Here is a 40,697-nt window from a genome sequence, read left to right as displayed (position 1 = left end):
CTCACCATAAATTTTGAGTTGGTCAATCGCCCCCAATCTGTATGTGTCTAGAGATATCAGAGCTACATTGAGTCCTCGACGAAGCGCATACTCTGCCGCTATTTTAGCAATCGTAGTGGTTTTACCCACTCCTGTAGGCCCAACAAACGCAACCTTTTTAGGCCCATAGCCACTGAGGTCAATCTCTCCTTTACAGGGAACAACCTTTTTCATTAAGCTCATTACAGGTTCTTTTCCACAGCCATCAGCAGGTTGCGGATTCTGCTCAAGTGTTTTTTGAAGAATTTTTGATGCCAATTTATTATCCAGGCCATTCTCAATCAAATGTGAATAGGTATCAAACTGATGCGATTGAAGCCCTAAAGATCGTGCCTGATCCGTCTGGCTTAACAAGTTGAAAATCAGCGATTTCAATTCCTCATCACCTTTTTCCGGTAAAGGCTTTTTATCCTGTTCGTCAGAGACTTGAACCGAAGGCTCTAAAACAGGAGAGGAATATTCAACAGCAGCAGTGATTTCTACACGCGTCGCTTCTCTTCTTCCCGCAATTGGCGTAGGAGGTTTGATAGAGCGGGTACTTAAAATAAGGGCATCTTCTCCCAACTCCTGCTTTACCTGCTTTAGCGCAATTGCATAGTTGCTAGCTGTAAATTTTTTAATTCGCATTTAAATCCACAATTCCCAGGTTTTTAATCTGCACCGAAGGTGCTACTTCACTGTGCGAAATGATAACCAAATCCGGTAAAAAACGTTCCGTGAATTTCCGGATATGCATTCTCAATCCCGGAGAAGCCAGCAGGACCGGAGATGTTTCTATATTCGGAGTAATTGTTTCGATCATCGCTTTCAGGCGAGCTAAAAATCGTTCAGCAACATTCGGTTCCAGCGCCAGAAATGAACCCGTTTCAGTCCTTTGTATGGAACCCTCAATAGCATCTTCAATGCTTCTGTCCAATGTCATGACTGAAAGTGTTCCATCATTTGACTGATACTGCTTTGTTATGGGCCTGGCCAATCCTTGGCGAACATACTCTGTCAACACATCCGGATCCTGGCTCAACGAAGCATAATCGGATAGACTTTCCAGAATCGTTCTAAGATCGCGAATGGAAATCTGTTCGCGGAGAAGATTTTGAAGAACTCTCTGAACTTTACCCAATGGCAGAATGTTAGGAATGAGTTCTTCAACCACCTTAGGATTGGTTTCTTTAAACTTGTCAAGAAGTGCCTGGGTTTCCTGCCGACCCATGATTTCATGAGCATGGCGTTTAATCGTTTCTTTAATATGTGTAGTGATAACTGTAGCGGGATCGACAACGGTATAACCTGCCACCTGCGCTTCTTGTTTTTTATTACTTGGCACCCATACAGCCGGCAAACCAAAAGTGGGTTCAGTCGTTTTTATACCATCAATTTCCCGGTCAGTCGTTCCAGGGTTCATAGCTAAAATTCTTCCCATCATGATTGAGCCACGCGCTACATCAACACCTTTTATAAGCACTGCATATTCATTTGATTTTAATTGCAGATTATCCCTGATATGCAGAGGCGGAACTATGAAACCCATCTCCAAAGCAAACTGCCTTCGAATAGATTTGATCCTTTCCAAAAGCTCGCCATTTCGATCAGCGTCGACGAGCGGAATCAGTTCATAACCCACTTCCAGTTCCATGACATCAAGAGGAAGAATGGACTCGACTTTTTCTGGAAGCGGCACTTTGGCCTCGTCTTCTTTTTTACGCAGTTGTTTCAGCTCAACCTGTTTATTATTCTGGATTTTATAAAATGCAATAAGCCCGGCCACTATAGACATTAAAATAAATGGGAAATGCGGCAGACCTGGAATCAGGCCAAAGAAAAACAGAATGCATGAAGCAATAACAAATGCGTAGGGTTGGTCCAGCAATTGTTTTAAAAGTTCGCCCGGGAGATTCTTGTCCGACACAGCTCGTGTCACGACCAGGCCTGCTGCCGTGGAAACCACCAGTGCCGGAAGCTGTGAAACAAGACCGTCTCCTATGGTTAGCAGCGTATAAACCTGAGCCGCTTCTCCGGCTTCCATACCCTGCTGAAAAACACCAATAGCAAAACCGCCGATGATATTGACCAAAGTAATCAGAATACCCGCAATGGCATCTCCCCGTACAAAACGAATCGCACCATCCATGCTTCCGTAAAAATCCGCTTCTCGCTCAAGGTTTCTTCTTCGTGTGCGTGCTTCCTGCTCAGTAATCAGCCCTGCATTCAAATCTGCATCAATACTCATCTGTTTACCGGGGATGGCATCCAAAGTAAAACGAGCAGCAACTTCTGAAGTACGCACTGAACCTTTGGTGATAACAATAAAGTTAATCATCACTAAAATTATGAAGATGACCGTTCCGACAACATAATTACCCCCGACAACAAAAGAACCAAAAGACTCGATCACCTGCCCTGCCGCACTTGTTCCTCGGTCGCCATTCAGGAGAATGATTCGGGTAGATGCAATATTTAAAGAAAGCCTCAATAATGTGATGATAAGTAAAAGTGAAGGAAATACAGAAAACTCAAGCGGTGAAAGCATAAATACCGCCACCATGAGCACAATCAACGCAAAAGTAATGCTGAATGAAAGCAGGAGATCCAAAAATACTGTTGGGATCGGCATCACCATCACTCCAAGAATAGTGACAATTCCTGCCGCTACCATCATCTCCTGCGGTCTTTGAGAAATAAACTTTACAACACCCGCCTGCGCCATGATTCAGTCATTAACCTTTCAAAAGTTTGACACCATTCAGGAACCCTAAGCCCCCGAAAACCTATTTAAATAAAGGCGTTAGGCCCACTCCCTCCCTGTTGTTGGGACAGAGGAATCTGGCCCGATTCCTTTAAAAATCAATATATTGCAAACTTCATACCTAATGAGAATGTTTGAGTTTGTAAACATAGGCCAGAATTTCAGCCACGGCTTTATAAAGACTGGCCGGGATCATCTGTCCCACTTCCACAGTTTTGTTCAAGGCTCTAGCGAGTGGCTTGTCTTCCACTAGAGGAATATCGTTTTCCCTGGCAATTTCCCTGATTTTCATAGCTATTGGTCCAACACCCTTGGCTACGACCACGGGAGCCGCAAAATTTTCCATATCATATTTTATCGCAACAGAAATATGAGTCGGGTTGGTCACTATTACATCTGCTTCAGGAACGGCTGCCATCATACGTTTTCGAGCCATTTCCATTTGTACTGTTCGAATGCGTTGCTTGATTTGCGGGTTACCGTCTGTTTCTTTTCTTTCTTCTTTAACTTCCTGCTTGGTCATGCGAAGGTTTTCAAGGTAAGTAAACTTTTGAAACGCATAATCGATCAGGGAAAGAAAAATCATGACCAACAAAACATTAAAAATAATTTTTAATGAAACAAAACCCATGAATGATAGTATCTGCCCCACACCCAAGCCCATTAAAGGGGGAATTTCCTTCCAATGTGACTTGATGACAAAATAGGAAATCACTGAAATAATCCCAACTTTGAAAAGGGACTTGAACAGCTCCATCAAAGAGTTCTTAGAAAAAATTCGACCAAATCCCGTAAGTGGGTTTAGCTTGTTAAATTTGGGAATTAATGGATGTGAAGAAAAGCGCAAACCACCAATTTGAACAATGTTGGACAAAAGGCCCGCCAGCATGACAAGAATCAGAAAAGGACCAATAATCTTCAAAAAAGCCTGCATGGAGTTAACAGTCACCTTGTACAACTCCTGAGGAGTCAACTGCAGGGCCCACGACTCAGAAAACATTCCGTTCCAGGAAGTCATTACCTGCCTGGTGCTTTGCTCTCCCATAATCATAAATCCAAGAAGAGCCGCCAGAAGGATGAATGAAGAGTTAATTTCCCTACTGTGGGCAAAGTTACCCTTTTCCTCAGTATCGGTAATCCGCTTGGATGTAGGTTCCTCAGTTTTTTGGTCTTTATTGTCTTCAGCCATCTTGTCCTTTCAGGATTATAACCCTCTAAGAAAGCCTATGAATTTAACGGGCAGCTCATACATTTGGTTTTGAACCAGAATGCTGAAAAAAGACATCGACAATCCAACCATTAAAAGTCCAACACCAATTTGTAAGGGGAAACCAACAATGAACACGTTCATTTGAGGTACCGTTCTGGCAACCAGACCCAACCCGACGCTGAGAAAGAAAAGAATCGCCATGATGGGAGCAGCAATTTTCACAGCAGTGGTAAATGTTCCAGTAAAAAGATGCAGCATATATTCAGGAGTGATGCTCGCAAAATTGATCTCGGCAGGGTTGATAATGAAAAAACTTTCAACAATAGCCTGGATGATGAAATGGTGCGCATCGGTTGCAAGAAATATCAAGACTGCCAGAATGTTATGGAATTGGGCAGTGACTGATACCTGCGCTTCTGTTTGCGGGTCAATAACATTTACAACGCCAAAACCCATTTGAAAATCCACAACTGTTCCTGCAACCTGTACCGCCGCAAAAATCAGACGAGCAATATAGGCAATAGCAAGACCAATGGTCACATCCATCGACAGGAAAACTGCCAGCTCGAACACCCCTCGCGGTTCAGGCAATGGTTGATTCTTGACCAGTGGAAAAGTAACAATCGCTATAAAGAAGATGAATCCTACTTTCAATACCCGGGGAATTTGACGACTCCCCAATACTGGAACAAAAAGTATAAGGGCCCCTACCCGGAAGAATACAAAGAGAAACCTTTCAAACTCGGCATAATTGAGGTTGAATATATCCATTATTGAATGTATTCAGGAAAGTTTGCGAGAACTTTGGAGGTAAAAGTGATCATTAACTGCATCAACCATGGGAAAAACAGAAGGACAGATAAAAAAACCGCCAGAATTTTGGGAATAAAGGTTAACGTCAATTCCTGAATTGAAGTGACCGCCTGAAAAATAGAGACAGCAAGACCCGTTACCAAACCAAAACCCAACATGGGAGCTGATAAAAGTAAAGTGGTTTTAATACTCTCCATTGCAAAATCAATAATAAATGCCTGGGTCATTTGCCTCTAACCTCCAAAACTTCTAATCAGTGAACCTACTATGAGATGCCACCCGTCCACCATCACAAACAGCATCAACTTGAACGGCAAGGAAATTAGTACGGGAGGCAGCATCATCATACCCATTGATAAAAGAATGCTGGCCACAACCATATCCAGGATCAAAAAAGGTATATAAATCAAAAAACCAATTTGGAATGCCGTTTTTAGCTCGCTTATGATGAAAGCTGGAATTAAGGATTGCATCTCCACCTCACTATCTCCTGGTTGTTGCCCGTCCCCAAGGCTTACAAATAGCGAGAGATCTTTATCCCGGGTTTGTTCCAACATAAATGATTTCAGCGGGGCTTCGGCCATCTTTAAAGCATCGGTCTGGGATATTTCTTCATTCAAATAGGGTTGCAATGCTTTTTGATTAATTTCACTCCATGTTGGCCCCATTACAAAAAGTGTCAAAAACAGACCCAACCCGATGAGCACTTGTGTTGGAGGAGTTTGCTGGGTACCCATCGCCTGCCTTAGAAAAGACAGGACAATAATGATTCTTGCAAAAGAAGTGGTCATGATCAGAATAGATGGGGCCAGCGTCAAAATAGTGAGCAGGAACAAAATCTGCAAAGCACTGGAAACTTTTTCCGGGTCATCCGCTTCCTCCATGCCCAATTGAAGAGAAGGCAGAGGTATTGCATCAGCAGGGACAACCCCTATAATTAAAATGAAAAATATGAATAGACCTATTCTTTTTATATTCATGCTCTCGCGGTTTTAAACCTTCCCATTTGCTGTCTGATCTGCTCTTTCACATCAGCTACAGACTTTTCTTTTTTGCCCTTTTCAGATCCGGAAAACTGTTTCATATAATTTGAAAACTTCTCTGTGGCCTTTCCTGTTTGTGCAACAGGCTTATCATTTGTGCGGGTTATCTGATTCCAGTTCAATCCACTACCACCTTTTTCTCCTGCACTCTTGATTTCTTCAATCTTTTCCGCATCGGTAATACTCGTGAGCAAAGCTATATGGTCTTGCGACATTCCAAGAACCAGCACTTCACCAGCCACCTCTACCAGTACAATATTTTTTTTGGGCCCCAGAAAACCACTGCCCAAAACGTTCACTAGTTTTTCACCACCTCCAAAAACAGTGTTTTTCAACACGAATTTTTTAAACCCAAAAAAAAGAAGAAATATCAGACCAAGAACCAGAGCAAGCATGGAAAACATTTTCATGCCTGAAGGAACCAGTTCAATGGGCTTTCCTGTGGGACGAGAATCTTTTAAAGAGAACTTTTTAGGTTTCTTTTTAGAAGCCGGTGTTCCTTCTACATTTTTTTCATTAACTACTTTTTCTGCTTGAGAATCGGGTAAAGCTGCTTTTCTAATCCTTTCAACTATAGGCTCCACACCCATTCCAGCCCTGTTCACTTCAACACTGGTAATATTTTTTACATTATTGGTCTTTTTAGGTTGGGGGATTGATTCTATTTTTTTCTTTTCTGAAGATTCAGTAACATTTTTTCTACCCTTAGCCTGAATTTTTTCAGATGCCTGGGCCAGAAACCGTGAAAGCTCATCATCACTCATCAGACTATTGTCTTTAACTTCTACTGTTCTTTGGCTGGCCTCCGAAGTAGATGAGTTTGCCAAATGGTCCAGGCGGACAATCACAAACCTTCCCTGGCTTGCGAGTTTGAAGGAATCCCGAATATCCAAACCATCTTTTTTAAGAAATCGTACTCTCAACGTTTCAGCGTCATATTGAGCCGCAAAAACTTTAGTCAGCGCAAAACTTTCAGCAGGAAAATATTTTTTAGCAGGTTTTATATAGGCAAGGGGAAAATCGACTTGAACAGACTTATCAAAAAAAACCGGATCGATATATTGTTCGACAGGCTTTTCAAATTCGAGCCTGATAATGAACCCATCGTCCACTTCACTGGTTTTTACATTTTTCAACAGGTTGAGTGAGCTCCATTTCCCGGTTGCTCCAGCCAGAGAAGCGAAAAGTAAAATAAAGACTCCAACCAAAAATTGAATTTTAAAAACATGTTTCATTTTCAGCACCCTTGCATATTTTATATTCAGTCAAAAAACCGACAGTTTCATGTCTTAAAGCATGAAATTGCAAGGGTTGTACCTAAACGGAACAAAGTAATTATATTTTTCAGTTTTTTTTGAAACAGGTTGAGGGACTACCAGGGCTTGTTATGGGCAGGGTAAAACATTATGCAGAGGATGGGGCAAATAAACCAGCCGCCAGAAATCAATGCGGCTGGTTTTATGACAAGGATTGAACGCGTTCCATGGGAGAAACAATATCAGTCAGCCTTACACCAAATTTTTCGTTGACCACCACTACTTCACCACGGGCAACCAGTTTCTGATTGACCAGAACTTCCAGAGGCTCACCCACCAGTTTGGCCAGTTCAATCACTGATCCCTGTCCCAATTGCAGGAGATCGTTGATCAGCATTTTACTCCGTCCTAATTCCACAGTTACGGTAAGAGGAATATCAAGGATGAGATCCAAACTTTTGGTTTCACCTGGGGGAGCAGTCTCCCCTGCATCTTCTAATTCATCATCCTCTTCAGCTGCCGCATCAATATCATCAAGATCTTCGAGTTCTTCAAAATTCTCTTTTGCGGTTTCATCTTCCATAATCTTATCCTTCCCTTTCGATTATTTCAGTTATTTGTATCGCTTTATTTCCCCTCGAAACACCAGGGAAACCTTTAAACTTTGGATTCTGTTCTACTTTTAAAGTTAAAGGATCGGTCACATCATTACCAAGCATGAGTGTGTCGCCAACCTTAAACCTCATAAGTTCTTCTGGAGTGATTACAGTTGAACCCAATTCAGTTATTAGCTCCACTTCAGTGGTTAAAAGTTCTGTACGAAGTCTGCGTACCCAAACCTGATCAACTTCCATCTCTTCAGATTGGAACTGGGCTTTAAGCTTGGGAATGACCGGTTCGATCGCCGCATATGGAATACAAATCGTCAATGTTCCTGAAATGTCTTCCATTTCAATTTCAAAGAGTATAACCAGAACGATATCAGTGGGGGGTACGATCGCAGCAAACTGCGGGTTGACTTCTGAACGAACAAAGTTTGTGGTTACAGCATGTACAGGTCGCCAGGCTTTTTCCAAGTCTTCCAAAGCACTTAGAACAACACTTTTGGTCATCCTGATTTCAATCGCGCTGAAATCCCGGCCTGTTATCTTGGCTTCCTTAACTCCAGATCCACCAAAAAAAGTATCGACCACCGCAAAGACCAGTTTGCTTTCGACAACTATAAGGCCATGTCCGCGCAAAGGCTCCATCCTGAAAATATGCAAACTGGAAGGAACGGGAAGAGATCTTAAAAAGTCACCAAACTTGATCGTATCAGTCGAAACAGCACTAACATCAACCGACTTACGCATCATAGTGGAAAACGTATTCCGAAATAACCTGGAAAACATCTGGTTGATAATATCCAGAGTCGGTAGGCGACCGCGAATGATTTTTTCCTGACTGGTGAGGTCGTATGGAACTATACCTGAAACCTCTTCCGGTGCCTCATCGGTTTCAGTATCAATCTCACCATCACCGACACCTCTTAATAAGGCATCGACTTCGCCCTGTGATAAAACCTCACTCATAATTTATGCCGTTTAATTTATCTATATATTTTATCACTGAATTATAAATTCGGTAAAATAAGCGTCCTTTACATGCCCCACCACCAAAAATCGATTTACACGAGTAGTTATCTCATCTTTTAACTTAAACTTGCCCTGAACCGAATAGACATCCTCAAAAGCCTTGCTGCTGAGTAATACCAAGATGGAATCTGTGATTTTCTGAGCATTTTCCTTAAGTTCCAAATGAACTTCCGGGGTGCTCAATTCCAGAGAAATGGTAACTTTTAGAAAACGCTTGCCTTCACTACCGGCTAAATTGACTACAAATGGGTCCATCGGAAACATAACACCCAGGTTGACGTCTTCCTTAACGGGCTCTTCCGCTTTGGCTTTCTCACCTTCAGCGGGCTTTTCTTCGGCTGGTTTTTCTTGAAAAAAATTGGTGTAAGCATAATATCCTCCGCCGCCCAACAGAGCCAAACCAACTATAATGCCGATGATCTTACCAATGGGCTTTTTCCCACCTTTAGCATCTGCAGCTTCAAGCTCTTCTAGTAGGTCTTCATCTTCTGCCATAGGTCGTTCTCCTGCCCTTTTTCGCCAAAAGAGTTAAACATTAAAATTCTGATACTTACTAACTTTTGCATATAAAAGCAACTTATATGCCAAAAATGAGAAAAACGCACCAAAAACATATAAGTCTTTGTATATAAAAACTTTTTAAATATTTTTCAGAGTCACTCCAGAAATATTTTTAGGAAATATTCTTCCTACCTAGTCATATTATTGACGTAATTACAGATCGTAAGCAATAGTCCATATTGTGATACTCAAAAAAGTGGTGCATTTTATAGCAATTTTTATATGCCTATGCTTTTTCATTAAACAATACTTTTGATCAAAAACACCTCGCATAACTCTATCTAAAACAATAAGCATTTATAAGCAACTGTTTTTAAAATAAATATGGTTGTTTGTTACAAATCATAAACATAAATTTATAGATGGTATGAGAATTGATACTCCTCAATCTAAGGTCGCTACCATCCATTACCTCCACTTTACTTAATTCAGGAGATCGGGTTTTATGAAGAGCAGAGTTTCGTCAATCAGGATTATACTGATCTGTTTATTTATTTTCTTCCCTGTTATCGCTTTTGCCGATGAAACAAGCAAAATCAACTATTCAGACACTGTTTGGGTAATGTTTTCTTCTGCTCTGGTTATGCTTATGCTACCAGGCTTGGCGCTATTTTATGGAGGTATGGTGCGTCGAAAAAATGTACTCAGCACACTAATGCACAGCTTTGTACCGCTTGGGGTCATAACCATACAATGGGTTTTTTTTGGTTATTCATTAGCCTTTGGTAACGATATCGGAAATTTTATCGGAGATATGAGCAAAGTATTTTTCACTGGATTTGATTTTAAAACTCTATCGGGAACCATACCGGAGTTTTTATTCAGCACATTTCAATTAATGTTTGCCATTATAACTACAGCCCTAATTAGTGGTGGAATAGCTGAAAGAATTGACTTTAAAGCATATATTATCTTTATTTTTATTTGGTCAACCATTGTTTATGATCCCATTTGCCACTGGGTCTGGGGCAATGGCTGGTTGGGTGATTTGGGAGCTTTGGATTTTGCTGGTGGTACAGTTGTTCATATCTCTTCTGGAACAGCAGCACTTGCTGCATCATTAGTACTAAAAAAGCGTAAAGGTTTTCCTGGAAAACTCATGATCCCACATAGCCTACCGCTTACACTCCTTGGTGCTGGATTATTGTGGTTTGGTTGGTTTGGTTTTAACGCTGGTAGTGCACTCGCAGCTAATGAGTTAGCAGTATTAGCATTTACCAACACACAAGTATCTGCTGGAGCAGGACTGATTGGCTGGTTGCTTGCAGAGTTTATCAAAGTAAGAAAAGCTAGTGCTCTGGGTGCAGCATCGGGAGTCGTTGCTGGTCTTGTTGCAATTACACCTGCAGCAGGATATGTAGAACCCCTATGGGCAATAGTGATCGGTTTATTTGCAGGAATCATTTGCTACTATGCTGTAATTGTAAAAATCAAAGTTGGATATGACGACTCCCTAGATGTCTTGGGTATCCATGCAGTTGGTGGGGCATGGGGTGCTCTTGCAACTGGCCTTTTTGTAACCATAGGAGGTACAGGACTTTTAACTGGAAATTTAAACCAAGTATGGATCCAACTAATAGGCATTGTCGCCGCAGGAGCATACTCTTTTATAATCACTTATGTACTAGTTTTAATCATTGAAAAAGTAATAGGATTCAGAGTAGATGAGGAAGGTGAAGAAATGGGACTCGATACAACACAACATGGTGAAACTGGATACAACTTGGTTTAACAGCCAAATATAAATACCAATTAATAATAAAGATTAAAAATCGACTGTCAATAAGTTCATTCAAATAATTGTTTTATGCAGAAAAATATATTTATTTCTCCTTGGAAAATTTAATTTCTTACTATTAGATTTCAGTGAGATAAAACAGTTAAAGTCAGTCTAGATATAAGTAAAAAAACCGTTACCCAGCTTGAAGATCCGGGTTAACGGTATTTGGGCACTCAATCCTTCTAGGAGATTGAATACGAAACCAACATTCAAAATTTCAATTTTAGATCCATTTGCAACCTTTGTTTATTTCTGCGTCCCCTTCACCCTTAGACCATCATTAAAAGGAAATATCCCACTGCACTCGCACACGGTTTTCTTTAGAGAATAAAGTATCCGAAGCATCGTTCAGAGTCAGATAAGAATAGTCCGCAGTGATTTTATTGTTATGACCGGCTATAAAATAATTTGCGGCTACAGTATATTCTTCTCTGTTACTCGTTAGAGTCGTGACATTTGAGTCTGGCTCGTCCACAAATGCGTACCTGAAAGCCATTTCGAACTCTTCAGGAACTGCTGGCATGATTTCATTGAAAAAGTAACCCACTTGCGCATAGGCACCTTTAAGGTCGTGAGTTGTTTGAGCTTCACTATCTTCAATAGTCTTCCAGTGGTATTCCGACTGGATTGATAAGCCCTGATACTTCATCGCAAATTCAGCAACCCATTGCTCAATATCAAATTGTGATCCATTTGCACTAGCTTCATCCGTAAATCCGCCCAGGTTTCCACAACCGGAGGATGACCACCTGGTACAGGGAGTCTTGGTAGACGCCCAGCCACCTGCAAGTTGCGCGGTGGGCTTCTTATGCCGTTTAACGTCTGACTGTCTCCATTTCAGATCCCTACCCAAAAAGTTCCATTGGAGACGGGCCATTTTCATCATCTGCTCATTGGCATTGTCAACAGCACGGCCTTCACCGTTAAAGATACCAACGTAATATCTCAAATCTGCATGGGTTTTCTTGAACAATCGACCTTTGGCCATAATACCCACCTGACGATCTATTGTAAAAATACTGTTAACAATTGAACGTTCTACAAATTGCTGCCTTCCGGATGAGTCAACGCGCTCTCTGTTGTAATTGATTTTCCATTGACCCACACGAAATCCAAACTCCTCCCAGGGCTGGACATCGAGTCTCCAGTCAATGACTCGTGATGAAGCGTTGGCAGAAGAAGCGGTGTAAGTTCTGGATGGTTGCAAATCTATTTCAAAATAATATTTCACCCATGGCTTGTAACCATGCCCGCCGATTTTCATACGAACCCGCCGCAACTCAAAGTTGCTGGTTTTAGGGTCAGTCCTAAAGTCAGCTGTGGTTATCGGGTCACCATCACCTGGGTTGCCAAACCGCATTTGAGCTCTCCACTGTAAGTTAGTGGAAAATAAACCGTCTTCAGATTCAAAATGAAAACCTTTTTTATAATAAAAGGGGTTCTTGGTTCCCTGTTTCTTCATTCCATGAGCACTAAAAGATTTACCATCTGCTGACTTTGGATACAGTGCCTCCAGCTTTTCTTCCAGGGCCCTGATTCTTAGTTCCTGTTCCGACATGGCTGATGCTTCAAAAATTCCAATAAACAGCATCGACGTACATAATAGTCCTATTGATAGTAATTTCCTCTTCATCTCTTCCTCAATTAAGTAGTACTTTTGCTTCATAATACGAGCATAGATTAATAATTTAATGTTAGGGGGAGATACAAATTTTGTTAGGAATTTGTTAGCTTTATTCTGTGAATTTGCTTGGTTTTAAAGCATTCTATGAGCTATTCTGCAAAAGAGAACTTAAACAAATTTACTAAGAGTCGAATGCATTTTGAAGTTAATGACTCGTTGAATCTTTTATTTTAAAATCCTTTGCTGACACAGGCCCAGAACCAGATTATTTATCTCATGTTTTTAAACGGAATCCTTTTCCTGGGTTTGAACTTTATCGCCTATTCGATTGTATTTCCCGGTCCCAAAGGGTCCAAACGAATCGGCTATTTATTCATAACCTGTGCTATTGTTGCCTTTCTGGCACAACTGATGTACCAGGGACTGCTGGCTCTGGATTATCCTCCAGAAAAAATAACCGGTTTGCTATTGAGCGGGTTTGTGGTTCCGGTCTTTTTCATTTCCTTGGCCTACTACCGGGTTAAACGAAACCGCATGGAAAAGACCTCACTTTCAAAGGAAGAAAATGAACACGATTGATCTAAGAAGCGATACACTGACCCAGCCCACTCCAGCTATGCGTGAAGCCATGGCCAAAGCCGAGGTTGGGGATGATGTATTCGAAGAAGACCCCACCATTAAAAAACTTGAAATTCTCTCAGCTGAGAAAACGGGTAAGGAATCGGCTCTATTTGTTCCCAGTGGTACCATGGGAAACCTTATCAGCGTACTCAGCCATTGCCAGCGAGGGGATGAAGTGATACTGGGAGACAGAAGCCATATCTTCCTTCACGAAGTGGGAGGTATATCTGCCCTGGGCGGAGTTCATCCCAGAATCCTTCCCAACAATACGGATGGCACCCTGCCCTTGCAATTGATAGAGAGTGCTGTAAGACACCAGGATATCCATAACCCCCCAAGCCGGTTGATATGCCTTGAGAACACCCATAATTTCTGCCAGGGCTCACCCCTCAGCCCTGAATATATGGAAAGTGTAGGCACTTTGGCCGCAAAACACGGGCTCAGAATTCATGTAGATGGAGCAAGGTTATTCAATGCCGCGGTAGCGCTGGAGGTTGAGGCTGAGGTCCTGAGCAAACATGCAGATTCCGTCATGTTCTGCCTTTCCAAGGGTCTTTCTGCTCCAGTTGGCTCTGTGGTCTGTGGCAGCAGGGATTTTATCCAACGAGCCAGAAAAACAAGAAAAATGGCAGGAGGGGGAATGAGACAGGCAGGACATCTTGCCGCAGCTGGATTGATAGCCCTGGAAAATTTGACAAAACGGCTGAAAGACGATCATTCAAATGCTGGTTTCCTTGCTAAGCAATTATCCGTTATAGACAGCATTGAACTGAACCCGGAAGATGTAAAAACCAATATTATATTCTTTAAACTCAATCATCCGGAAATAAGCTGGGACGAATTTCTAAACAAATTGGAAGCAAAATCCATCAAGATTCTCATGACAGATCCGGGAATATTCCGGGCAGTTCTGCACCGGGAAGTTTCCAGAAAACAAGTTGAAGTTGTGGCCGATACCATCCAGTCCATTTTGACCTCAGGGCGTGAGGCTTAAAAGCCTGACTGGCCTACATCGCGTTGGCTTTACAAGTTTTGACACATTGTCCCTGCGGCTAGCAGTTGACAGTGAATGGAATTGGCTCTAAAATGGGTCAACCTTTAACGTATAGGAAAACTATGATTGCATTAGAAATGAAAGACACTCTGGAGTTGGTTCGCCAGGCGCAAAATGTAGTAAAAAGCCGGTACCTGTTATGTATCCTGGTAACCCAGAGAATCCATCAACTGGAAACAGGTGCTCAACCTACCATTGATGCTAATCCAGAAGATTACTCTTCACCCAAGTCATACTTTGAACTTGCACTTAGAGAAATTATCGAAGGAAATATGGATCTGGAACAAGTCACTGAAGAAGATTAACGCCTTCCCAAATTATTTCAATAAATTATATTCAATAAAGTTGGCTTTTGTGCAATGAGACAAAAGCCACTGGTTCTGTCCGCAAGTTTCGTTTACCGTACACCAGAATATCCTTAATCTCCCCAGCCGATCTTCGTAGAAGAGATCTTAATTTAAGTTCCTCCTTCTAAGGAGGAAATGGAAGGGTATGCTGAATTTTCTGTTAAAAATGACATAAAAAAAGCCCGCCGAATAATCGGCGGGCTTTCTTATAAAACTGCTAATGACTACTGCGGAAGCTCGTCACGTCTGATCTTCCCTTCGTCATACATTTTACGTGCTCGCTTGGTCATCCATATCAACCAACCCTGGAAGCAGACAAAGATGACTGCCATGATGGGAGGCATGTAATACAGAGACGCAGGCAATGCCGGTTTTAAAATGGTGTAATACCAGGTAGAGATAGCCATATGCTCATCTTTTTCTTTATCTCTACCAGCCCATTGCAAGAAACTAACCGGTATAAACTTCTCTGTTGGAATCTGCACATCAAATTCACCATCAGTTGCAAGTGCACGTTTAAACATCACTTTTACGCGCCCTTGATGAAATATTGAGTCAACAACCTGTACCTGGCCTTCAGATTCTTTTGCTTTAATAGCATCAAAACCCCAACCTGTTGTCTCTTCAACATTAACATCCAACTTATAACCTTCCGGCTTTGGTGCATTTGTAGCATTATAATCCTGAGCTAGAAAACTTGCTTTCCATATATCTACTGGTTTTTTTGAATCACCATTAATAAAATATGGTTTTTCAGCTCCAAAAAGATCCTGAAGTTTTGCGGGCCATTGAATCGCTACCGCATCAGGATATTCTGGGTCTGTAGACATGAAACGCAAGTCATATTCGACCAAGTAATAAACCGCATTCTCTTCAGCACTCCAACGTGAAGTTACCCAGAGATTATCAGTTTTGGGGTCAAAGTTTCGCTTACCTCTGGTGATCTGACCAGCCATAGCAATATGATGTCTTCTTGGATTATCTTTTTGTTCCTCTGTAGGTTCAATAATCCTGTAGTCATCATCTGCAGAAGCCCAACTCGGATCATCAATTTTAGGTACTACTGGACCCTCTGTATAAACAGACTGAATTAAAAAGTCTGGCACAGGCTTATTTGTCAAAGGATCAATTTTTTTCCTTGGACAAAGCGAATTTACAAACGCTGCAACCTGCCATCTTTCAGTACCAGTAAGCTGTTCACGAAAGTTTGGCATTGGAGTACCGTTCAATCCTGTTGATATTGTTCGCGCAATAATAAAAGGATCAAATGGGTCTCTTCTTGCCCCACGAAAATTCCAGCACTGCTGCCAGTTTGCTGCAACTATAGGAAATCCCCAATCATCTTTCATTGTTGGGTTACCATCGCCACGTCCCTCGCCACCATGACATTCCCAACATTTATTTTTCATGAAGAGTTCTTTACCTGCATCGATATGCTCTTGAGGAACTCCAAGATGATATGGGCCTTGAGTTTTGCCCCACGGGGCATCACCTAAAGGTCCTTTTCCATTGTCAGCTGCAATCTCAGTAATGACATTATTTACTTCTTCATCCTCATCGTCCCACTCACGATCTTGGACCAAGGATTTAACAAACTGCACAACAGAGAGTATTTCTTGTTCAGATAAAAATTCACCCCAGGCTGGCATTGCAGAGCCTTGAAGACCATTCTTAACTGTGTTTATTAAATTAATATCCAGGGGTAATTCACCTGAATCTGTACTTCTTATCTTAAATGTTCCCTGAATAAAGTTTCTGGGACGGGTAAAAAGTCGATCTGCTGATGGACCATCTCCACCGCCCTCAACTCCGTGACACCATACACATCTCTTAAAATAGACCTTTTTACCTGCTTCTAGCATATCTTTTTTGACTGGATCTGGTGCTCGGCCAAAAGCCGTAGCAGGTATCGCAATCAAAGCTAGAGCAAGAATCGAAAAGATCAAGCTTTTGATACTGTTGATGTTTGTCATGTTCTTTTCCATATGTTTAGGTTTAAGTAACCGTATGTTCATAATTTAATCACCTCTCAACTATTCAGAAGTAGATGATTCTGTACCGAAAGTTCTTGGATGCCATCCTGTGTACCAATATTCAAAAAGGATTACCTTCCAGATTTCTTCCGTCTTCAAGTGCTCTTCCCAAGGAGGCATTGCTGAGGACCATGGGGTCGATTCATTTGGTAGACCCGGCCCACCTTTAGAAACCCTCCAAAACAAAAATGCTTCCTGCAACATAGCAATCGTACCCGGATCAATAAAGTTTGCCGGTGTAGGATTGAACACATGAGAGAACATGCCCAGTCCATTCAACTGGTCACCATGACAATAGTGGCAGTTTTGAAAAAATATTGTGCCACCCTCTGTAACATACTTCATGTACTCTTGTTTATCCGCATCAAGAAAAGGGAAACTATCTTTATAGTTGTCCTGCTCGTCTATACGAAATGGATTATTGGTAGATTCTAGCGGATAGGTTTTACCATGCACCTTTGTTGTTGCTGGTGGCGCAGGATGTACCGTCCTCAATTCTACTGGTTCCTGGTATGACGGATAGATTGCGTTATATGTTCCCCATCCAACCAGAAAAGGCAATGCACCCATTACAATTATACGAGCGAATTTATATTCACCAACGATAGTTTTTACGATCGGTTTCCTGAACTCCCTAAATGTCACAGGATCCTGACTGATAAACAGGAAGGTACCGATTGACCACATCACCATATAAGTGATGAAAAGGGTCCACGGGATTGGTGGATACAGTACAAATTTATAAAAATAAAATCCCATTGACCAGACAAATAATGCCGTCATTGATATTGGCGGCTTAAGTCTGAGCACCAAATTAGTAATTATTAAATAGGCTGCGAAAAGCAAGAAATACACGTACCTATTTAATATCCAGCCCGGCTCCTTAGGAGTAAAAATAGGGAATATGATGTTGTGAAACACCCCCAGGCCGACAACAAATACTAGAAAACTGATTAATCCTTTGTTCATTGCTGTCTCCTTATATTAACTGCCAGCCGGAGCTTCGGTCTGACTTATAAAATCTACAAGTTTATCTAGAGCCTGAACTGAAAGCATCTCAGAAAACGTTGTAGGCATTAATCCATCTGGATATGACTCACCTGCTTCTTCATTAAAAACAACATAAGCACCAGGGTTCAATATTGATTCACGAACATACTCTTTGGTGTTAGTTGCTTTACCCTTGTAGTTAGGATCCTTGATACGCTTCGGAGCATTTGTCTTCTCATGAAGCATAGGCCCTAACTGACCAACGGCACCCTCAACACCTGGTATTGTGTGACAAAGAGGACAACCCAGAGTATTGATCATAGTCTGAATATCTTCTTTACCCGTTACGAATGTTGGGGCTTCTTCATCACCCCCACCAGAATCCTCAGCAACCTCACCACCACCAGTATTACCAGCATCATCCTGAGGTAATGGTACTGTCACAGCGGCGAATTCACCTGGCGTGTCTTTTGATTGAAGATAGGCAACTACTGCATTCACCTCAGTTCGACTCAAACTGATCGGCGGCTTAGTAATTACCGGCATCGGACTTTTTGTATCGTTGTCCTTACCATATCCCTCAACCACATAACAGGTTGGACACATTAATGACTCACGAAGGTAATCTTCACCTACCAATTCATCCGGACCATGTTGACGCTTGTATTCCTCCGGAATTTCACTGTATTTTCCTTTTACAATTCCCGATGCTGGCTCTACTTCTCCTATGGCTACAGGACTTGTCTTATACCTTTCTTCTTTTACTCGGTCATGACTTCTCTTTTCAACTCCAAAGAGGTTTGGACAACGACCTATATTATCACCAGGATCAAAAGTGTGACAAAGAGGACATTGCCCCTTACCAATTGACTTCTGTCCCGCGACTTGTTTAGCACCAAAAATGATAACCCGACCCATTTCCGCAAATTCTTCCATGGTCAAATCACCAACAACCGCCGCTTCTTTAGGAGGAGGATCACTGCGCTGCTGCGGCAACCAGTTAGTATAACCGGCCAAAAGGAGAGAAACCGTACACCAAAAGAAGAAACCTCTGATGATTGGAGGTGATTGACTTTCAAGCTTGTTGCTCTTGAAAAATACTCCCCAAATCAACAACATTAATACAACTACCCAAAGATACGTTGAAAAGAAAAACTTCAACTGATCCGCCTGAACCAGGTCGAACATATGGACGGTCATCATAAAACAAGTGACCGCAAAGATTCCAAATATTCCACCCCACATATTTGTATTCAAACCTTCTCTTTCCCTACAATGCGTAATCACGTTGCCGAAAACAAAAACTGCAAACACGGCAAACAGGATCGCTATAAACGAAAATAAAATATCATGTTGCTCTGGTAACATTTTTTTCCTCTCTCTCCTGATCCCTCATAATGTGAAAGTGAGGCTCTCCACAGAGAACCCCACTAACACAGTTAGCAGTTATTGTTGTTGTTGAGCCGGCACCGGAACTCCCTCAGGAGCCTTAGTAACGACTTTCTTACCAGTCAAACTACCCACCCAAAACACTACCACAAATTGAACCCACACGAAAAGGGTGTTAAAGGTAAGCATCTTACCCGCTTCGCCAATCGTAAGCGTATAAGCATCAACAGAGTTATCACGAACAACTTCGGTCACATGCCAGAAGAGGCGAACCGCCGAACGGATATAACCCATGAGACCCATCAACCAGGTGAAAGAAATTGCCAGAAGGAAAATGGCGTATGTTCCCACTTTTGATTGTGAACCCCATTCAATATCACCATAAGACTCAGAGTCTTTAAACATGGAGATATTGATTGCAGTACCCGCAAATAGAGTTGTCAACGTACTGGTTACCTGGGGCACAGAAAGACCAACCCGCTGGTTAGCAGGGAGAAAATATCCATATACACCCAAGAAGATAATATTTGCAGCCGCACCAATAAATATAGCCGTTATCCAGCAGTTACCCACTGTAGCCCATGGCACAGTTATCTTTTTATTCGCCCTCTGATACAGCAAGAAACAGAGAACCGTAGTAGTGATCATCAGGTTAACCGCTGTATTCTTGGCCGACATAACACCAAAGTGACCAACAACAGGATGCTGCGCACCACCCATCGCCTTCAACTCCGCAGGAGTCATAACAATGGTGTGCGGTGTCATCCACATCGTAAAACAACAGATCAACAGAAGAACCATGTACTTACAATATTTCATATAACGGTGCGACCCTTTAACCCGCGACATACCATTATGCAGATATGAGTTTGCACCGAAGAACAACAAACCAATCATTACCGCCTGAATGATGAACAACCAAGCCATGATTCCGCCCATCAGGGTGATACCCATCTGTTGTCGGAACGCATAAACTTCTTTCATCAACCAGTAGCCTGCGAATGGCAGGGGAATCAAACCGAAGATAGCGATAAACATCGCAACATAACAAACCCAGTCATAGTGGGCCCGCTCTTCTTCCGTTTTTGCGGTGAGATAATGATAAGCGGCGTACGCACCAACGATTCCACCACCGAATACAATGTTACCGAGAATTCGATGTACACCGACCGGATTCCAGAGGGTGGAATGAATAACGTGCCAGATATTTCCCAGGAAACGGCCTTCAGAGTCAATTCCACCAGGAGCCTGCATGAAGGTCGCCCAGGAATTAGCCAGATACATCAGAACCGTACCGATGAGATTCAGAAGAACTGAAAGACTACAATGGATCCATTTAAGGAAAGGATCTTCTTTCATTTTGTCCCAGCCATAGTAATAGACGTAGAGAACGCCTGACTCAGCCAGGAACATCAACGCGTACACATGCATTACTGGACGGAAAATACCAGCCATGTATTTAAAGAAGCCCGGAAACAACGTAATAAACGTAAAAAGCAGGACACCACCGAGGATCGCCGTCCAGGAATAAGCTGTCAAACTTACTTTCATCAGGTCATGCGCAAGACGATCATACTTGGCAGACATAACCGGATCCTCTTCCTTGGTACGAATACCGATGAATTCGATAATCATACAGAAAATCGGAACAGCTAGTACGAAGCTACCAAAGTAAAGGTGCTGCTGATTGGCAACCCATAAAAGCATCCGGCTGGGGGCGAAAGAATATGTATTATAATCCGTCTCGCCCAACTCTGGAGCAGGATGACCACTCACAGGACCCTTAAGAGGATTACCCTCCCAGTCCTTATAGAAAACGTCCTGGCCCCACTCAATTTCAGGTTCGCCTTCGCCTTCAGCCGCCTCTTCAGCCTGAACCTCTTTTGCGAATGCTTCTTCAGCAAAAACCTGCTCCGCGAACACTTCCTTGGCTATCGCATCGCTGGTCATGCCCGGAACCAGATACATGGCCATTGCCAGTACCAGCCCCAGTGAAAATGCCACTATGCTACGTTTGTTTTTCCCCAACATGACTAACCTCCTTTTGGATCTGATCAGGATCCGTTGCTAGTAAAACGTAAATTTAAAAGGTACCTGTTTATATAGTTCAATCTAACTTTCTAAATCTTGCAAAATTAAAAAATTCTTAAATCTCATAAGCTCCAGCAAAAGCATCGCCCTCAAACGCCAATCGAAGCCTTAACCGGAAAAAGAATAGCCGCTTAATTCCCCATAAATTATTGTTTTATATGGGTTTCAAAACCCAAATTAACAGCTATCAATTTGGCACACAAGTGCCTAAATTGTTGGTGATTAGAACATAGCCTTTATTAAGTGTCAAGTCAAAATCGAGTCTCGAAACTATGAAAATATGGTGTTTTAGAAGATTTATTTTTTGTCGGGTTCCAGCCTTATTTTGACCGAATTTGCATGTGCTCCCAAATCTTCCATTTCAGCCAATAATGTCACATTTTTGCCACATTTTTCTAAAGCTGAGCGGGAATAGGAAATCATACTCGTCCGTTTGACAAAATCATACACACCTAATGGCGATGAAAACCTCGCTGTTCCACTTGTGGGCAATACATGGTTTGGACCTGCCAGATAGTCCCCAACAGCCTCGGGGGTGTAATGCCCTAAAAATACCGCTCCCGCATTCTGAATCTTTTCAGCCCAACGCTCAGGCTCTTCCAGGGCCAGTTCCAAATGCTCAGGAGCCAACCGATTAGCCACATCAACCGCTTCTTCAAGGGATTCTGTCACCAGAATCCGGCATTCTCTGCTCAAAGACACGTCTATTATGGATTGGCGGTCCAGAGTTTTTTTCTGCCTCTCCAGTTCGGCCATCACCTCCCTCGCCAGCCCTTCTTCAGGTGTAACCAGAATTGGCACCGCCTCTTCATCATGCTCAGCCTGGGATAACAGATCTGCCGCCACATAGGCCGGGTTAGCACTATGGTCCGCCACCACCAGAACTTCACTGGGACCCGCTATCATGTCAATATCTACCATCCCAAACACAAGTCGCTTGGCCAATGCCACAAATATGTTGCCCGGCCCGACAATTTTATCAACACGTGGAATGCTTGCCGTTCCAAAAGCCATGGCGGCAACAGCCTGTGCACCGCCCACCTTATAAATTTCTGTCACCCCTGCTATATCCGCCGCTACCAGAACATGCGGACGAGTCTGCCCGTCGGGAAAAGGTGAACACATGATAACGCGGTCGACACCGGCCACTTTCGCCGGAATCGCATTCATTAGCACTGAAGAAGGGTACGATGCCTTACCTCCCGGAACGTAGATTCCTGCTGTTGCCAGAGGCCTCACCACTTGGCCCAGCATGATCCCTTCTTCCTCATAATTCCATGATTCCTGTTTCTGCCGTTCATGAAACCTGCGAATACGTTCTGCCGCTTCTTTCAGTGCCTTCAACTCTTCTTCCGCAACACCGTTGTAAGCCTGCCGTATCTCTTCTGGAGTGACTTTTAACTGCTCAACAGAAAGGTCGCACCTATCAAAACGGCTCGTGTATTCCAACAATGCCGCATCACCACGCTCCTGGATGTCCTTTAATATCTTTCGTACGGTCTCATCATGAGTGAACAAGTCCATACCAGAACGATTTTCCAACGCATCAATAACAGCCTGATAATCAGGGTCTGTATATTTACTAAGCTTCATATTTTTCAGTCCATTTAAATTAATTCTGAGACAAGCACCAAATAATTTATTAGTAAGACGGCAGGATCTTATCCAGCAATCTTCCAGTTTCACCCGCGTTCTCAAGTCCGGCCATCTCGATAAGCTCTAAGTGTGTTTTGAAAAACTTCAAGTCTTCCGGACTGTCGACATCATACCAAACAGGTAAAAGTTCCAATTCCACTCCATTTTTCCCAAGTCGTTCACACGTTTCACGAAGCACCTTTTCGGTTCCCCATGTCACCCCATCAAAAACTTCGACAACCCTACCTTTCATACCTATTAAATAATAGCCTCCATCTGTACTTGGCCCGATGACCATATCTTTATCAGAACCCAAAGCTCTCGACAGGTAGGAAACCGGTAAAGAAGGGCTGTCTGAACCGATAATCACAACCCTCTCATATCCCTCGGCAAACCTGTCTTGCATGGCCTTGCGCATTTTATCACCCAACCCTTCTCCCTCCTGAACAAAAAGGCGGATATCAGAATCAGGAGTTCCGGTAAAAAATCCCGAATCATTAGAGGGGGCGATTCCAACAAAGCAATCTGCGTTTTTTATTTGCCGGATTTTTTTAAGGCTGTCATTAAGAAAGCAGGTATAAAGCCTGAGAATAACGTCTTCATCAAGAAATGGGGATAGTCTCGTCTTCACCTTACCCAGAACCGGGTCACGGGCAAACAGGATCAAGGCATTATCATGGTTTTTTAACATCAACAACTCCGCTCAGGTGGTAACCCATAAACCTTAGTATGATTTTCCTCCATGAAGATTTTTTTAATTTCCACAATGAGGGAGCACGACAAATCGATTGACTCAATCCATTAAACTCCATAAAATTAGCACAGTAACCACAACCCCCGCAAAAAGGATCCACCATTTTATACGATCTTGACGTTTCACTATTCTACTGGATCAATCAGCATTTTCAATCCCGAATAATGCAGCAGTTCATGCTGTTTATCACCATCAAGCAGAACTTTTTACATATCGGCATTGCCTGCATAATCGCTATCCTCATAGTTTACAAACGATACGGTTTTGCCTTTCTGCTAACATTAGGAGCGACCATTGGACTGACCGATGCCACCAGTCACTATATACTTAAAGAATCGATAGCCCGGCTCAGGCCCTGTCATGTTTTACCGGATCTGATCAATACCGTGAACTGTTCGAACAGTTTTTCTTTTCCTTCAAATCATGCAGGCAATACTTTTGCCGCAGCCACTCTAATGAGCCTTTGTTTCAGGAACACAACGCTACTGGCATTTGCCTGTGCCCTGCTGGTTTGTTATTCAAGAATTTACTTAAAAGTGCATTACCCCTCAGATGTGATTGCGGGCGCTTTGTTTGGAGGCTTGATGGGCACTCTGGGATACCGCTTTATCTATTTAAAACTCGTTCGAACCTAGCTGGACAAGATGAAGAAAATACTGATTCTTAAGTTCAGCGCGCTGGGAGACATCGTCCACGCGCTACCCGTAGCGGCCACGTTGAGGAAAACTCTGCCTGATGCTCACATCACCTGGATGGTCGAGGAAAGGTTTCAGGATATCCTGCATGATAATCCGGACATTGATGAGATCATACCGTTGCGTACCAAAGTTTGGCGCAAAAACTGGAACAGCCAATCACTCAGCGAAATCATGGGCACCATCAAAACCCTTCGTCAACACAACTTCGATCTTGTTCTGGATCTTCATGGTCTCCTAAAAAGTGGAGTCATAGCGAAAATGAGTGGCGCCCCAACACGTGTCGGCTTTCACCGGAACAACTGCAAAGAAAAATTCAGCACCCTGTTCACCAACCTCAAAGCACAAAGAATAACAGGCGGGCTTCATATTGTAGACAGGTACCTCACGGTTTTAGAAACCGCACTGGGCAAAATCACAGAAGAAAAAAAATTTCCTCTAAGGATTCCGGATGAAGCAGATAAAAAAATTGCGGACTATTTTGAACAACACCCGGAACTGACATCACAGCCAATCATAGCAATCAACCCCGGAGCAGGGTTTGAAAGCAAACAGTGGAAGCTGGAACGTTTTGCCGAGTTGGCCGACCAGATATCTAAAGAGCTGGGGTTCACCATTATGCTAACTTGGGGACCCGGTGAAGAATTTAAAGTCCAGCAAATTTCCGCACTCATGTCAGAGAAAAGCTGGATAGCACCCCCGACTTCAATTTTGGAATCTATTGCCCTGTACAAAAGGATGGCACTGCTGGTAAGCTGTGACTCAGGTCCGCTTCACCTGGCCGCCGCAGTGGGCACTCCAACCGTAGCGATATTTGGCCCCACTGATCCGGTGCGCAATGGTGCTTATGGGGTCAATCACGCGACGGTTTATAAAGTACTATCGTGCAGTTTTTGCTGGAAAAAAATCTGCCCGCTGGGAACTAAAGAATGTATGAATCAGGTGAGCATAGATGAAGTGTTCCAGGCTGTGAGGAATCACCAGCAAATTATTAAACAATCACACTGATAAACGTATTTTGCAGGGAGAACAATTATGGGAATCGATAAGGAATTGCTGGACATTCTGGTCTGCCCAAAATGCAAGGGAGACATTGAACTTACCACTGAAGAAGACGCGCTTGCCTGCAAAGCCTGTGCTTTGAAATACCCTATTAAAGACGACATTCCCATCATGCTGATTGATGAGGCTCTCCCGCTTTAAAGCAAATCTGTCGGCCACGCAACACATCAATCAATCCCTATAAACTTTTCTTCTCAATCCATGGCCAACCAAGCTCTGCACACCCTGGAAAAAAAAGGCAAACAATTGCTATGGAACCTTATTGGCATCTGTGCGGGGAAAGCTCCAAATCCACCCCCCCTTCCCCTGGACTTTGACAAAATAAAGTCTGTCCTGGTCATACGTTCAGACAGGCTGGGTGATGTATTGCTTTCCACCCCCGTTTACGAAACACTAAAGAGTCATTTTCCTCATTTACATATAAGTGCCCTTGTGGATACAGCACAGGCTGGGCTGCTAGCCGATAATCCGAATATAGACAGGGTAATTGCTTATGATCCCGGTCAACCTTTAATTGTCTTACGCCAACTTCGCGATGAACATTTTGATCTCTCTCTGACTCTCAATAAAAGCTTCAGTGCTACCGCTACATTTTTCAGCCTTTCTTCAGACGCAAAAATCAGAGTCGGCTATAACCACAAGGAAAACGCATGGGTGCATAACATACGTGTTCCCCTGGAAAGTCCACCACGACACGAAACCGAAAATAATCTTGAACTCCTGAGAGCACTCGGAATCCAGAATATAAAAAGCCAGCCTCGGCTTTATTTCAATCCTGCAGAGTCAAAAAAGATCGCGGACATCGTTCAACAATTCCTCGGCCCATCAACCCAACCGGTTGTGCTGGTCAAGTCTGGCACCCGTATCGCAAAATGGGGATGGAAATGGGAAAAGTTCAAAGAGGTCATTGAAAAACTTCTGGATTCCGCCCAGGTCTGGATGATAAATGGCCCCGGAGAAGAAACCGAACTTCAAACCGCTATTGCAAGTATGAGGAAAAAACCCAAACTTCTTCCCTTGCTCACCGCAAAAGAACTTGCGATTTTGATCCAGGAATGCGATGTTCTACTTTGTAACCATACCGGAATCATGCATCTTGCCTCGGCAGTTGATAAACCGGTATGTGTCATCTTTAAACATGGAGAAATAAAACGCTGGGGTCCTCTAAATCCCAAAAGCGTGGTATTGGAAGAAAGAGACAATGACTCCCTGTCTCCTGATAAAGTCCTCAACACCCTGTTGAAAATGCTAAATACGACCTCTTATTAAGTTCAAAGGAATATTATGAATCAAGTGCCAAAAAAATCGAATAGCCCGGGAACATCTGGTTTGATCTTTGAAGAACCGCTTGTATTTGAAATGGGTTCCCCAGGTCGAAAGGCTTATTCCCTACCTTCTTGTGATGTACCAGAAGTAGAGATTGAAACCTTACTGCCACCAACAGAAATCCGCGAGGAGATAGAAGAACTCCCGGAACTTACCGAACTTGATGTGGTACGCCATTACACCCGGCTATCCCAGTGGAACTTTAGCATCGACACAAATTTCTACCCATTGGGATCGTGTACCATGAAATACAACCCCAAAATTAATGAGACCTTGGCGCGATTGCCCGGCTTCGCTCAGCACCACCCGATGACACCTTGTTCAGACTCGCAAGGCAGCCTTCAGTTGATGTATGAGTTGCAGGAATGCCTGAAAATAATCAGCGGAATGGATCACGCCAGCCTGCAACCTGCTGCTGGAGCCCAGGGAGAGTTTGCGGGCATGCTGATGATCCAGGCCTACCACTCTGCACAAGGTAACCCCAGAAAAAAAGTATTACTTCCCGATTCCGCCCACGGTACAAACCCGGCCAGTGCCACGTTATGCGGATACAAATCCGTTCAATTACCATCCAATGCTGAAGGGATGATTGATGTCACCAAACTTGAAGCGGCAATGGATGAAGAAACAGCAGCAATCATGCTGACCAATCCCAACACGTTGGGAATGTTTGAAAAAGACATTTTAAAAATCACAGAAATCGTCCACAAAAAAGGCGGGCTTGTTTATTGTGATGGAGCCAACTTAAACGCTGTTATGGGAATTGCCAAAATGGGTGATATGGGAATCGATGTGCTGCATATCAACCTGCACAAAACTTTTTCAACCCCGCATGGCGGTGGTGGTCCGGGTGCAGGCCCTGTTTGTATTAAAAACATACTTGAACCTTATCTGCCCGCACCAGTAGTAGAAAAAACAGGATCAAAATACAGGCTAAACGCGGACCGTCCAGAAAGTGTCGGCAGGCTGAAATCTTTCAACGGCAACTTTGGTATGCTGTTACGTGCCTACGCCTACATTCGAACACTGGGAGCGGAAGGCATTCGGGAAGTGGCTCAATCTGCAGTCCTGAACGCAAATTATATTCGCGCCCGATTGAAAGACACATTCCACCTGCCATTTACAGGGCCGACTTTACATGAATGCGTCTTCAACGATAAAGGGCAAGGTATCACCACAATGGATTTCGCCAAAGCCCTCATTGATAAAGGTTTCCATCCACCTACCGTATATTTTCCACTGATTGTCAAAGGCGCGTTGATGATCGAGCCTACTGAAACGGAATCGAAGGAAACGTTGGACAATTTTATTGATGCGATGAAATCTATTGCAGATAAGGGTAAAGAAGATCCGGACAGCTTGCACGCTTCGCCTTGCCTGCCTAAAGTGTCACGTCCCGATGAAGCCCAGGCCGCCCGTCATCCAAAATTACGCTGGAAGAGGCATATAAAAGGGTAATGAGAAAACAATACCCGGCAGAAAACTATATCTTTACGATGAACAGGAATTTGTTCATTGAATGGGGCTTTTATTAACTTTGTAATTAAATAAAATGACATATTAAAAACTAACTAGGATCCCATTAAGTGGAACAGAAACAAGCATTTGAACTTATTGACAAACTTCCCTTCTTTGAAAACTTCACTCAGGAAGAAAAGCACTCCATCAGCACTTTGGACAATCAAATCTGGGGATTCAACTCTACCGATGTAATTATCAGGGAAGGAGAATTAGATTATTCTTTTTTCATACTTCTAAAAGGCTTAGTGACTGTTATTAAAAGCAACTCTAACGATATGGTTCTTACCACACTTAAAGCAGGTGCTGTATTTGGAGAGATCTCCTGTATTTTAAAACGAGTTCGAACCACCACTGTCGTAGCTGATGGAAACGCTATTGCGCTGAAAATAGACACTCAAAATATGGACAAACTCAAACCAAATATTTCATCGAAATTGAAAGACAAACTGATTGAAGTTTTAGTAAAACGCCTCGAAACCATAAATAGTGGAGACCACCAAAACCTCTAAAGCAATTTAAACTAGGCCAACTAGCCAGTAATATATTAGAGTTAATGCCCTTTCCATTTGGCGTTGATGGCAAGGGAACCCATACGGATACCACCCATTCTCAGGCTGGTCAATAAATCGAGAGAGGGTATGAAAAATAGGCCCCGCGAAATTGGAGGTTGTGTTAAGGACTCACTATGTTCTTCCAACCTGAATGGTTTATTATTAAAGGTCAAAACATAGTCACCCGATCCACCACATTCTGCTTTATAATTATAGCGGTGTTGCAGCAAATCACAGTCAGAATCTTCTTTGGTTAAGAAACGGTGCGTGCTCAAAAAACTGCTTTGTGCCTGATCAAGAAAGTTTGGATCATCAATAAGCAACTGTTTTTTCACTCCTGAAAAATCTGAATGTTCGCCCCCTTCTACTTCCACTTCTTCAATTAATCTACCATTGTTCCCAAACAGTTCACCTACACTCCGAGCAAGTTTCCGGTTTAGCTTAGGCTGGCCGGAAGAAAAATACAGCAACATATCACCTTCAGATTCTGAGATCTCTTTATCTCCAATATCGACTTCATCAAATGCACGAAACCCTCCTGGTGCTGGGAGATCCGGCGTAATGAGCAACCAAATCATAGGGCCGAATCCAATCGTTACCCAATGTAGTTCGCCACCGGCGGTCTCGTAAGCCATTCCTGGAGTTTGAGCGCCAATGCGAGCCACGTTCATGGCGATTAGAGGTAAATCGTCAAAAATATATTTTTGAATCAATGAATAATGATAAGGAGCTTTCAATACCCCTTCCTGAGCCTGCACGGATTGCCTCCGTTCTCGAATATCAATAGTATTTAGTAATTACAAAGTGATTCAAAGTTTTTAAAAAGTTGACCCGCATTACACTTGCCAAACTAAGCCCATTGGGAATTGGCCTTTTCTCATTAAGCAGACTTACTTTATTGACCCTTTATGTTATTACACTTTTTCATTGCCAGCAGAAGGCTTCGCCATAAAAAACAAAGGACCTTTACTCTTTAAGAGCAAAGGTCCTAAGTATTATCTAAACCTATCTATTGGTCGCCAATATACCCTCCTAACTTATTTAGCGACTAACCTACATACGAGCATTTGCTCGCTGGTGTTCGTGTATCCATGTTTTTGCCACGCGAGGTATGATCATCAATCTCAGCTGCACAACCAATCATTCTGCCGAATAAGAAGGTTGCAAAGCTGGCAGATTCGATATCCTCTTCTTTCATCTTGCCTGCGTTGAAATCTGACCAGACAATTTTCAGAAGGATAACGGCAATAACCGCATCAATATTTACACAATAAACATTCTTACTGACTTTCGCTTTGAACAAGCCTTGAACAAGACTATGGTAAAAATCAAGAAAAACGTTATTAATACCCTTTTCTTTAAAAAGATCATTGACGAATACTTCACGCGGATCGTAGTTAACATCTTTACCTTTAAATACAGGATGGTTCACACAAGGTAGCTTGGCATAATCAAGATTTCCGACTGCTTTCTGTTTTTTCTTGTAGTTTGCATAATCGTTGGCAACTTTTAGAGCCATAGCATCAAGGTTTAGACCATGATTCGCGTCTGCAGGATCTTTCAAACCAGTGTCTTTAAAGTTTTCCATCAAAAATGCTGCCGCTTCAAAGCCGTTTCCACCATGAGCAAAACCGGTATGCGTGAGGAAACCAATAAAACCTTTATTCACCTGCACTCTCTGGGGTTGTTCGGGTCCATCGGCGCTGACTGCGCCCTTCGAACCTTGGGCTGAGATGGTACCCGGTCCGTTTGTGATTATAAGTCCCAGTAAAACCTGGAACTCATACAACTCGGACTCAGAGGGTTGTCTACCCAACAAAGTAACGAATGCTGTTTTAGTAAAGCTATAATTAGGAATCAATTCCTCAAGCTTAACTTCGGCAATGCTATCTTCTGTATGTCTAGAAGCTGGCGCAGAAACCCCAACAATTGTACTGTAGATACGTGAATACCAAGGAAGACGGACGAGCGTGTCTTTTGAAATCTTTTTGCCTCTCAATGATTCCCAGCCAAGGGTAACCCATACCGCACCAAATAAAGCATCGGTAGAAAGCTTTCCACCATTTGCTACTGCAAAGTCTTGTACAAATTTGATGAACACAGAATCACCAGCCTTATTTAAATATTCAGCCAATTTAGCAGCACAATGATCTTCACCATCGGAAAGTAAAGCGTCTTTATACTTTTCTGCTTCCTTTAATTGAGCCGAGTAATCAAATTTTTCTTTTGGACCGGCGAGTTTGGTAAACTGAAATAAATCCAACAATGCGCAAGAGGCATCCATTGCCTTTTGTACCATTTTCTTACCAACAATAGCTACAGCAGAGGAGACCACCGTATTCGGAGAGTTTCCGTTTTCACGAGCCGCTTCAGCGGCTACCAGCGTGGGTTGGTTGTGCTGGTTGGTATACATATTTAAAACGATGTTTGCAATCTTTTCACCATAATCACAAGTGTATTGTCGCGTAAGAGCAAAAACCAAGTTGGATTCAAAGGTTTTCATTGAAGCATCGAGAATCGAGGTGTTATGAATTTTTGATACTTGGGTTTTTGGATCCATCATTGAGGCACCACTGGCATCTTTTAAGGTTTCACGACGATGCTGTGCTCCCACCATTTTATCCAACGCTTCGATCTGTTCGTTATATGGACTTGCTGCTTCAACAATAGGCACATCCAATTCAGGGGGAAGAGAAAGTCCTTGATTGTTTCCAAACCAGGGTTTTAAATCAAGACTGCCTTTTGGTTCAAAATCAGGTTGAGTATTGTTAATTTCCATAACTTTCGTTAGCGCTTCTGGAATATGTGCGATGTTGGTAACCAACGCGCCCTTTTTCGAAAAGATGGGTTTTTCCGGTGTATAAATTCCGTCGACTCCAAAATAGTCCATAAACCATTGTTCTTTTGCCAAGGCATCGTCTCCAGACCCAGACAAAGATCCTGCATGACCGCAGGCCTTGGTCAATCGAGCTTTCCAACGACCCACCACACAAGCGATGATGGGCTTATTGGACTTAAGCCCATTTTCATAATACCCGCCAGGCTCGCTGTAAAGAACTGCTACTTTTGAGCGGTCATCATTATCGAATGCATAAAGGAATTCTTTAGCACTATATTGAATGTATACATCCTTACCACTAGAAACAGAAGTGGTTGTCCCCCATCCTGCTGTAGATAAGTAAACAGCCATTGTCGTTGTGAAGTTGCCAGAGTTGGAAAAAATAGCAACCGAACCTTTAATGAGAGATTCTTCAGGAGCATTTCCACCCAATGCCCCACCTAATCGAACGTGATTCCAAGCATCAGCAAGTCCTAGGCAGTTGCCACCAAAAAGAGTAATTCCGTTAGCCTGACAAATTGCACGCATTATTCGAGAATCTTTTATTGAAACTTTTTCAGTAAGTATTATCGCTTTTTTTAGATCTGGGTTATCTCGAACGGCTTCCGCAAGCCCATCTTTTACTCCTGAAGGAGGAAGATATATAACAACGGTATTGAATTTATGGCCTGCCTCCAACCCCTCCTTAATTGAGTTATAAACCGGAATTTTTCCGGTTTTCGTTGGTAAAAACTTACCAGACTTACCAGGTCCTGTCCCAAAAACAATATTTCCTCCTGAATAATCATGGCTTATCGGGGTAACCCCAGAACTCTCTTTACCCAAAATATTTAAGACCACGCATCTGTCATCTTTAGTTGCCAATTCAGAAAGGGAGTTTATTCCACAGTAAAAGGGGAAATCCCCTACACCTTGCTTATGCATTCAAACCTCCAACAGTTTCGTTAGGTTAAATTTTTAATTTGGCTTTTATTTCGTCTTTTCCACCGTTTTTCATCCACTCGTTCACCTTAAGTGCGTAGTTGATGACCTCTGACATTGCACTGTCATGCCCAAAGAAACGGTAGGGCAGCCCTAGAGAATCCAATACATCCCGCAAATAGTTCATACCTCTAATAACATTGGGCCCGCCTCGACCTACAACCACAAAAAGTGGAATCGGACCATGTGTCTGAAAAAACTCTCGCAGTCCATCCCCCATAGCACGGAATGTTTCATAAATATCCGTGTTGTTTGCCTTACCCCCAATAATAAAAAGGACATTTGATTGTGGAAGCCAATATTTAAAACTGATTTTGGAAATATCATTCATTTTTTCATAAGGAGGATTACCACCAAAGTCGGAGGAGATCGTTGCATCTTCTCCCAGAAGTTCGGTAACCATCGCATTCGCACCACCACCAAATGTAGGTGCAGTAATGCTTCCTTTATCGTTCATCACAAATACATCACTTTGACCCTGATAGGTACGAAGCTGATTGATCTCCTGTTCGAACTCTGAATAGTCGGATGCAAAAAGATGCGTAGGAAGATGCAATCTTTTCCAAGCCGGATCATCTTGGTCAAATGCACATTTAAAATCGCAAGCAATAGGAGCTAAACGCCCACCTTTTCCCGGCTGCATCCGAATGGGATTGAGTTCCAGCATCCACATTCCGTAGTTGTTATATAAATCCCAAAGTTTTGGAAGATTCTGAACCAAGGGACTAATTACTTGAGGTGGCGCACCCAAATCCATCAAAGCATTAGACACATGAAATGCTTTCAAACCTGTCAGCGGATCAAAGGGCACCACTGCAAGCTTACTGGGGTCCAACTCTTCAATATCTACACCACCATGGTGAGTAACTGTCATGACAGGAGAGCGGTGTTCGGTGCTCTCAGAAATAGAAAAATAAACTTCATAATCCGCAGGAACGGCACCCTCAAAGGTAACACCATCAGATTTGACCTTACTGAAGCCATCTACATGTTCTGCAAAATATAGCCGTTCTTTTTCTTTTAGGGCATCATTGATATTATCTACACGCCCTAAAAGACCAGACTTGCCTTTCTTTCCTACACCACCTTTGAATACAGGTTTAATAAAAACCTGTCCATGTCGTTTGATCATATCTTTGATCTCATCGACACTCAGTTCAGGACCCCGGACTTCTGAGTGGGGGAATTCCACCAGGTCCAACAATTTTCTTCCCCAAAGCATGCCAGTTATCTGCATTTTGTTTTACTGTCCTCCAAAAATATAAAAATTAAAATGGAAATAAGGTAGCTAAAAAATAAGCAGATTCAATTACAATCGAATCAGCTAAGTATGATTTTTTACAAGGATTATTTGTGAAACGAGGAGGGTATTTTATGACATTTCACTCTTTTGTCAATAATATCCTTTTTAGAATATCCATTAGGAAATTAAGAAGAAAACCAAGATAAGAAAAGACCTTTAAAAACAACCTACTTTAATCTTTTTTTGAGCTCCTTAATGCGAAACTTTTCTTCATCCCGGGTAATATAATTCAAGGCCGAATCGTGCTCAAGCATAAGGATTTCAAAGCTTAACGCAGCTTGAACCGCTTCAGAGTAGTTGCTACCCGGTACCACATTGAACATGACAACCCGGGTATTAAAATGATCCGGCTGGACTTTTTTCAGGTATGCGTCAATGGTACTGGGAGTTATTCCTCCTCCCACGGAAACAGGGATATTCTTTTTTTTAATTGTTTGAACGATGCTGGAAACCAAAGCTATGAAACTCTCGTCCCACTTCGGTTTTTTCATGGATTCGGAAAGGTCGCTGCATCCGATTGTAATTTCATCAAGATATTTTGCTTCTGGTGCAGCAAGTATGGATTCCAGTTGACGGACCGATGTCTCAGTTTCAATATTGATTTGCTTCTTTATCCTCTCAAACTGCATGGGAGTGGTGAAATCTCGAACTGCTGAAATAAAGTTTTCCAACCCATAAGGTGATTCCACCATGGGAGCGATTAATCCATCAATATTCAAAGGCAACAGTTGTTTAATATCGTTGCGAGCGTTAGGGCCTCCAATCTTTACAATAGTAGATAAATCGCAAAACTCTGCCCAATAAGCGATCTGATCTATAGACATCGCAGCATCTTCTGTAGATAGTTTGATACCGCAAGCTCTAAAATTGTTTTTAAGCTTCAAGAGTGAAGAACGCAAACCTTTATTAGGCTCACCCGGGACCATTTTTAAAACGTGATTCTCAGGTTTCAATTAACGGTCTCCCTTTTTGCGGAATATGATTGAAGGATCAATTTGATCAATGGATCCGCAACCTGTTAGAATCATGGCTTTCTTTAATTCATTCAGTTTCTCTCTCAAGTAATACGAGACGCCTTCCTGTCCCGCTCCAAATGCAGCAATACAGACCGGGCGACCAATCATGACAACATCGGCCCCAAGTGCCAGCATTTTGAGAATATCAATACCTTCACGTATACCCCCATCGACTAAAACCTTAATTCTTCCACCCACTGCATTTGCTATTTCAGGGAGGACTTCCGCAGTTCCCGGCATATGATCCATAACACGCCCACCATGGTTAGATACAACAATGGCATCGGCACCGGCCTCTATCGCCGCTAAAGCCGACTCCACATTCATGATGCCTTTCAATATAAAAGGAACTTTTAAATGAGATTTCAACTCCCTTAACTCAGAAACTGTTTTGGGACCAACCGCCTGACCCTTCTGGGCCATGGTTTTAAACGAAGCAGCGTCAATATCGACCCCTACCGCAACAGCACCGGCATCTTCGGCAGCTTTGAACCGCATGATGATATCTAGATTGTATTCTCTGGGCTTGAAGACAGGTATTCCCAGTCCACCACGCTTTTTGATAGCTTCAAGTCCAATCAAATATTTTTTTGGACTTGCCCCATCACCCACCATCCCTATTGTGCCTGACTCAAGACATCCATCAAGGATGGCATCTGCGTATTCACGCTCATCCATGCCACCTGCCAGATTTGTTTCCATTCCCGTGATGGGTGCTGCCAGGACTGGAAGAGCGAGCTTATGACCAAACAGTTCCACCGAAGTATCCGGGGCTTTCACTTCATGAATTGTTCTAAGGTTCACTTGATATCGAGCCAATGCTGTCAAGTTTTCTGTGAAAGCGCTGCCAGTGCCTATTCCTCCTATTCCAGGCACTTTTCCAGCGCATTCCAGACCATCACAAACTGTGCAGGCTTTGCAGGCAATATAAAACTTTTTACGAGCATTATTGCGGATGATGTCCCAAGTCAGATCGTTGGGGGCACCTATTTCTATTTTCAGGGTTTCGCGCGCCAGCTCATTAATGCTTATGGCTTCCTCGCGGGTTTTACCAACCGTGATGACGTAACCCACTTTACCCATATTACTGCGAGGCTCTTCAGACATATCACCGGCCTCTTTCATAAGGATGATCTCCTTAACTCCCTTAATTTTTCGTGCTTCTTCCACACCTCGAATGGAAAGGATTTTTCCTGCAGGGGGCAGCAAAGAACGTTCAGCGGAAAACAGAGAAGTTTTAGGAGTCAGATCAGAAGGCTTTTCACCCAGGGCAATTTGAATAGCCGCTTTATAAAGGTTGACCCCTGTAGCCAAAGGATAAGTATACGCCGACATCCATCCTCCGCTCAAACGGGCCGCGATCTCAACAATCTTGGGACCTTCTGGTGTTATTTTGATATCCCCCTTGGCCGCTCCAATATCAATCCCCAATGCAGAGATAGCCTGTTTGAAAACATCAACGGCTTGTGTCTGCTGTTCTGCCGGCAGGATAGAAGGAAGTGTATGCCCAACTTCAACAAAATAGGGATCCCGTTCAATAATTCTGTCAGCCACTCCTGTAATATGGATATTATCCTCAAATACCAACGCGTCCAGACTTAACTCAGGCCCTTCCATAAATTCTTCGAGGATAAGCTTCCCACTTATGGAGGCTTCTTTGGCTTCACGAAATGCAGGGATCAGATCATCAAGGCGTTCTACTTTGCGCACTCCACGCGCGCCCATATTGTCGCAAGGTTTTATAACCAGAGGCAGAGGCATTTCTTTGATAGCTTCCCTGCAATCTTCCAACGTCCAGATTGGCCTGAAGTCTGGTACAGATACACCTTTTTCCTTGAGCACCTGGCGCATCTTGATTTTGTCGGTAGCCCGTTCAGCAACTTCAAAAGGAATCCCCGGCAAATTCAATGCATCCGCTACAGCGGCTACCGTCTGGGAAGCATCTGTTCCAACCGTCAGAACTCCATCCAGTGGGCAAGCCCTATGAAACTGTTTGGCAGTATTAACAGTAAGGTTGATATTGCGGGTGCTGACCTCAATGGGGTAATCAGCCAAAAGCATTCCTTCTGCTTCAGGGTTATAATCTGTCACAACAACCTTCAAGCCCATCGACTTGGCAGTTTTGATCGCAGGTACTTGAAAAACCCCTCCTCCAATTATAAGAATATGCCTGGGATGCTTTAGTGACATGAATCTCCCTTATTTTTATCGGGGTTTATGAAAAAAACGCACACAAGCTGATAGTGCCTTAACGACATTTCAAATAACGAGCTTTAACGATCTACCCTGAAATAGGGCTATTTCTTCATTATTAAATATTATTTTCTGATAAACTGATTCAGGTATGCAGGAGACCTCCAAATAGATCAGGACCCAGGAAAGCGCACACTGTGATTTTGACCCGATTTCGTTCTCAAATCAAGCTCACAACCCTAATATCAACGTTTTTTCCTTCCTAAAAGGTACTCGAGAATCTGTGAACTTTTCCCTTTTACGTTTGAATACTATCAGTATTTTAGTAGCCATTTCAGGAATTATATTCCTCGTTTACGCTAATGGATTGAACACCCCGTTTCAAAGTGATGACGAAAGGCATATCAAGCTATCACCTGTTATTAAAGACACAGGTTATTACACCAGCCTTTCATATATCCGAAACCGCCACATCAATGGGCTGAGTTTTGCCCTGAACTACAAATGGGGGCAGGAGAATCCTTTTGGCTACCATCTATTTAATATACTGATACATATTTGCTCCACCTTTCTGATTTTTTTCATCACATATTTGACAGTTAACAGAGGAACATCCTGGGGCAAAGATGCAGCGCAAAAGATAGCGTTGATAACAACTTTAATATTCGGGCTTCACCCAATTCAAACAGAAACCGTGACATATATTTCGGGGCGACCGGGAGGTCTCGCGGGACTTTTTTACTTTTTATCCTTACTGCTTTTTATTCTTGCAAGCTTGAAAGACAGCAAAGTTCCCGGGATTATTCTCTATCCTCTTTCCCTTTTGACTTTTGCAATGGCCCTGCTGAGCAAGGAAACTGCAATCACCCTGCCTTTATTGATTGTAATTTACGACCTGTGTTTTATCAAAGGTGATAATTGGATACCTTTCCGATACAGGCTTGGGTACTACCTCTGCTACCCCGCACTAGCAATTAGCGCTTTTTACCTTGCGCCCAATGCCATGCGTTTCACAGACACTCTTAATGTTGAAAAATTTTTTGAAAAAATCAACCTCACTCTTGGGCTCGTGCAATTAGACCTCCTCAAACACCCTTTGAAACTATTCCTGTTTCCTGTCAACCTGACTTTTGAATATGATTTTATGACACTGATATCCTGGCCCTCTCTTATTCTTTCCATAGCTCTTCTTTTATTATGTATTTTTCTGGCCTTCAAAAAGTTTTACATCAACAACTCTCTCCTCACATTCTGTGTATTGTGGTTCCCATTGACAATTGCTCCCACAAACTCATTTATGGAACGTACACATTTGTTCAGTGAACGCAATATGTATATCCCTTCATTTGGATTGTGCCTGTTCTTTGCAGTCATACTGTTCCTGATAAGTAAAATTGAGAAACGTGTCTGGGGAGCTATCGTGTTAATGTTTATCGCTTTCTCTGTTCTGGTAGTAAAAAGAAATCAGGTTTACGCTTCACCTTCGTCTCTGTGGGCTGATACGTTCAGAAAATCTCCACATAAATTGAGTGTTGGAAAAACATTAAGCATTCATTACCTGATGGAAGAGGATTATGCCAGTGCTATAAAACCTCTGAAAGCATTGCTTGAGCTAAACCCCAACCTTTATGATGTACACCAAAACCTGGGCATCGCCCATAAAAGTCTGGGAATGTTTGCTGAAGCTGAAAAAAACTTTAAAGAAGCGATACGCATTGAACCTAAAAATCCAGCCTCTCACTTCAACCTGGCAAGCCTATACGGCAACCTGGGAAAATTTGTCTGGGCAAGCCAGGAGTTTGAAAAGGCAGCTGCCTTATACAGGAGTATGGGAAAAGGTGCACCTCCACAGTTTTATATTGATAAGTCCCGGGCTCATAACCAAGCCGGCATTGAGCTGATACAAGCAAAGAAATTTGACGAGGCACTAATCCAGCTTGAAAAATCGGTTCGAGAGAACCCTCGGCTTTTGTCGGCCAGGTTCAATCTGGCAAAACTTTTGCTAGAATTCAAAAACGACCCACAAAAAGCAAAAATTCATCTTAATGCCGCGCTCAGCCTTAACCCTGCACCCGAAAAAAAGAAGATTTTAAAAAAAATACTGGAAGATCTCCCTTAGCTTTCCCGCTATTAACTTAGAAGCCTCCTGTCGTATTTGCAAATATCCCTCAACCTTTTTTACTAGGGCGCCCGAACTTTTTATAAATGCCCCAATTGCTGGCTGATTTTTACAAATGATATTCCAGACAAAGATTTTGAGGAATATCATTATAAGTCCCAATGGAAAACTGACCTGCCCATTAAGTTATTATTTCAACCTTAGACCTGCTCCTCGCAATCTGGACCTTTTAGAATGTGAAAATTCTCGTAAAAAACCCTATTTTTAGGAGGAGGATTTTGGCATGAGGAAATCGAGATTTACAGAAGAACAGATTGCATTTGCACTTCGCCAGTCGGAGTCAGGAATTTCTATTGGAGATATTACCCGGAAGCTGGGGATAGCAGAGCAGACGTTTTATCGTTGGAAGAAGAAGTACGGTGGACTGGGCGTTGCCGAATTGAGGCGGTTGAAGCAGTTGGAGGAAGAGAACCGGAAGTTAAAACAACTGGTGGCCGACCTGAGTTTGGATAAGAAGATGCTTCAGGATGTACTTGGAAAAAAGCCTTAAAGCCTGATCGCAAGCGGGAATGGGCTGATATTTTCCAAGCCAGGTATCATGTCAGCATTCGTCGGGCCTGCGAAGTGATTGAACTGGCCCGATCCACTCGATATTATTGTTCTCTCGCAGACGATCAGGCATTTTTGAAGATGCGGATTAAGGAGTTATCCCAAGTCCGTGTCGGCTGGGGTTATCGCCGCATTCATATTTTGCTTAAGCGGGAAGGTTGGCAGGTGAATCATAAACGGGTTTACCGATTGTATACCCAAGAGGGTTTGACCTTAAGGCGGAAACGACCTAAGCGCCATGTCAGTTCAGTTAAGCGGGTTATTCGCCCTTTGGCTTTGACTCCCAATCATTCCTGGTCGATGGATTTTATGGCCGATACTCTGTTTGATGGCCGCAAATTGAGGCTGTTAACGATAGTGGATAACTTTACTCGTGAGAGTCTGGCTATTGAGCCGGGACAGTACTTCAAAGGAGAGCAGGTGGCTGAAGTATTAAGCCGGTTGATCCGGGAACGGGGAAAGCCCGAAAGCATCTGGGTGGATAATGGAACGGAGTTTACATCAAGGGCGATGGATCAGTGGGCCTATTGGAATCAGGTCAAACTGGACTTCTCCAGGCCTGGAAAACCTACGGACAATGCTTTTATCGAAAGCTTCAATGGAAAGTTTCGAGAAGAGTGCTTAAGTCAAAACTGGTTTTTGAGTTTACAAGATGCCCGAGAAAAAATAGAATCGTGGAGAAAAGATTATAACGAAACCCGGCCGCATAGCTCATTAGGAAATCGAACTCCACTGGAGTTCCGAAAATCTGGATCAGGTTAACCTGATCCAATAATTAGATTTTTCGCATTATAAATTGTCCAGCAAATGGGTGCAGGTCATTTGAATCAAATTCTAACATTAAATCTGGATCAGTTTTTGGGGG

Annotated in this window: 34 protein-coding genes; 12 read left to right on the top strand and 22 right to left on the bottom strand. The window is 42.8% G+C overall.

From position 1 onward, the window contains the following. From F3741_04725 to F3741_04680, 10 genes are all read right to left on the bottom strand, one after another. Window positions 1-666 (bottom strand): flagellar biosynthesis protein FlhF (locus F3741_04725; protein ID MZG30106.1); only part of this gene is annotated, 666 nt, incomplete at its 3' end. Next, window positions 656-2,746 (bottom strand): flagellar biosynthesis protein FlhA, encoded by a 2,091-nt coding sequence (gene flhA, locus F3741_04720; protein MZG30105.1) that lies wholly within the window; start codon window positions 2,744-2,746, stop codon window positions 656-658. The genes flhA and F3741_04725, both read right to left, overlap by 11 nt. Before the next feature lie 157 nt (window positions 2,747-2,903). Continuing rightward, the gene (gene flhB, locus F3741_04715; GenBank protein ID MZG30104.1) at window positions 2,904-3,971 is read right to left on the bottom strand and encodes a flagellar biosynthesis protein FlhB; all 1,068 of its coding nucleotides are present in this window, start codon (window positions 3,969-3,971) and stop codon (window positions 2,904-2,906) included. 15 nt (window positions 3,972-3,986) lie between these two features. Next, the gene (fliR, locus tag F3741_04710; GenBank protein ID MZG30103.1) at window positions 3,987-4,763 is read right to left on the bottom strand and encodes a flagellar biosynthetic protein FliR; all 777 of its coding nucleotides are present in this window, start codon (window positions 4,761-4,763) and stop codon (window positions 3,987-3,989) included. After that, window positions 4,763-5,032: a flagellar biosynthesis protein FliQ gene (gene fliQ / locus F3741_04705; GenBank protein MZG30102.1), complete on the bottom strand. Its 270-nt coding sequence runs from the start codon at window positions 5,030-5,032 to the stop codon at window positions 4,763-4,765. The genes fliR and fliQ overlap by 1 nt, the downstream gene beginning before the upstream one ends. Window positions 5,033-5,038: 6 nt before the next feature. After that, window positions 5,039-5,785, bottom strand: a complete 747-nt coding sequence (fliP, locus tag F3741_04700; protein ID MZG30101.1) for a flagellar type III secretion system pore protein FliP — start codon at window positions 5,783-5,785, stop codon at window positions 5,039-5,041. Then, window positions 5,782-7,083 carry a hypothetical protein gene (locus F3741_04695; protein ID MZG30100.1) on the bottom strand — a complete coding sequence of 434 codons (1,302 nt, stop codon included), beginning with the start codon at window positions 7,081-7,083 and terminating at the stop codon, window positions 5,782-5,784. Before F3741_04695 ends, fliP begins: the two co-directional genes overlap by 4 nt. 223 nt (window positions 7,084-7,306) lie before the next feature. Next, window positions 7,307-7,687, bottom strand: coding sequence for a flagellar motor switch protein FliN (gene fliN / locus F3741_04690; protein ID MZG30099.1), 381 nt, complete (start codon window positions 7,685-7,687; stop codon window positions 7,307-7,309). Between the two features lie 4 nt (window positions 7,688-7,691). After that, a complete protein-coding gene (gene fliM / locus F3741_04685; protein MZG30098.1) occupies window positions 7,692-8,675 on the bottom strand; it encodes a flagellar motor switch protein FliM in 984 nt (327 codons plus the stop codon). Between the two features lie 33 nt (window positions 8,676-8,708). Further along, window positions 8,709-9,233, bottom strand: coding sequence for a hypothetical protein (locus F3741_04680; protein MZG30097.1), 525 nt, complete (start codon window positions 9,231-9,233; stop codon window positions 8,709-8,711). Window positions 9,234-9,744: 511 nt separating this feature from the next. On the opposite strand from F3741_04680, the gene F3741_04675 reads away from it, so the two are divergent. Further along, the gene (locus tag F3741_04675) at window positions 9,745-11,031 is read left to right on the top strand and encodes an ammonium transporter (protein MZG30096.1); all 1,287 of its coding nucleotides are present in this window, start codon (window positions 9,745-9,747) and stop codon (window positions 11,029-11,031) included. Between the two features lie 328 nt (window positions 11,032-11,359). Here the strand turns inward: F3741_04675 and F3741_04670 are convergent, their stop codons facing one another. Further along, a complete protein-coding gene (locus tag F3741_04670) occupies window positions 11,360-12,745 on the bottom strand; it encodes a porin (GenBank protein MZG30095.1) in 1,386 nt (461 codons plus the stop codon). A 198-nt stretch (window positions 12,746-12,943) separates the two neighbouring features. Here F3741_04670 and F3741_04665 point away from each other — a divergent pair, with 198 nt between their 5' ends. From F3741_04665 to F3741_04655, 3 genes are all read left to right on the top strand, one after another. Continuing rightward, a complete protein-coding gene (locus tag F3741_04665; protein ID MZG30094.1) occupies window positions 12,944-13,282 on the top strand; it encodes a hypothetical protein in 339 nt (112 codons plus the stop codon). Continuing rightward, entirely contained in the window at window positions 13,269-14,318 is a 1,050-nt protein-coding gene (gene ltaE / locus F3741_04660; GenBank protein ID MZG30093.1) for a low-specificity L-threonine aldolase, read from the top strand. Before F3741_04665 ends, ltaE begins: the two co-directional genes overlap by 14 nt. Before the next feature lie 125 nt (window positions 14,319-14,443). Further along, window positions 14,444-14,683 carry a DNA-directed RNA polymerase subunit omega gene (locus F3741_04655; protein ID MZG30092.1) on the top strand — a complete coding sequence of 80 codons (240 nt, stop codon included), beginning with the start codon at window positions 14,444-14,446 and terminating at the stop codon, window positions 14,681-14,683. A gap of 266 nt (window positions 14,684-14,949) precedes the next feature. Here the strand turns inward: F3741_04655 and F3741_04650 are convergent, their stop codons facing one another. The 6 genes from F3741_04650 to F3741_04625 all read right to left on the bottom strand — a co-directional run bounded on the left by F3741_04650 (window position 14,950) and on the right by F3741_04625 (window position 23,554). After that, window positions 14,950-16,710: a c-type cytochrome gene (locus tag F3741_04650; GenBank protein ID MZG30091.1), complete on the bottom strand. Its 1,761-nt coding sequence runs from the start codon at window positions 16,708-16,710 to the stop codon at window positions 14,950-14,952. A gap of 48 nt (window positions 16,711-16,758) precedes the next feature. Beyond that, the gene (locus F3741_04645; protein ID MZG30090.1) at window positions 16,759-17,727 is read right to left on the bottom strand and encodes a cytochrome c; all 969 of its coding nucleotides are present in this window, start codon (window positions 17,725-17,727) and stop codon (window positions 16,759-16,761) included. 15 nt (window positions 17,728-17,742) lie between these two features. Beyond that, complete coding sequence (locus F3741_04640; GenBank protein MZG30089.1) at window positions 17,743-19,116, bottom strand: DMT family transporter; 1,374 nt, start codon at window positions 19,114-19,116, stop codon at window positions 17,743-17,745. 78 nt (window positions 19,117-19,194) lie between these two features. Next, window positions 19,195-21,168 (bottom strand): cytochrome ubiquinol oxidase subunit I, encoded by a 1,974-nt coding sequence (locus tag F3741_04635; protein ID MZG30088.1) that lies wholly within the window; start codon window positions 21,166-21,168, stop codon window positions 19,195-19,197. 357 nt (window positions 21,169-21,525) lie between these two features. After that, window positions 21,526-22,821: a histidinol dehydrogenase gene (gene hisD / locus F3741_04630; GenBank protein ID MZG30087.1), complete on the bottom strand. Its 1,296-nt coding sequence runs from the start codon at window positions 22,819-22,821 to the stop codon at window positions 21,526-21,528. A gap of 49 nt (window positions 22,822-22,870) precedes the next feature. Further along, entirely contained in the window at window positions 22,871-23,554 is a 684-nt protein-coding gene (locus tag F3741_04625) for a glycosyltransferase (protein ID MZG30086.1), read from the bottom strand. Between the two features lie 227 nt (window positions 23,555-23,781). Here F3741_04625 and F3741_04620 point away from each other — a divergent pair, with 227 nt between their 5' ends. From F3741_04620 to F3741_04595, 6 genes are all read left to right on the top strand, one after another. Beyond that, entirely contained in the window at window positions 23,782-24,252 is a 471-nt protein-coding gene (locus tag F3741_04620) for a phosphatase PAP2 family protein (GenBank protein MZG30085.1), read from the top strand. 9 nt (window positions 24,253-24,261) lie between these two features. Next, on the top strand, window positions 24,262-25,320 hold the full coding sequence (gene waaC / locus F3741_04615; protein ID MZG30084.1) for a lipopolysaccharide heptosyltransferase I: 1,059 nt from the start codon (window positions 24,262-24,264) through the stop codon (window positions 25,318-25,320). A 27-nt stretch (window positions 25,321-25,347) separates the two neighbouring features. Continuing rightward, on the top strand, window positions 25,348-25,515 hold the full coding sequence (locus F3741_04610; protein MZG30083.1) for a Trm112 family protein: 168 nt from the start codon (window positions 25,348-25,350) through the stop codon (window positions 25,513-25,515). 60 nt (window positions 25,516-25,575) lie between these two features. Continuing rightward, window positions 25,576-26,643 (top strand): glycosyltransferase family 9 protein, encoded by a 1,068-nt coding sequence (locus F3741_04605; protein MZG30082.1) that lies wholly within the window; start codon window positions 25,576-25,578, stop codon window positions 26,641-26,643. 15 nt (window positions 26,644-26,658) lie between these two features. Further along, window positions 26,659-28,158, top strand: a complete 1,500-nt coding sequence (locus tag F3741_04600) for a glycine dehydrogenase subunit 2 (GenBank protein ID MZG30081.1) — start codon at window positions 26,659-26,661, stop codon at window positions 28,156-28,158. 128 nt (window positions 28,159-28,286) lie between these two features. Then, window positions 28,287-28,730, top strand: a complete 444-nt coding sequence (locus tag F3741_04595) for a cyclic nucleotide-binding domain-containing protein (GenBank protein ID MZG30080.1) — start codon at window positions 28,287-28,289, stop codon at window positions 28,728-28,730. 41 nt (window positions 28,731-28,771) lie between these two features. Here the strand turns inward: F3741_04595 and F3741_04590 are convergent, their stop codons facing one another. From F3741_04590 to F3741_04570, 5 genes are all read right to left on the bottom strand, one after another. Further along, window positions 28,772-29,530, bottom strand: a complete 759-nt coding sequence (locus F3741_04590) for a hypothetical protein (GenBank protein MZG30079.1) — start codon at window positions 29,528-29,530, stop codon at window positions 28,772-28,774. Window positions 29,531-29,820: 290 nt separating this feature from the next. Further along, window positions 29,821-32,535: a CoA-binding protein gene (locus tag F3741_04585; GenBank protein ID MZG30078.1), complete on the bottom strand. Its 2,715-nt coding sequence runs from the start codon at window positions 32,533-32,535 to the stop codon at window positions 29,821-29,823. 25 nt (window positions 32,536-32,560) lie between these two features. After that, a complete protein-coding gene (locus F3741_04580) occupies window positions 32,561-33,829 on the bottom strand; it encodes a carboxylate--amine ligase (protein MZG30077.1) in 1,269 nt (422 codons plus the stop codon). 233 nt (window positions 33,830-34,062) lie between these two features. After that, window positions 34,063-34,848, bottom strand: a complete 786-nt coding sequence (locus tag F3741_04575; GenBank protein ID MZG30076.1) for a hypothetical protein — start codon at window positions 34,846-34,848, stop codon at window positions 34,063-34,065. Further along, entirely contained in the window at window positions 34,849-37,101 is a 2,253-nt protein-coding gene (locus F3741_04570) for an ATP-grasp domain-containing protein (GenBank protein ID MZG30075.1), read from the bottom strand. A gap of 286 nt (window positions 37,102-37,387) precedes the next feature. Here F3741_04570 and F3741_04565 point away from each other — a divergent pair, with 286 nt between their 5' ends. Together F3741_04565 and F3741_04560 are read left to right on the top strand one after the other, a co-directional pair. Next, complete coding sequence (locus F3741_04565; GenBank protein MZG30074.1) at window positions 37,388-39,223, top strand: tetratricopeptide repeat protein; 1,836 nt, start codon at window positions 37,388-37,390, stop codon at window positions 39,221-39,223. A 283-nt stretch (window positions 39,224-39,506) separates the two neighbouring features. Then, a protein-coding gene (locus F3741_04560; protein ID MZG30073.1) for an IS3 family transposase occupies window positions 39,507-40,594 on the top strand; the annotation gives its coding sequence in 2 pieces (ribosomal slippage) (window positions 39,507-39,768 and window positions 39,768-40,594; 1,089 coding nt in all). Window positions 40,595-40,697 lie beyond the last annotated feature (103 nt).

It is taken from the genome of Nitrospinota bacterium (assembly GCA_009873635.1).
In the GTDB taxonomy this organism is placed as follows: Bacteria; Nitrospinota; Nitrospinia; order Nitrospinales; family VA-1; genus LS-NOB.
This window is presented reverse-complemented; position numbering and strand designations above follow the sequence as displayed.

Coding starts and splice junctions, on each gene's coding strand:
- F3741_04645 (MZG30090.1), bottom strand. CDS start 17,727: ATGAACAAAGGATTAATCAGTTTTCTAGTATTTGTTGTCGGCCTGGGG.
- fliM (MZG30098.1), bottom strand. CDS start 8,675: ATGAGTGAGGTTTTATCACAGGGCGAAGTCGATGCCTTATTAAGAGGT.
- flhB (MZG30104.1), bottom strand. CDS start 3,971: ATGGCTGAAGACAATAAAGACCAAAAAACTGAGGAACCTACATCCAAG.
- F3741_04585 (MZG30078.1), bottom strand. CDS start 32,535: ATGCATAAGCAAGGTGTAGGGGATTTCCCCTTTTACTGTGGAATAAAC.
- F3741_04580 (MZG30077.1), bottom strand. CDS start 33,829: ATGCAGATAACTGGCATGCTTTGGGGAAGAAAATTGTTGGACCTGGTG.
- hisD (MZG30087.1), bottom strand. CDS start 22,821: ATGAAGCTTAGTAAATATACAGACCCTGATTATCAGGCTGTTATTGAT.
- F3741_04640 (MZG30089.1), bottom strand. CDS start 19,116: ATGTTACCAGAGCAACATGATATTTTATTTTCGTTTATAGCGATCCTG.
- F3741_04695 (MZG30100.1), bottom strand. CDS start 7,083: ATGAAACATGTTTTTAAAATTCAATTTTTGGTTGGAGTCTTTATTTTA.
- F3741_04625 (MZG30086.1), bottom strand. CDS start 23,554: ATGTTAAAAAACCATGATAATGCCTTGATCCTGTTTGCCCGTGACCCG.
- F3741_04610 (MZG30083.1), top strand. CDS start 25,348: ATGGGAATCGATAAGGAATTGCTGGACATTCTGGTCTGCCCAAAATGC.
- F3741_04620 (MZG30085.1), top strand. CDS start 23,782: ATGCAGCAGTTCATGCTGTTTATCACCATCAAGCAGAACTTTTTACAT.
- fliP (MZG30101.1), bottom strand. CDS start 5,785: ATGAATATAAAAAGAATAGGTCTATTCATATTTTTCATTTTAATTATA.
- F3741_04650 (MZG30091.1), bottom strand. CDS start 16,710: ATGGAAAAGAACATGACAAACATCAACAGTATCAAAAGCTTGATCTTT.
- F3741_04605 (MZG30082.1), top strand. CDS start 25,576: ATGGCCAACCAAGCTCTGCACACCCTGGAAAAAAAAGGCAAACAATTG.
- F3741_04570 (MZG30075.1), bottom strand. CDS start 37,101: ATGTCACTAAAGCATCCCAGGCATATTCTTATAATTGGAGGAGGGGTT.
- F3741_04635 (MZG30088.1), bottom strand. CDS start 21,168: ATGTTGGGGAAAAACAAACGTAGCATAGTGGCATTTTCACTGGGGCTG.
- fliR (MZG30103.1), bottom strand. CDS start 4,763: ATGGATATATTCAACCTCAATTATGCCGAGTTTGAAAGGTTTCTCTTT.
- F3741_04670 (MZG30095.1), bottom strand. CDS start 12,745: ATGAAGCAAAAGTACTACTTAATTGAGGAAGAGATGAAGAGGAAATTA.
- F3741_04680 (MZG30097.1), bottom strand. CDS start 9,233: ATGGCAGAAGATGAAGACCTACTAGAAGAGCTTGAAGCTGCAGATGCT.
- ltaE (MZG30093.1), top strand. CDS start 13,269: ATGAACACGATTGATCTAAGAAGCGATACACTGACCCAGCCCACTCCA.
- fliQ (MZG30102.1), bottom strand. CDS start 5,032: ATGACCCAGGCATTTATTATTGATTTTGCAATGGAGAGTATTAAAACC.
- fliN (MZG30099.1), bottom strand. CDS start 7,687: ATGGAAGATGAAACCGCAAAAGAGAATTTTGAAGAACTCGAAGATCTT.
- waaC (MZG30084.1), top strand. CDS start 24,262: ATGAAGAAAATACTGATTCTTAAGTTCAGCGCGCTGGGAGACATCGTC.
- F3741_04600 (MZG30081.1), top strand. CDS start 26,659: ATGAATCAAGTGCCAAAAAAATCGAATAGCCCGGGAACATCTGGTTTG.
- F3741_04675 (MZG30096.1), top strand. CDS start 9,745: ATGAAGAGCAGAGTTTCGTCAATCAGGATTATACTGATCTGTTTATTT.